This window comes from Tistrella arctica (genome assembly GCF_039630945.1).
Lineage (GTDB): Bacteria > Pseudomonadota > Alphaproteobacteria > Tistrellales > Tistrellaceae > Tistrella > Tistrella bauzanensis.
This window is the reverse complement of the sequence record NZ_JBBKTV010000016.1, coordinates 1-56,423: the sequence shown is the minus strand read 5'-3', so window position 1 is coordinate 56,423 and position 56,423 is coordinate 1. Positions and strand designations below refer to the sequence as shown.

Below are 56,423 nucleotides of genomic sequence, written 5' to 3'. Positions count from 1 at the left end.
CGCGCAGCAGAAGCCTGTAAGGCCAGCTCAGCGCATTGATGACACTGTCTTCCCCGCCCTTCTCGGCCAGGGCGCGGCGGGTATTCTCGGCCGACCACATGATCACGCTGCCACCCGCAATCACCAGAAGCAGGCTGATCATATCAAGCTGCATGTGCACCTCCTGCGCCGTCAGCGGCGGCAATCCGCATATCGACGATATAGGCAAGCAGCACGACCATGACAATCAGGCCGCCACCCAGACGCCACACCGGCACCGTGACACCACCACCCGAGACCGCCAGCACGCTGAAGAAGATCCACAGCAAGGTCGTGAACAGAACCAGCGCCGCGAAGGATATCATGACATCCCGGCGTGGCCGCTGCCGATGCCGCATGAAGTTGATAAACGAGGCCAACGAGACCGAAATTCCGGCAAGCGACAGATGGCCCAGCCAGTTCTGATCCAGGAATGGTAGACTGTTCGGCGTGCTTATAAGTCGTAACTCAACAAGAAATGCAATCAACGCGTGCCCAAACACCGGAATCAGTCCGAACAACAGCCCGATCAGGAAGATCGCCCGCTGATCTTTCTTCGCATCGTCCACAGTTGACATCGTGATGTCCGGCCCGCGTGTCGCTCTCAAGGTTCCCGGATGGTATCGCGGCGAAGCCCTCGCTCACCTCGAACCGCTCATCCGCGCCCGCCCGGCCCCGCATCGCGTCCGGCCGCGCGCAGCAGAAGCCTGTAAGGCCAGCTCAGCGCATTGATGACACTGTCTTCCCCGCCCTTCTCGGCCAGGGCGCGGCGGGTGCCCTCTGCGGCCCACATGCAGACCATCAGGCCCATCACGCCCACAGCCATGCCAATCGGCGCCACGGCCTCGAAGATTGCGTTCATTCTGATTCAGCCTCCACACCGCCAGCTCTTCACACCGACTGCGCCACGGCGATTTCCATGTCCAGAATATAGGCACAGATCACCACGACACCAACCAAAAGTGCGGCCATGGCCCAGAGCGCTGCCGGCGGAGCACCTTTTGCAACTGCAAGCATTCCAAAGAAGATCCATAACATCGCGGTGAAAGTGATCAACAGAAAGGCACAGATTCTAGAGATCCGATTGGCTGCGCCGCCATGCTTCAGCAGATTGACGAAAACGCCGGCCGCGATCGACAGGCCGGCAAAGATAAGATGGCCCAGCCAGTTCTGTTCTGAAATCGGCGCCGTTTCAGGCGCGTTGACCACGCCGCTCAGAATCGGCAGAGCCACAATGAAATGCGCGAGGCTCGGCGAAATACCGAAACCGGCCGCAATCAGGAAGTTGATACGCTGGTCTTTTCGTGTCTCTTCGATTGCATCCATAGATGATGCTCATGCCTCTGCCGCTCAATGAGTGGCCAAGATCATGGCCGGGGGCCATTCATAACTCAAGGGTGTTGAATATGAACCCCGCTCACCCCCTGATCCCCACCGCCTGGAACCCACCATCGGCGGCGATGACCTGCCCTGTCACATAGGACGCGGCATCGCCGGCCAGGAAGCGGACCAGCAGGGCGATTTCTTCCGGGGTGCCATAGCGGTTCAGGGCGACCCGTTCCTCCCACACCGCCCGGACCTCGGGGCGGTGGACCGTGCGGGTCAGCGGTGTGTCGATCGGCCCCGGCGCCACGCAATTGACCCGGATACCGTGCGGCCCCAGCTCAAGCGCCATCACCTGGGTCAGCAGATGCACCCCGCCCTTGGATGCGCCATAGGCGGCGCGGCCGCGATTGCCGCGCAGGCCCGATACCGAACCCAGATTGATGATCGAACCACCCTTGCCGGCGGCGATCAGACCACGCGCCACCGCCTGCCCCATCATCATCGTGCCGCGCAGATTGACCCCGATGATCCGGTCGAGCAATGCCGGGTCGGTGTCGAGGAACGGCGTGTCGGCAGCGATACCGGCGCTGTTGACCAGCACCCGCACCAGCCCGTGATCACGCGCCACATCGGCCATCGTCGCCGATACCGCCGCCGGGTCGGAGACGTCGAGCGCCACGGCCGCGGCCCTGTGGCCGATGGCGGTGATGGCGCCGGCCACCGCCTGCGCCTGCGGGCCGTCGCGATCGGCGATCACCACCATGGCCCCGGCCATGGCCAGCATCTCGGCGACGGCGCGGCCGATGCCGCTGGCGGCACCGGTGACGACCGCCACCCGGCCGTCTTCAAGCCCGTGTTCGGTCGTCATCGCGGCGGCCTCCCTGGTTCATGATCGGGGCCTATCCTGGATCAGCCGGCCCGCGACGACAGCCCGCCATCGACCGGCAGGCAATGGCCGGTGATGTAGCGCGACTCATCCGATGCCAGGAAGAGCGCGGCTTTGGCGATATCCCAGGCATCCCCCATATGGCCCATCGGGCAGGCGGCATGGCGCTTGGCGATCATGTCGTCGGCATCGGCATACTGGCCGACGATCTGGGTGCGGATCAGCGGCGTGTCCATCATGCCGGGCATGATCGCGTTGCAGCGGATGCCCTGCTTCGCATATTCCAGCGCGATCGCCACCGTCATCTGGTTCACGGCCGCCTTGGCGGCGTAATAGGCCAGATAGGGATAGCCGGTATAGCGGATCGCCGCCAGCGACGAGACGTTGACGATGGTGCCGCCGCCGGATTTCAGCATCTCGGGGATGGCGTGCTTGCAGCACAGGAACACCGAGGTGGCGTTCACGTCCATCGCCCGGTGCCAGCGGGCCTCGTCGAGTTCGACCGGACCACCCATCTCGGTGATGCCGACATTGTTGTGCAGCACGTCGAGCGAGCCGAAGGTGGCCACGGTCTGCGCCACCGCCGCCGCGATCTCGGCGCTGGCGGTGACGTCGGCCGTGATCGCCAGGGCCTCGAAGCCTTCGTCGCGGATGATGGCGGCGGTTTCCTCGGCGGCCTCGGCGACCCGGTCGACACAGACCACCCGCGCGCCTTCACGCGCGAACAGCACCGCCGTTGCCTTGCCATTGCCCCAGCCGGGGCCGCTGGACCCGGCCCCGAAGACCAGGGCCGTCTTGTTGTCGAGACGCTTCGTCATGGGGAGACCTCACGGGGATTGCGGCCGGGGCCGCATCGCTTCAGATACCTGCGGCCGGGCCGCATCACTTCAGGTGCCTGCGGCCAGGCCTGATCAGTTGAGCAGGCCGGGCAGCAGCATCGATGCCTGCGGCACCAGGGTGACGATCAGCAGAACCACCAGCGCCGCGGCCAGGAAGGGCAGGATGGCGACCGAGCCGCGTTCCAGCGGCGCGCGGGCGATCATGCAGGCGATGTTCAGGCACAAGCCCACCGGCGGGGTGATCAGCCCGATGCACAGGTTCAGCACCACCACCACGCCGAAATGCACCGGGTCGATGCCCAGGGCGAGCGCGATCGGATAGAGCACCGGCACCAGCATCACCAGCGCCGCATTCGCCTCAAGGAACATGCCGACGATCAGCAGCAGCAGGTTGACCACCAGCAGGAACAGGATCGGGTCCGACACCGTCGCCAGCACGAAGGCCGACACCGCCTGCGGCACACCGGTATAGGCGAGCAGCCACGAGAACAGCTTGGCGGCACCGACCACGATCATGATCACCGCCGTCGAGCGGCCTGCAGAAACCAACGCCGCATAGATCCGCTTCAGATCGAGTTCGCGATGCACCACACCGCCCACGAACAGCGCATAGAGCACCGCCACGCCTGAACATTCGGTGATGTTGAACACGCCCATCCGGATGCCCGTCAGGATGAACACCGGCATCAGCAGGGCGAAGGATGCATGAGCCAGCGCCTTGCGAACCGCGCCCTTCGGCCGCGGACCGGTGCGCACCATCGGCGCGTCCTTCAGCGCCAGCCGCCGCGCGATCCACAGCATAGCGACGGTATAGAGCAGGCCCGGGATCACGCCGGCCAGGAACAGGTTGGTGATCGACTGGTTGGTCAGCACCCCCATCACGATGAACGGGATCGAGGGCGGGATCACCGGCGCCACGACATTGGCGGCGGCGATCAGCGAGGCAGCGAAAGCCGGCCGGTGGCCCACCTTGATCATCGCCGGAATCATGATCCGACCCAGCGCCGAGGTGTCGGCCACCGCCGAACCCGAAATGCCGGCGAACAGGGTGGAGGCGAACACGCCGCTCATCGCGAGCCCGCCCGGGCGATGGCCCAGGATCGCGTCGGCCAGTTCCAGCAGCCGCCGGGTCATGCCGCCCGCGGTCATCAGCGAGCCGGCCAGCAGAAAGAACGGGATGGCCAGCAGCGTGAAACCGTCGATGCCGCCGAACACCGATTGCGGCACCACCATCAGGTTGATGCCGCCAACCCAGACCAGCACGCCGACCACGCCGCCGATCACCGCGAAGCCGATCGGCACGGCGATCGCCATCAATCCCAGCACCGCGATCAGCAGAATTTCGACCAGGGTCATCGAACGCCCTTCCCGGTGGACCTGGAATGCGCGGCAGGCTGGGGCGGGATCGCGGTCGCATCCTGATTGCGCATGGCGACAGGCACGAAGCCGTCGCCTTCATCCGGCACCGGCGCATCCGGATCGGGCAGCGCCCAATCGGCCCCCGGCCGCGACAGCCGGGCGATGATCACCATCAGCAGGATCAGCACGCCGCCGACCGGCATGGCCGCATAGGGCACCGACATCGGCACCTCGAAGGCGGGACTGTCCTGAAAACCGTTCAATTCTGCGAAGTTATAGCCATGGACGATCAGCACCAGGGCGATCGCCAGCATCACCAGATCGCGCACCACCCGGATAACCGCCGCCGGGCCGCGGCCCAGGCGTTCGACCAGCGCCGTCACCGACACATGGCCGCCACCGCGCAGCACCGCGGCCGATCCGACCATGGCAACCCAGGGCATCAGAAAGCGGGCGAGTTCCTCGCTCCAATTGGGGGCGGCATCGAGGACATACCGGGCAAAGACCTGCCAGACGATGGCACCGGTCATCACCAGGATCATCAGGGCGAGCACTGCATCGAGGCCACGCTCGATCCAGCCCCCGATACGCGCGGCCCCGGTGGCGATACCACCAGGGCCGGCGTCACGCCGGTCGGTCATGGGCTTACTTGACCGCGCGGATCTTCTCAATCCACGGCTTCAGATCCGGGAACTGATCCGGCATGTCGGCGAGCTTGGCCGCGAAGGCCTCGCGATCGACCGCCACGAAGGTCATGCCCTTGTCCTGCAGCCGCTGCTTGATCTCGGCTTCCATGCCGGCCATGCGGGTGCTGGCCTCGTTCATGGTCCGGCGGCCTTCCTCGACCAGAATGGTGCGCACGTCTTCAGGCAGACGCTTCATCCGGGCGTCATAGAAGATGAAGGTCATGGCACCCATGACATGGGCGGTTTCCATGACATGGCTCTGGACCTCGTCGTAGCGCATGCTCTCGATGATTTCGAGCGGGTTCTCCTGGCCGTCGACGACCTTCTGCTGCATCGAGGTGAACAGCTCGGCCACGCCCATCGGCACGGCGCTGGCGCCGAGCATGGTCCAGGTCATGCTGTACATCTTCAGCGGCGGCACCCGGAGCTTCAGCCCCTTCAGATCGGCAAGCGTCGGCACGGCGCGATTGGCGGTCAGATGGCGCGCGCCGCGATAGCCGGCACCGACGATGCGGAACCGGGTCTGGGCAGCGATCGCATCGGCAAGCTCGGCGCCGATCGGGCCGTCATAGACCTTGTTGAAATGGTCGAGGTCGCGGATCAGATAGGGAAACGCCTCGACGCCGGCCACAATGCCATAGCGGTCGAGCGTGCCGATCGACTGCAGCACGATATCGTTGGTGCCGATCGCCAGACCCTCGATCGACTGCGGCCAGTCGCCGGTCGAACCCGAATCGGCGATCTCGATCTTCACCTTGCCGCCGGAGCGCTCCTCCACCGCCTTCTTGTAGGCGACGGCGGTGTCGTACCAGATGTTTCCGGGGGTATAGACATGCGCCATCTTGAGGACGATGTCCTCGGCGCGGGACGGGCCTGCGGTGGCAACCGCAAGGCCGATGACGGTGGCAACGGTCGCAAGACTGCGGCCGATCATGGTCCTGAGCATCCGGGCGTTCCTCCCTGCCTCGGCTGCCGGGGCCGCGCGACCCGCTTTTTGTCGGTCGTCATCAACCACGGCATGGATCAGAGACCCTAACAGCCATGGCCGCCTGCGCCGAGGCCCCGGTCCGTCAATTGGACCGGCATCGGCAATAAATCCGCATGATGGCCGCCCACCGCCAATCTCGGACCACAAGGTGGACCAGAATCCGGCCCGGCGAAACGTCCGGTGGATCAAGACGCCGGCGATACGCGCAAGCAGTCAGCGGCGGCGATCGCGGCCGCCGGCTTCACCGGTCACCAGCGGGGTATCGTCCGGCCCGGCGCCGGAGTCGCGAGAGGTCGAGTCGCGAGAGGTCGGGTCGCGAGGGGCCGGTTCCGGCGCCGGCATGTCATCATCGTCCATGAGAATACGATGGGCGGCACCATCCATGTCGTCATACTGGCCGCTCTTCAGCGACCACATGAAGGCCGCGAGCGCGCCAAGGGCCAGCAGCAGGCTGGCGGGGATGAGATAGACGAGCACGTCCATGGCGGTTCAAGCCTTCCAGGGCGATCGGGACAGGGCGGATGACGACCGGCTCATGGCCGCACGCCGCGCCCCAGACGCAGCGCATTCACGATCACCAGCAGCGACGATCCGCTCATGGCGGCAGCGGCGATCAACGGCGTCACGAAGCCGGCGACCGCCAGCGGCACCGCGATGACATTATACACGATCGCCGCCGCGACATTCTGGCGGGCGGTGCGGTCGGCGGCCCGCGCCGTCGCCAGCGCCACCAGAACGGCATCCAGGCGTTCGCCTCTGAACACTGCATCGGCGGCGCTCTGGGCCAGATCGGCACCGTCGGCCGGCGCGATCGATGCCGTGGCCTCGGCCAGCGCCGGGGCATCGTTCAGCCCGTCGCCCACCATCAGCACCCGCTCGCCCCGGGCCACATGCTCGCGGATGCGGGCGGCCTTGGTCGCGGGCAGCGCCTCGGCGGTCCAGTCGGCGATGCCGGCAAGCGCTGCAATCGCCGCCACCGCCTCGGGCCGGTCGCCCGACACCAGTTCCACCGTGAGGCCCCGTTCCTGCAGCGCGCGCACGGTATCGGCCGCACCGGGGCGCAACGGGTCGACGAACCTGATCAGCAGTGGTGCGGCATTGGGTTCAGCATACCACAGCTCAGGCCCCGGCATGTCCAGGGGTGCCGCCTCGGCGCGAAGACGCGTCGCCTGCGCATCATCCACGCCGCAGAATTCCGCCTTGCCCAGCCGCGCCGCCCCGGCCGCCATGCCCTGGCCCGCATGTTCGGTGACCGTGGCTGCGGTGTCGTCATCCTCGCCGGTCTCCGGCGGCAGGGCGTCGGCCGGCACGGCCTGGGCCAGCGCGCGCGCCAGCGGGTGGCGGCTCATCGATGCCAGCCGCGCGGCGCGCCCCAGCCGTGCCCGGCCATCCGGATCGGTCAGCCCCCCCTCCAGGCCGACCGGACGAGGCCGGCCCAGGGTCAGGGTGCCGGTCTTGTCCAGCACCGCATGGTCGATCCGCGCAAGGCGTTCCAGGGCCATCGGGCTTTGCAGCAGCACGCCGCGCCGCGCCAGACTGGATGCGGCGGCAACCTGCGTCGCCGGCACCGCCAGCGCCAGGGCGCAGGGGCAGGTGATGATCAGCACCGCCACGGCATGGGACAGGGCATCATACCAGTCGATGCCAACCATCAGCCACCAGCCGGCAAAGGTCAACAAGGCCGCCAGATGCACGGTCGGCGCATAGGCGCGCGCCACCCGATCGGCGAAGGCCACCCGGCCGGCGCGGCGCTGTTCGGCGGCCTCGATCAGCCGGGCCATCTCGGCCAGTTGACCATCCTCGCCCGCCGCCTCAACCCGGATATCCAGCGGCGCGCCCAGCACCACGGCACCGCCCACCACCCGATCGCCGGGGATCACCATCCGCGGCAGGCTTTCGCCGGTCACCAGGCTCTGGTCGATCTCGCCCTGGCCGCGGATCACCACGCCATCGACGCCGATGCGTTCGCCGGCCGCGACCCGCGCGATCATGCCCGGCCGGACGTCGGATGCCGCCAGCCGACGCATCGCCCCGGTCACCGCATCCAGTATGCCCACCGGCTGGCGGGCCAGCGCGATCAGCTCGGCCACCGTCCGGCGCGCCTGACCGCGGGCGCGATTGTCCAGCACCCGGCCGATCAGCAGAAAGAACAACAGCATCGTCGCGCTGTCGAAATAGGCATGGGTCTCGCCGCGCCAGGTATGGGCCAGCGATGCCGCCGCGGTCAGGATCACCCCGATCGAAATCGGCACATCCATATTGCTGCGACCGCGCGACAGCACCCCCCAGGCCGACCGGAAGAACGGCCGGCCTGCATAAGCGATCGCCGGCAAAGCGATCAGCGCCGAGGCCCAGTGCAGCAGACTGCGCGTCGCCTCGCCCATCCCGGCATCGCCGGCGGCCCAGACGCCCACTGACAGCAGCATCACGTTGCCGGCGGCAAATCCCGCCACCGCCATCGCGCGGATCAGGCCCCGCGCCTCGACATCATCGGCCGCCTCCATGCGCCCGGCATCATAGGGCAGCAGGCGATAGCCAAGCCGCACCGCCGGCATCACCAGCCGGTCGGCCAGTTCGGGCGCGCCATCCCAGGACACGCGCAGCCGGCGGGTGGTCATGTTCATCCGCGCGGCAGCCACCCGGTCGTCGGCGGCGATCGCGCGTTCGATCAACTGCACGCAGGCCGCGCATTGCAGGCCGTCGACCATCAGATCCAGGCTGTTGCGGCCGCGATCATCGGTGCGGACATGGCCCGCCAGTTCCGCCATCGCCTCGTCCGGCCGCGGCGGCCGGGCCGTGGGATCGAGTGTCCGGCGGGCATAAACCCCGTCCAGTCCCAACTCGCGGACCAGATCGGCAGCGGCGGCACAACCGGTGCAGCAGAACCGCGCACCACCGGCGCCGGCGGTGCCCCGGCCGATCACCGGCTGCCCGCAATGGGCGCAGGCGACCGCGACCGCGTCGTCGCGGCCGATACCGGTTGCGGTCATGCTCATCGCGCCATCACTCCCTGTCGGACGGGGCCGTACCGGCTGGTGCGGCATCGGCCGGATCGATCCACAGCCGCTGGGTCGAAATGTGGCGATCCCTGCCCGCCGTGACAATGACATGCAGATCCCATTGACCGGCGCGGACCGCCGGCCCGACCAGCCGCCAGTCGCCGGCACCCGCGCCGACCTGCGGCACCGCCAGCAGCGGCACGTGTTCGCCGTCGATCGGCCGTTGCAGCCGGGCGTCGATCACCGGATCGACCAGCGGCCCGTCCCGGCCCGCCAGGGTCAGCGCGATATCGGTCTCGTTCGCCGGCGCACCCGGCTCCACCCGAGCGGCCACCGTCCAGCCCAGGGCGGCCTGCGCCTCGGACGCGGCGATCAGCTTGTCATAGGCAAGCCCGCGTTCGAACGGCTTTTCCACCACCACCCCGGTAAAGCCGTCCAGGGCATTGACGATCAGGGTGGTGTTCACGGCCAGCACCACCAGGAACCCGCCGACGAAGACATAGGGGATCCAGCCGCTGCGGCGGGACGGCGCGGTCGCGGTGGTGCCGTTCGGGGCGGCCGGGCGAAGGCTGTCTGCAGTGCGGGCCATGGGATGGATCTCCGGAAGACGGGGGGCCAAGGGCGGCGTGATCTGCCCGATCAGGGCATCTGCACCGGAGCGACGCTGTTGGTGCGCTGGGTGCGGTCGCCGCCCGATGGCGGGGCCACGAACATGGTGTCGACATGGGCTTCCTCGCCCGTGGTCTGATTGCGCACCGTCACATGCAGCGGCGTCTGTTCCTCAGGAATGACGGCACGCGGCATCGACACGAACATCCTGAGCGAGCCGACACCATCGCCGCGCACCTCGACATCATCGGCGGGCAGTTCCTGGCCATCGGCCAGATGCACCGTCGCCTTCAGTCCCTCGGGCCCGTCGACCATCACCGCGAAGCTCGCGGGCTCAACCCGACGGTTGGTGATCTTCAGGGTATAGCCATTGCGGATCGAACCGTCGGACAGGGTGACGAACAGCGGCGCGCGGTCGCGGATCAGGGTGGTATCCACCCGGGTGCGGGTCAGAAGCTGGGTCAGCATCACGGCGCCCAGCACCACGATCAGGCCGGTATAGATCATCGTGCGCGGCCGGATCAGCTTCATCGGCTTCGGCGTCTCGCCCCGGCCCAGCGCCGCCTGATTGGCAAAGGTGTCCCAGGTGATCAACGATTTCGGGCGATGCAGCTTCTCCATCACATTGTCGCAGGCATCGACGCACAACCCGCAATTGATGCATTCAAGCTGAATGCCGTCGCGGATGTCGATGCCGGTCGGGCAGACCTGGACGCATTGCGCGCAATCGACGCAATCGCCCCGGCCCTCGAAGCTTTCGCCCTTGCGGTATTTGCCACGCGTCTCGCCACGCCAGCCCTGATAGGTGACGGTGACGGTCTGGTCGTCGAGCATCGCGGCCTGGAACCGTGGCCAGGGGCACATATAGGTGCAGACCTGCTCGCGCGCCCAGCCGGCCAGAACATAGGTGGTGATGGTGAACAGCGCGAACATGCTGTAGGCCATGCCCGAGGCGCTGCCGGTCAGCAACTCCACCGTCACGGTCGGCGCGTCGCGGAAATACATGATCCAGGCGCCACCGGTCAGGGCGGCGATCACCAGCCAGACCGTATGCTTGGCGACCTTGCGCCAGGCCTTGCGAACCGTGAGCTTCGCCTTGTCATTGCGGATGCGCTCGGCGCGGTCGCCCTCGATCAACCGTTCCACCCACATGAACAGATCGGTCCACACCGTCTGCGGGCAGGCATAGCCGCACCACAGGCGGCCATAAAGGCTGGTGACCAGGAACAGCAGAACCGCGGCCAGGATCAGCAGGCCGGCCAGGTAGTAGATCTCGTCGGGCCAGATTTCCAGATTGAAGAAATAGCCGCGACGACCTTCCATATCGAGAAGCAGGGCCTGATCGGGCCGGCCCGGTCCACGATCCCACCGCACCCACGGCAGGATGTAATAGATGCCGAGCATCACCACCAGCAGTGCCCATTTGATCCGGCGGACCGGACCCTTCACCGCCTTGGGATAGACCTTCAGGCGGTTCGCGAACAATGCCGGCTGCGCGGTCTCTTCATGATGACCGTCAAGATCGATGCCGGAGGTGGACATGGCCCTGGCTCCTCGGAGAGGTCGGCCCGGCCGGCTTCTGATGAGCCGGCCGGGTGGGGGTGGTGGCGCGTTATTCGCCGCCACCCAGGCTGTGGACATAGACGGCGAGCATGTTGATGGTGGCCTCGTCCAGACGTCCGCCCCAGTTGGGCATCACGCCGTGGCGCGGCAGGGCGATCTGGCCGGCCACCTCGGCTTCGGTGCCGCCATACAGCCAGATCTGGTCGGCCAGGCTGGGGGCGCCGAATTCGCGGTTGCCCTGGCCGTTATCGCCATGGCAGGCGGCGCAGTTGTCGGCGAACAGCGTCTGGCCCTGTTCCATCACCGCCGCGGCCGGGGTCGTCGCCCCCGACAGCGACAGGACATAGCCGGTCAGGGTGGTGATCTGCTCCCGGTCAAGGAACTCCCCGAAGGCCGGCATCTCGGACATCCGCGTGTCGGGGTCGGTGACCGAGCGGATACCGTGCAGCAGGGTCTGGCGGACGGTGTGGATGTCGCCGCCCCACAGCCAGCTATCATCACCCAGCGCCGGATAGCCCGGCTGACCGGCACCGCCGGCACCATGGCAGGCGGCGCAGTTCTCGGCGAAGGCCACCCGGCCGCCCGCCACCGCATAGGTCGCGGTTGCGGGATCCTTCAGGATGTCGGCCACGTCGGTGGTCCTGATCTTCGCCAGGATATCGGCGCGGCCGGCTTCCACGGCGGCCAGGTTCTCGACATGCTCGACGCGGGTCGAATAGCCGAGCAGGCCCTTGAAATAGGTGGTCCCGAGCGGGATGCCGGGGAAGAGCAGCACCCACACCGCCGAGAAGGCGATGCTGATATAGAACACATACAGCCACCACTTCGGCAGCGGCGTGTTCAGCTCCTTGATCCCGTCCCACTCGTGGCCGGTGGTCATGCGGCCGGTGGCCGTGTCCTTCTCGATCTTGGTCGGCATGGCGCCAATCCTTCAGGCGTCGTCGTCGCGGAGCGGAATGCGTGAGGCGCTGTCCATCTCGGCACGCTGGCCGGGCAGGAAAGCTTTCACGCCGTTCGCGAGGATCAGGATCATGACGGCGACAATCCACCATGAACGGATGAACTGATAAATCGCGTGGAGGTCGTCATTGCCCAACATGGTCAGTGGCTCCCATTACCTCTGCGGTGCTCGCGGTCACTGCTGAAGTTCTTCGACCGTCAGGTCGTTGAACCGCACCATGGTGCCCAGCACCTGCAGATAGGCCACCAGCGCGTCCATCTCGGTCAGCTTCGCGGTGTCCCCGTCGTAATTGTCGACACGGGCACCGGGATAGCGGGCGATCAGGCCCTCGGCGTCGCTCATCGGGTCGGCCTGGGCGACCATGTCGGCCAGGGCCACGTCGATCATCTCGGCCGTATAGGGCACGCCGACGGTGGCGTTGGCGCCAAGCCGGCCCGCCATGCTGGCGGTCTCGAGCGGCCGCTCCAGCAGGAAGCCATAGGTCGGCATCACCGAACCGGGCACCAGGGCACGCGGATCATAGAGATGCGCCACATGCCATTCGTTGGAGTACTTGCCGCCCACCCGGGCCAGATCCGGCCCGGTGCGCTTCGACCCCCACTGGAAGGGATGATCGTATTTGCTTTCGGCCGCCAGGCTGTAATGGCCATAGCGTTCGGCCTCGTCGCGGAAGGGGCGCACCTGCTGACTGTGGCAGGTATAGCAGCCCTCCCGGATATAGATGTCGCGGCCGGCCAGCTCCAGCGGGGTGTAGGGGCGGACACCGTCCACCGCCTCGACCGTGCTCTCGATGGTGTAGAGCGGGATGATCTCGACCATGCCGCCGATCGAGACGGTGGCGAGGGTCAGGATGACCAGAAGCCCGGTGCGCTTCTCGATCTTGTCATGCGTGAGCGCCATGGGATCAGGCCTCCACCGTGGCAGGCGCCGCGGCCCGCTTGGCAACAACCGGCTGGCCCACCCGCACCGTCATGATCAGGTTGAAGACCATGATCAGGGCTCCGGTGAGGAACAGCACGCCACCAAGTCCGCGGATGATATAGAAGGGATGCATGGCCATGACGGTCTCGACGAAGCTGTACTGAAGGAAACCCAGCTCGTCATAGGCGCGCCACATCAGGCCCTGCATGATGCCGGACACCCACATCGAGGTGATATAGAGCAGGATGCCGAGCGTCGAGATCCAGTAGTGCCAGGACACCAGCGCCATCGAATACAGGCCCTGCTTCTTCCACAGCATCGGCACCATCATGTAGATCGCGCCGAAGGACACGAAGGCGACCCAGCCGAGGGCGCCGGAATGCACGTGGCCGATGGTCCAGTCGGTGTAGTGGCTGAGCGCGTTGACCGCGCGGATCGACATGACCGGCCCTTCAAAGGTCGACATGCCATAGAAGGCGACCGAGGTGACCAGGAAGCGGATGACCGGGTCGGTGCGCAGCTTGTCCCAGGCGCCCGACAGGGTCATCAGGCCGTTGATCATGCCGCCCCATGAGGGCATCCACAGCATGATCGAGAACACCATGCCCAGCGTCTGCGCCCAGTCGGGCAGTGCCGTGTAGTGCAGATGATGCGGGCCGGCCCAGATATAGAGGAAGATCAGCGACCAGAAGTGGACGATCGACAGGCGATAGGAATAGACCGGCCGTTCCGCGCGCTTGGGGATGTAGTAGTACATGATCGCCAGGAAGCCGGCGGTCAGGAAGAAGCCCACGGCGTTATGGCCATACCACCACTGCACCAGCGCATCCTGGACGCCCGCGAACACCACATAGCTCTTCGAGCCCAGCAGGCTGGCCGGCACCGACAGGTTGTTCACGATGTGCAGCATCGCGATGGTCACGATGAAGGCGATGTAGAACCAGTTCGCCACATAGATATGGGGCTCGCGCCGGCGCACCACCGTGCCGATGAAGGCGACGAAATAGCAGACCCAGACGATGGTCAGCCACAGATCGACATACCATTCCGGCTCGGCATACTCCTTGCCCTGGGTATAGCCCAGCAGATAGCCGAGCGCCGCCTGGACGATGAAGAAGTTGTAGCCCCAGAAGATGAACCGCGCCAGCGCCGGACCGCCGAACAGCGGCGCGCGGCAGGTGCGCTGCACCACATGGAACGAGGTGCCGATCAGCACGTTGCCGCCGAAGGCGAAGATGGCGGCCGAGGTGTGCAGCGGCCGCAGCCGGCCGAACGAGGTGTATTCCAGGCCGAGGTTGAGCGAGGGGAACGCCAGTTGGAAGGCGATGAAGGTGCCGGCCGCGAAGGCCGCCACGCCCCAGAACATGGCGGCGATCACGAACAGCCGGATCGTGCCTTCGTCATAGCGGGCGGCGGAGCGCACGGGCGTCGCCGCCCGGCCCTGCACGTCGCCCAGTGTTGCGGTCATTGTCATTGGATCACCGCTCCGGTGTCAGAGGCGAGACGTGTCACAGATCCGGGCCGTCGGCGGGGATCGATCCCTCGCCGTCGGTCTCGACCGATGCGAAATGGCGGTTGATCTCGCCGACGATGTAAACGATCGCCAGGATGCCGAGCCCGATCCCGAAGATCCGGATCCCGATATCCGCGGCGTGGCCGGCCATGTAGAGGCCGACGACGCCCGCCAGCGTCAGCAGTGCGCCGACGACGATCGACAAACCGTCCGGCCCGATTGGTTTTCTGTCGCTCATGCCCCGTATCCTCAAGCCAACCTTCCGCACGGCCAGACACGCCGGCGGGGTCATGCGGACGACGAACCACGGATGATCCGCGGCCCAACGCCGTCTCGTTGGCATGAAGCTATGACGGGCCAGCGGTCACAGCCTTGACACAGGTCAAGGCGCGCACGTGCACACCCCGACAGGATCGCCCATAGTGGCCCGAAGGTCCGCGGCGGATGGTCGCATGAACCCGCGCCAGTGGCCGGATCGCGCCATTCCGATACCGCCGGCCCGATCGGCCGGGGCAGCCCACCGACAGATGCACGGCAGACATGCTTGAACAGCTTGGCGATCATCTCCAAACCCTGGCCGCTCTGTGCCAGCCGGCCTTTGCCGGCGATGCCGGCGGGTTCGGGGGTCTGGCGGCCCTGCTCGCAGCACTCGCACTCGCGGGGCTGGCCGGCGGGTTGATGCATTGCGCGCCGATGTGCGGGGTCTTCGTCCTGGCACAGGTCGATGCCCGGCTGACGCGGGTGCCGGTGGCCTCAATGTCCGAGGCCACGCGCCTGCGCGCCGGCCTGCTGCCGGGATATCATCTGGGCCGCATCGCCACCTATGCGGCGCTGGGCGCGGTCGCCGGGCTGATCGGCCAGGGCTTCGGCGACAGCCTGGCGGCCGTCGACCGGCTGCGCGGCTGGGCGGCGGTGCCGCTGGGGCTGGCCGGACTGGTGCTGCTGGCATCGGCCGGGATGCGGCTGGGCCTGTTGGGGCAGCCGAACCGGCCGGCGCTGTTCCCGGCCGGGGCGGTGCCCGGATCAGGTCGTCATGGCCGCGCGCCGGGTGTTGCAGGCTTCGCGTCCCGGCTGCTCACCCGCATCCGCCCCTGGCTGGCCGGCGGCGGATGCCGGGGTGTCGGCACCGGGCTGGTGCTTGGTTTTCTTCCCTGCGGGCTGGTCTATGCCGCCCTCGCCGCCGCTCTGGCCGCGGGGCGGCCGCTGGCCGGCGCGCTCGCCATGGTGGCCTTCGGCCTTGGCACCATTCCGGCACTGGGCGTGGTGGGGGTCGGCGGGCAGGCCCTGCTTCGCCGGCATCCGGCACTGGCCCGCAAGCTGGCACCGGCTCTGCTGGGCCTTGCCGCCCTGCCCCTCATCGCCGGCGCGGCCGCCCTGGTCGTCGGTTGAGCCGGCAATCGGCTGGGCCGGGCATCGCCTGAACCGGGCATCGGCTGAACCGGGCATCGGCTGAACCGGGCGCCGTTCAAACCCCCACCAGCCGGCGTGCCGCGCCGTCGGGCCGGGCAAGCTCTGCGCCGGCTCCCGACCAGGCGACCCGGCCGCGTTCCAGCCCGACCGCATGATCGGCAAGACCGGCCAGCGCCTTCAGATCCTTGTCGACCACCAGGATCGCCAGCCCCTCGGCCTTCAGCCGTGCCAGCACCGCCCAGATCTCGCGTCGGATCAGCGGCGCCAGCCCCTCGGTCGCTTCGTCCAGGATCAGCAGCCGCGGATTGGTCAGCAGCGCCCGGCCGATCGCCAGCATCTGCTGTTCGCCCCCCGACAGCAGCCGCGCCGCCTGCCGGCCGCGCTCCGCCAGTCGCGGAAACAGGTCGTGGACGGCGGCCTCGGTCCAGGGGCCGGGCCGGGCCGTCGCCACCAGATTCTCGTGCACCGTCAGCCCGGGAAACACCTGCCGGCCCTCGGGCACCAGTCCCAGCCCGGCGCGGGCGATGCGATGCGATGGCGCGCCGGTCATGTCGCGGCCATCCACGTCGATCCGGCCCCCGGTCACATCCACCAGACCCAGCGCCGCGCCGATGGTGGTGGATTTGCCCATGCCGTTGCGCCCGATCAGCGCCACCACCTCACCCGCCCGCACGGCAAGATCGATGCCGAACAGCACCTGCGCCGGTCCATAGCCACCGGTGACGGCCCGCATCTCCAGCACCGCGGTCATCCGGCGTCATCCTCGCCCAGATAGGCTGCGATCACACCGGCATCGGCGCGGATCGCGTCGGGTGTTCCGGTTGCGATCGCATGCCCGGCCACCAGCACCGTCACCCGGCCGGCCAGTGCGAACACCGCCTCCATGTCGTGTTCCACCATCAGGATCGTGGCATCGGCGGCAAGCGCGCGGATGGTCTCGACCATGGCGGCGCTCTCTTCCGGCCCCAGGCCCGCCAGCGGTTCATCGAGCAGCAGCAGCCGGGGCCTGCGGGCGGCGGCCAGGGCGATTTCCAGCCGCCGGCGCTCGCCATGCGACAGCACCGCCGCCGGTCGCCGGTCATCAGGGTCCAGGCCGAACCGCCGCAAGACCTCGCCGGCTGTGTCGGCCAGCCGCCGGTCGCGGTCGCGCGCGGCGAATGGCCGCCAGACCGAACGGGTCGGCGCGATCAGCGCCACCTCGATGGTCTCGCGCGCGGTCAGGGTCGGGAACAGGGCCACCACCTGATAGGCCCGCACCAGCCCGCGCCGCGCCCGCGCCACCACGCCCTCGGCGGTGACGTGCCGGCCGTCGAAGCCGATACGGCCCCGGTCGGCGGCAAGCTCACCCGAAATCAGCGCACAGGCGGTGGTTTTGCCGGCACCGTTGGGGCCGATCAACGCGTGGATCTCGCCCGGCAGCACCGCAAGGTTCAGGTCGTCGGCCGCCGCCAGCGCGCCGAAACGCCGGGTCACGCCGGTAACCGTCAGCAAGGGCGGGGTCGCCGGGGTGCCTGTGCCGGTCATCGCCGCCCCCCTCCCCGCAGGCGCCCGCCGATCCGCGACAGGCTGCCCAGCACGCCGCCGCGATTGAAGATCGCCGCCAGCACCAGCATCGGCCCCAGGATCGCCGCCCAATGCTCGGTCCAACGGCCCAGCATCTCTTCCAGCACCACCATGATCGCCGCCCCGATCACCGCGCCGGCCGGGGTCGCGGCGCCGCCCAGCACCACCATCACCATCAATTCGCCCGATGTCGTCCAGGCCAGCGGCGTCGGGCTGACGAAACCGATCAGATTGGCGTTCAGCGCGCCGGCGACCCCGGCCACCGCCGCCGCCGCCATGAAGGCCGCCAGCCTGAGGCCATAGGGGCTGCGGCCCAGGGCGCGCAGGCGGCGGTCGTCATCGCGCGCGGCCGCCAGCACCAGCCCATAACGACTGCCGGCGATGCGATGGGCCAGCGCCAGCCACAGGGCCAGCAGGCCCAGGCAGATGTAATGGAAGACCATGGCATCGCCGGTATCCAGGCCGGCGGCGGTGTTGCGACTCCACAGCGACAGCCCGTCCTCGCCGCCATAATCGGCGAAGGCGACGGTGACGAAATACAGCATCTGCGAGAAGGCGAGCGTGATCATGATGAAATAGGCGCCGCTGGTTCTAAGGCTGATCGCCCCGATCGGCAGCGCGATCAGCGCCGCCGCCAGCGCCGCCACCGGCAGGGTGACGAGAAGGTCATCCGTCCCGCCCCCGGCCAGAAAACCCAGAGCACCGTCCATGCCCTGCGCGTGATGGAAGGCGATGCCGACGGCATAGGCGCCGATGCCGACAAAGGCGCCATGGCCCAGCGATGGCAGGCCGGCCGCGCCGATCAGCATCTGAAGACTGGCGGCGGCCAGACCCCAGATGGCGATGCGGGTGGTCAGCGCCACCAGATAATCGGCGCCGGCGGCACTGGCGACCAGCGGCGCCAGGGCCAGCAGCAGCACAACGACGAGGCTGGCCCGGCCGCCGCGCGCCGCGTGCCCGGTCGGTGTCGGCGGCGTCGGGCGAAGAGCCGTCGGATGGGGATCAGTCGCTGCCACCGAACACCCCCTTGGGCCGGATGGCGAGCACCAGCGCCATCAGCAGATAGATGGTCATCGACGCCAGCGCCGCGCCGATCTGGTCGGCCGCCGCCGGCGGCAGCACCGCCCGCGCCAGTTCCGGCAGATAGGCTCGGCCCAGCGTGTCGGCCAGCCCCACCACCAGCGCGCCGGTGAAGGCGCCGCGCACCGAGCCGATGCCGCCGATCACGATCACCACGAAGGCCAGGATCAGCACCGGTTCGCCCATGCCCACCTGCACCGCCAGCACGGGGCCTGCAACCGCGCCGGCCAGGCCCGCCAGCAGGCCACCCAGCGCGAACAGCACGGCATAAAGCCTGCCGATATCCACCCCCAGCGCCGCCACCATCCGCCGGTTCTGGGCGCCGGCGCGGATCAACATGCCCAGGCGGCTGCGCTCGATCAGCAGGGCGAGCCCGCCCGCCACCACCAGCCCGACCAGAATGATCACCAGCCGCCAGACCGGATAGGGCACGCCCGGCAGGATTTCCAGCGTGCCTGCCGCGAAATCGGGCACGTTCAGGAACAGGGGGCGCGGTCCGAACAGGATGCGCATCATCTCGTTGGCGAACAGCACGATGCCGAAGGTGGCCAGAACCTGATCCAGATGGTCGCGCGCATACAACCGCGCGATCACCAGCCGCTCGATCAACAGCCCGGCCAGGGCGGCCACCGGCATGGCGACCAGAATGCCCAGCACCACCGATCCGGTTTCGGCGGCGATGAAGGCGGCGGCGAAGGCCCCCACCATGTAAAGCGCGCCATGGGCAAGGTTCAGCACGCCCATCACGCCGAAGACCAGCGTCAGGCCGGCGGCGATCATGAACAGCATGACGCCGAGTTGCAGGCCGTTCAGAACCTGCTCGATCAACAATGCAAACATGAGGGATCAATCTGCGCCCGAGGGTGCAGGTGACCGGACAAAGACCGTCCGCGTCACCCGCGCCCCTGGGTCGTCAGTTCATCTTGCAGTCGGCCGCATAGGCGTCGACATGGTCGTCGAACACCTTCGAGACGATGCGGTTGACCAACCGGCCCTTGTCGTCCTTCACCACTTCGCGGGCATAGAGATCCTGAACCGGGTGCTGATTGGTGCCGAAGCGGAATTCGCCACGCACACTGTCGAAATCGGCCTTGCGCATGCCGGCGCGCAGATCGTCCAGCTTCGACACGTCGCCACCCGCGGCCTTCAGACCGGCGCCCATGATATGCGCCGCCTCATAGCCCTGCATGGCATAGACCGAGGGCAGCCGGTCATAGGCGGCCTCGAAGCCCGCGACGAAGGCCTTGTTGGCGGCGTTGTCCAGGTCCAGCGACCACTGCGCGCCGTTGATCACGCCCAGTGCCGCATCGCCCACCGCCGGCAGCACGTCCTGATCGAACGAGAAAGCGGGACCGAACAGCTTGATGTCGCCCTTCAACCCGGCCTGGTCATACTGCTTCACGAAGTTGATGCCCATGCCGCCGGGCAGGAAGATGAACACGCCATCGGGCTTGTCGGCGCGGATCTTGGCGATCTCCGCCGCATAATCCAACTGGCCCAGCTTGGTGTAGATCTCGTCGACCACCTCGCCCTTGAAATAGCGCTTGAAGCCGGTCAAAGAGTCCTTACCCGCCGGATAATTCGGCGCGATCAGCACCATCCGCTTGACGCCGGCCTGTTCCACGGCGGCGCCGGTGGCTTCATGCAGATTGTCGTTCTGATAGGCGGCGTTGAAATAATTCGGGTGGCAGCCGGCACCGGCCAACTGCGAGGGGCCGGCATTGGAGCTGACATAGATCACGTCGTCGCGCGTGACCCGCGGCACCACCGCCAGCGCCAGATTTGAGAACACGATGCCGGTCATCAGCGCGACCTTGTCTTCCGACACCAGCCGGTCGGCGGCCTGAACCGCGGTTTCCGGCTTGCGGGCGTCATCGACCACCCGCACATCGACCGGCACGCCCCCCAGCATGCCGCCCGCTTCCGTCACCGCCAGCATGAAGCCGTCGCGCGTGTCGACGCCGAGCCCGGCACCATCGCCGCTGAGCGTGGTCAGCAGGCCGATCTTCACCGCATCCGCCGCGCCGGCCGCTCCCACGGCCATCGTCATGACAATCCCCGTTGCCGCGGCGATGATCCGCGCAGACCGCTTGTGTCCCGTCATCTCCCGTTCCCCATCTTTGGCGCGTCCGGCCCGTGGATGGCCGGTTGCCCTTGGCTGACTGATTGTTCTTGGGCTGACCGGTCGATCGAGACGCATGGCATCCGGCGCTCCCCACCGGCATCGCCCGCCGCCGCTTGCGGGCGGCGCGCGCGTCCATGCGCCTCAGTATCCGGTCAGGTAAAGGCCTTGAAGGTGATCATCGTGAAGGTGTCCTTGACGCCATCGACGGCGTGGAGCTTCTCGTTCACGAAATGGCCGATATCGTGGCCAGGGGCCAGATAGCACTTCATCAGCAGATCGTACTGACCCGAGATCGAATGCACTTCGGAGATTTCCTCGATCGTCTCCACCGCCTGATGGGCGACGTCATAGGCCTTGCCGAGTTCACATTTGATGAGCACGAAAATGGTCTGCATGGGGCTCCGACCGGCGCTTTGAGAGAGGACGGCCGGGAGCATCGGGCCCGCGCGGCCATTTCGCCGACCGTACCCGGTTTTGCCCGCTTTGGGTAGCGCCAGGGCTCTGCCCCAATGGCCAGATGCGCGGCCTGAACGCGCCCCCCCGCCCGTCGAATCCGGGCAAAAAAAATGCCGGCCACCGTCAACCGGCACCGGCTTTCATCGTCAGAACCCTATACCCCAGCGGAAAAGCTGGTGCGACCAGCAGGACTTGAACCTGCACGCCCTTTCGGGCACTAGCCCCTCAAGCTAGCGCGTCTACCAATTCCGCCATGGTCGCAGCGGGTCTGTGTGGTCCGTGGTTATACGCAAATCCGGGGCCGATGCAAGCGCCTTGTCAAAAAAGCGACTTGGACCCGCGAGGCCGGACCGCCAACAAAAAACCCGCCAGATGCAGGCGGGTGCTTTGCTTCACGATGACTTCGCCTGATGGTCACTCCCCTTTGAGAGAGTGGTGCGACCGGTAGGACTTGAACCTACACGTCCGTACAGACACTAGCACCTGAAGCTAGCGCGTCTACCAATTCCGCCACGGTCGCATCGGGCGTCGTCGTCGTGGCGGTCTTATAGCCAATCCTTGGCAGGCTTTGCAAGAGGTCTTTTTCATCGGTCCGCAACATTTCTTGAGGCCTCCGGCGGGCCGTTCAGGAAGTCATTGATCTGTAATGAAACGGGGCTCGTCGACGCCGATCCGCCCCCCGATGGCGTGGCCCGCGATTGACAGAACCGGCCCTGCCGGGTAATTCTCATCCCACTTTCCGAGGGGGAGTAGTCGACCGCGAGCCACGTGCCCCGGCCATTCGGACCAGTCCGGACAGCCCGGGTGACGCAGCCAGACGGATCGCACGTCAACAGACTTGTCTGCCGGCCAAGGCCGGTATCCGGCCCGCGGGCCGGGTCCAGGGCATGGCGTGCGAGCGACGGGACCAGATCCTGACGCCGGCGAGACCTTCGGACACCTGTGCATCGACCGTCGAGTTTGACGACGGGCGGCCGGACCGGCCGATGCGCAAGTGTCCGATCGTGCTCGCGGCCCGGGTGTCTGTCCGGGGACGGGTCGATTGCGGTCCGGCCGCCCCGCCCCGGAGGCATTCAGCAATCATGGAAGCGCTCGGCATCTCCACATTGGTGGTGGCCCTGGCAGAAATCGGCGACAAGACCCAGCTTCTGGCGCTGGCACTGACGCTGCGTTATCGCGCGCCCTGGCCGGTCGCCGCCGGGATTCTGGTGGCGACCCTCGCCAATCATGCGGTCGCCGGCGCGGTCGGTGCCGCAGTCGCCGCCCATGTCGATCCCGACTGGATGCGCTGGATCCTGGGACTGTCGTTCATCGCCATGGGCCTGTGGGTGCTGGTTCCCGACAAGCTGGACGACGACGACACCCCGAAAGCCACCGCCCGTGGCGCCTTCCTGGCCACCACGCTGACCTTCTTCGTGGTCGAGATCGGCGACAAGACCCAGATCGCCACCGTGGCGCTGGCCGCCGACTACACGCCCCTGATCATGGTGATCGTCGGCACCACGCTGGGCATGATGATCGCCAATCTGCCGGTGGTGTTCCTGGGCGAGCGCATCGCCCGCGCCATTCCGCTGGGCCCGGTGCGCAAGGCGGCGGCGGCGCTGCTGATCGTGCTTGGCGGCCTGGCGCTCGTCGGCGACGCGGCAAGCTTCGGCCTTAACGGCCCCGGCTGATCCTTTGGCCGGACAGGGATTATGGCGACATTACCCCGTCCCGCCCGGCCAATGGGTCGTCAGTCGGCGAGGAACGCGCAGACCGCAGCCCCGGTCTCCTCGGCCTGAAGGATGCGGTTGTGGCCATAGCCCGCGGTTTTCACGACCCGACAGCCCGGCCAGAGCACGGCAAGTGCCTCGGCATCGGAATGCTCGACCATCTGGTCGGTGGTGTCATAGATCGCCAGAAGCCGCCCGTCCGCCTCCGGCGTGTAGGCGATACCTCCCGACAGCGACGACCAACTGGTCTGGAACTGATCGGACAGGATGGCCTTGACATGGTCGAGCGCCTCTGGGAACGCGCCCTGCCTGCGCATGGATTCAAGCGGGACATAGGGAAAGAGCGGTGCCGAGATCACCGCGTACCTGTCGGCGTGAACCCCGTGCAACGCCCGCGCCCGCATCATCGCAAGGCCACCGGCCGAATGCCCGATCATGGCGCGGACCGGCGTATCGAGCCGGGTGAAAAGATCATGCGTGTCCGCGATGAAGGTATGAAACCCGACCTTTTCCGGACGCGATGCGCCATGCCCGCCGGCGTCGAAGAACACGCAGCGATATCCCTGTCGCGCGATCCGCAAGGCCAGCGACGCCATTTGAACCCCCCGCCCGGAATAGCCATGAACGAGCATGACCACCGGCCCCTCGCCCACGCTCCAGGCCTGCCGGCTGTCGTGCGGGCCGAAGCGGAACGGTTCGGCCTGTTCCAGCATCGTCTCGTCCTGCGGTCGCAGCGGCAGGATGACCGCCTGCCCCAGCCCGGCTGCAAGCATGCCGGCCTGATCGAGCACGGGCGTGGATGCCCGATACGCGGCCATCGCGTCGGCTTTCGGTTGTGTCCGCACGTCTGACAACGGCCTTCTCCCTTATGTCATCACTGGCCGTCATGGTTTCGATCTGATATAGACCAGTCAATATATTTTCGGACGACGATGGAGTGAGCCATGCCGCCGAAACCCAGACATCGGGCCCCGATCATCGACGCGGCGGTGACATTGTTCCGCCGGCAGGGCTATGCCGGCACCGGCCTGAATGACATTGTCGATGCCAGCGGCGCGCCCAAGGGCTCGCTCTACCACTATTTTCCCGAAGGCAAGGTATCGATCGCCGTGGCGGCGGTTGATGAGGCCGGCCGACGGGTCGCCGCCACACTTCAGGATCTCGCCACGAAAGCCGGCACAACCGGTGCGCTTCTGCAAGCGCATGCCCGTCTGCTGGCCGGCTGGATGGAGAAGTCCGGCTATCGCGACGGATGCCCGATCACGACCGTGCTTCTGGAACTGGCCCCCGCCGACAGAGCGGTCGCGGAGGCGGGCAGGAAGGCCTATGGCGCACGGATCACGGTGCTGCACGACAAGCTGGTGGCCGATGGCCATGCGCATGCCGACGCGCACCGCCTCGCCCAACTGTGCACCTCGGCGATGCAGGGCGCGCTCATCCAGGCCAGAATCGAGCGAAGCGGCGCGGCCATCGAGTGCACCGCCGCCGAACTGGCGCGCCTGATCGACCATCTGCCGAAGAACGCCGCGTAACGAACCGCCCACCGCGCGCCACAACTTGCCACTTGCAAGCCGGACCACCACATCCGACACCTGTCTTCTGCGGGACGCCACGCCCCTGACCCGCGTCGCCACTGACCCGCGTCAGATCCACGCGATCCCGGGCACCCGGCAACACTCCTTGGGGCTGCTGATCATCATGGACACGGGCGACGGTTCCGCGCGGACGGCCGGCGGCATGGCCTCGGCGACGACAGATGGCCCTGTCGCGGGCCAGGTCGAGGAGGCCGGGGGCGGTCGCGACATTCATCTCCGCGATGCGACGCCGGCCGATATCGATGCCCTGCTCGCCATCGAAACCGCGTCATTCGTCCACGACCGCATCAGCCGGCGCAGCTTTCGGCACCTGTTGTCACGCGCCCATGCCGACACCATCGTGGCCGAGGTGGCCGGGGCCGGGCGCCCGGTCATCGTGGGTTATGCGATGGTGCTCCATAATGCCGGCACCTCGCTGGCGCGGCTCTATTCCATCGCCACCGCCCCCGGCTGGCGCGGATGCGGCATCGGCCGCCGCCTGCTCGACGAAGTCGAGACCCGGGCGCTGGCGGCACGGGCGGTGTCGGTGCGGCTGGAGGTGCGCGCCGACGCGCCGGCGATCGCCGCCATCTATGAACAGGCCGGCTATCGGCGTTTCGGCCGCTATGTCGCCTATTACGAAGACGAGGTCGACGCGATCCGGATGGAGAAGCCACTGGTCCGCCGGCTGGATCCCGCGCGTGATCGCATTCCCTATGTCGAACAGAGCCTGCCCTTCACCTGCGGCCCCGCGGCGCTGATCATGGCCATGCACGCGCTGGACCCCAAGCGCGCCACCGGCCCCGAGGAAGAGCTGCGGATCTGGCGCGATGCCACCACCATCTTCATGACCTCCGGCCATGGCGGCTGCTCGCCGCACGGGCTGGCGCTGGCCGGTGCCCGGCGCGGTTTCAAGGTGGCGCTGCACATCTCGGGCCAGGGCACGCCCTTCGTCGACGGCGTGCGCAGCCCGGCCAAGAAGCGGGTGATCGAGATGGTGCAGGCCGAATTCGTGCGCGAGATCGCGGCCGAGCCGCGCATCACCCTCACCGACCGGCCGGCCACGCTCGACGAGATGCGGACCGCGATCACGCAGGGTGCCGTGCCGCTGCAACTGGTCAGTTCCTGGCGGTTCGATCGCCAGAAGGCGCCGCATTGGGTGGTGGTGATCGCCATCGATGACGGCTTCGTTCATATCCACGACCCCTTCGTCGACCGCGAGGAGCGCCGCGCGCCGATCGACTGTATGCGCATTCCCGTCGCGCGGCGCGATTTCGAACACATGTCCCGCTATGGCCGCGCAGCCCTGCGCGCCACGCTGCTGATTTCCGCCCCAGCCACGGAAACCTGACCCCTATGGTTCCGCATATCGTTGTCGTCGACCGCCCTGAGGACATCCCGGCGATCCCCGCGGCCGCCGGTCGCCAGGTGCTGACCGCCCGCGCCTTCATCGACAGCCCGCCACCGGCCGACGCCGCCAGATCAGGCCGCGCGGGCATGCGGGTGATCAACCTGACCCGCGACCACCGCTATCTGTCCCTTGGCTATTACGTCTCGCTGCTGGCCGAGGGTCGGGGTGAGCGGGTGATCCCGACGCCGTCGGCCCTCACCGAGATTTCATCCAAGCGGATCTATGCCCACGCCCTGCCGGAACTGACCGGCATCGCCCGGCGTCATCTGATGCCACCGCCGGCCGGCGGCGCCATCACCCGCACCGTCACCGTGATGTTCGGCGAGACCGCCGAGCCCGAGACCGCGGCACTTGGCCGGCGGGCCTTCGACCTGTTCCGGCTGCCGCTGATGGCGCTGCATCTGGTGCATGGCGCGGCCGAGCCGGTGGGCGGCGGGCTGGGCTGGTCGGTGCGGTCGGTGCGCAGCCGCGGCGTGCGCGGGCTGGACAGCGAAGACCACGCGGCCTTCGCCCGCGCGATCGACCGTTTCACCACCGATCGCTGGCGGGCGCCGAAACCGGCGCCCCGCACCCGTCACGATCTGGCCATCCTGCACGACCCGGCCGATCCTCTGCCGCCATCGAACAGCAAGGCGCTGGCCCGGTTCTGCAGGCTCGGCCCGGCACTGGGCCTGGACGTGACCCTGATCACCCGCCGCGATCTGGCGCGGCTGGCGGAATTCAACGCGCTGTTCATCCGCGAGACCACCCGGATCGATCACCACACCTTCCGTTTCGCCACCCGCGCCGCCCAGGAAGACATGCCGGTGATCGACGATCCGCAATCGATCGTGCGCTGCACCAACAAGATCTATCTGGCCGAACTGCTGCGGGTTCACAATCTGCCGGCGCCGAAGACCATGATCCTGCATCGCGAGCGCCTGCTGGATGCCGAGGCGGTTCTGGGCTATCCGATGGTGCTGAAAATCCCCGACGGCGCGTTCTCGAACGGCGTCTTCAAGGCCGAGAACCGCGACCAGTTGATCGAGATGGCGGCCAGGGTGTTCGCGCGCAGCGATCTGGCGCTGGCACAGGCCTTCGTCTACACCGCCTTCGACTGGCGGGTGGGCATCCTGAACCGCCAGCCGATTTTCGCCTGCCAGTATTTCATGTCACGCGATCACTGGCAGATCGTGAAGCACAGCGGCGATGGCCGCATCGATCAGGGGGGCTTCCGCACGATGGCGGTGGAGGCGGCCCCGGCGGAGGTGATCGATGCGGCCGTGCGCGCCGCAGCGCCGATCGGCGACGGGCTTTATGGTGTCGATCTGAAGCAGAATGCCGATGGCGTGTTCGTGATCGAGGTCAACGACAACCCGAACATCGATGCCGGGGTCGAGGATGCGGTGCTGAAGGACGATCTGTACCGGATCATCCTGAAGGATTTCGTCCGGCGGATCGAAGCGCGCTGACAGCGTGGCCGGCGCGCGCGCATCGCGGGAACAAGCCCCTGCGACCGGATGTCACACCCTCCGGCGCGCAGGCGTGCCCCTACACTCAGGCCCCATGACGGGGCGGATCAGGCACAGCCGTGGAACCAGCCATGGCGGCCGGCGACAGGACCATAGATCACGCAGATCCCACCGGCCGATGCGACGCCTGATGCGCCGCGCGGCCGGTTGGCTTGCCTTTGCCGCCCTGATGCTGACCCAGCCGGCAATGATTGCCGGCATGACCACCAGCGAGGTCGGCCGGGCGGTGGCCGCTGTGGCCGGCGTCGATGCCGCAGGCTTCGACCTCGCCGCCATCTGCCACAGCCCGTCATCCGCCAGCCCGTCATCCGCCGACATCGCCGATCCCGATGGCCCCGCCGGGCATGACAGTGCCGCCGGCCCCGGTCATCACTGCGCGCTGTGCACCGCCATCGCGGCCACGACACCCCCCGCCCTGCCCGCCGGCCCGCTTGCCCGTGGCCGTCGCGGCCCCGCCATCGCGCCCGAAGCTCTGCGGTTGAGCCTGCGCCGTCGGCGCCGCCGGCCGCGGGCACCGCCACAGGCCTGATCCAGCAGATCCGTCGTCCCCTCGACCGAAGCTTCAGGATCAGGACCAATCCCCATGACCCGCACCACCCATCGCGGCGGCCGCATCCGGCCGGCCGTGGCCGATCTCATGTCCGCAACGCTCATCTCGGCGACCGGGCTGCTCGCCCTGGCCAGCCTGCCGGCGTCGGCCGCCGACATCACCACCCTGCCCGATCTCGACGTCACCGCCAGTGGCGCCGCCAGCGCCACGGCGCCCGATGCCGCCACCCGCGATGCCACGCTCGCCAACAGCCTGCCCGGCAGCTTCGCGGTGATCCCGGCCGAGGCATTCCGGAACAGCCGCGCCTTCAGCATCGGCGACATGATCGCAACCGTGCCCGGCGTGTATGCTCAGTCGCGCTTCGGGCAGGCGGAAACCAAGCTGTCGATCCGCGGATCGGGGCTCAGCCGCAATTTCCACATGCGCGGCGTGAAGCTCAGCCTCGACGGCCTGCCGATCAACACCAGCGACGGCGCCGGCGATTTCCAGCAGATCGACCCGCTGTCGCTGCGCCATGTCGAGGTGCTGAAGGGATCGAACGGTTTCGCCGACGGCGTGTCGATGCTGGGCGGCGAGGTGCGGATGGAAAGCCGCACCGGCCGGTCCGATCCGGGCGTCACCGCGCGTGCCGAGCTTGGCAGTTATGGCTTCGTGCGCACCCATACAGGGTTCGGCTTCGTCGATGGCGACCGCGACGGCCATCTGTCGGCGACCCTCAGCCGCACCGACGGCTTCCGCGATCATTCGGCCCATGACAACCGCCTGTTCACCGGCAATCTGGGCTGGCGACTGACCGACGACGTCGAGACCCGGGTCTATCTGGGCTATGACGATCTCTATCAGGAATTGCCCAGCGCCCTGACGCTGGATCAGGCCCTGAACGATCCGCGCTCGACCGCCGCCGGCTCCATCACCGGCGATCAGCGCCGCGACATCACCGCGATCCGGCTGGCCAATCGCTGGTCGGTGGCGATGGGCGATGCCACCACCCTGGAATTCGGCGCCTGGCTGCTCGACAAATCACTCTATCACCCGATCTTTCAGGTGCTGGACAACGACTATCTGGATGGTGGCGTTCAGGCGAAGCTCACCACTGGCGGTCAGGCGATCGGCCTCGAACACGGCCTGACCTTCGGCGTGCGCCTAGCCGGCGGCGAAACCGACGCCCGACGCTATGTGAATATCGGCGGCAGCCGTGGCGCGCTGACCGCCGAGGGCACCGAGCGCGGCCGCACCTTCGAGGTCTGGGCGGAAGACGCCGTCGCCATTGCACCCGACCTGACGCTGATCATGGGGCTTCAGGCCATGCATGCCCGGCGTGGCTTCGACGACGCCTTTCTCGGCGATGGCGACGACAGCGGCGAGGCCCGCTATGACGAACTCAACCCGCGCCTGGGCCTGATCTGGCAGGCGACACCGGATGTGCAGCTCTATGGCAATCTGGCCCGCAGCGCCGAGCCGCCGACCCTGTCTGAAATCAACCCCAGCACCGCGCCGGGCTTCGCCGATATCGAGGCACAGACCGCCTGGACCCTGGAAGTCGGCAGTCGTGGCCATTGGGGCCGGCTCGGCTATGACGTCGCGGTGTTCGAAAGCCGGCTGCGCGACGAATTGCAGACCTTCGGCACCGTCACCGGCGGCACCACCACCATCAATGCCGACCGCACCATCCATCGCGGCCTGGAAGCGGCCGTCGATCTGACGCTCACCGACAGGCTGATGCTGAAGACATCCTACACCTGGTCGGATTTCCGCTTCGACGGCGACGCCACCTATGGCGACAACGCTTTGCCCGGCGTGCCGCCGCACCGGCTCTATGCCGAACTGCGCTGGGAACCCGTGGACGACGTGTGGCTGACCCCGCATGTGGAATGGGTGCCGGTCGATTATGCGGTCGACAATGCCGAGAGCCTGGATGCGCCGGATTACGCCCTGCTGGGCCTGCGCGCCGGCTGGCAGCCTTCCCCGGGCGTGACCCTGTTCCTGGACGGCCGCAACCTGACCGACGAGACCTATGTCGCGACCACCAGCGTCACCAACAGCGCCAATGCCGGATCGGCGCTGTTCTATCCGGGCGACGGCGCCTCGATCTATGGCGGCATCGCCTTCCGGTGGTAAACTGGCAGCCTCCTTCGGTCCGGCCATGGAGAACCGCGGTTGACGTCATTCACAGGATCGCGGATCTGCGTCACGCTGCTGCTGTTCGCATGCCTGGCCGTGACCTGGACGATCGCGTCGGGGGATATGCGCCGTGCGATCAGCCGCGTGGCGAATGCCGGTGGCCTCGGTGCCTATGGCACGATTCCCGGCGCCCCCTTCGCCCGGCCGGCCACCTGCCCTGACGGCAATGCCATCACCATCCTGATCGCCGGCCAGTCCAATGCCGCGAACACCGTGCCCGACCGGCGGCAGGCCGGGCGCGGTGCCTACAGCCTGATGGGCGGCCACTGCCACCATCTGGCGGACCCGCTGCCCGGCGCATCGGGATGGAAGGGCAGCATGTGGCCGCTCTTCGCCGACGGGTTGACCGCCAGCACCGGCCGCCCGGTGGTTCTGATCGGGGCGGCGGTCGGTGGATCGCGGATCGCCGACTGGTCGTCGCCTTACGGCCACGCCATCGCCGGCCTGCCGGCACGGATCACTACCGCCACAGCGGCCGGCCTGCCGGTTGATCTCGTCATCTGGATACAGGGAGAGGCCGATGCGAATCGTGACACGCCGGCCGAACGCTATACAGCCGGCCTCACCCGGGTCATCGATCGGATCGACGGTCTGACCGGAGGCTCGCCCTGGATCATCGTGCCGACCGCACTCCGGATCGATGGCCGGCAGAACATGGCGATCCGCCGGGCACAGAACATGGTGATCGATGCCGCGCCGCGCCGCCATCGCGGCCCCGATCTGGACCGGATCAACGGGCCCGGCGACCGCCATGACGGCGTGCATCTGGCACGCGCCGCCGCCGATCGCGTGGCGGCGGCTCTGGCGGAACAGGCGGCGGCGATCGTCGCCGGACGCTGAAGGGGGTCAGGCGCCGAAGATCATCAGGCGCCGAAGATCGTCTTGGTGATGCGCGCGGCGGCGATGATGTCGTCGCCGCGCCGCGCCTCGGCATCCAGGAAGGCCACGCGCCGGCCGGCACGGAGAACCCGCGCATGCAGGCGGATGTCGGCGCCGATCGGTGCCGGCCGCATCACGCTGACAAAGATGTCATGGGTCGATGCGGTGGCGCCGTCGGGCAGATGCGGCAGCAATGCCATATAGGCGGCCGGGTCCAGCAGGGCATAGAGCACGCCGCCATGGACGGTGCCGGCCGGCGTGCCGTGGCGGTGATCCAGCACCACCCGCGACTCGGCGCCGTCGCGGGTGATTTTCACCAGTTCGAAGCCCAGCATGCGGTGCATGGGCAGGCCCAGCACCGCATCGATATCGCGCAGCCGTGCCGCCGGGAAATCGGCGGGCAGCGCGCCGGCCGGAATGCCGGCGCCGGGTGCATCAAGACCACGGGCGAGTGATGCCGCGGCGGCGGCCAGGGCCGCCGCCTGTTTCGGTCCAAGATCGGTCAATGGATCGGTCCGTCCATAAGGGGCGTTCAGGCAGCGTGCGGATCAGGCCGCGTCGCCCGCCTCGACAAGCGCGCGGTCGCGCAGATCACGCTTCATCAGCTTGCCATTGGCGTTGCGCGGCAGCGGATCGGCGCCGAAGGTGAAGTAATCCGGCACCTTGTAATCCGACAGCCGCGTGGACAGAAAATCCTTCAGGGCAGCCGCGACCTCGTCTTCCGGCAGGGCGAGCCCGTCATCCTTCAGCATCACGAAGCAGTGGGTCCGTTCCCCCAGCACCGGACAGGGGCGCGACACCAGGGCACTTTCCGCGACCCAGGGATGGAAGGACAGCTCGCTTTCCACCTCGGCGGAGAAGATCTTGTAGCCGCCCCGGTTGATCATGTCCTTGCGGCGGTCGAAGACCTTCACATAGCCCTGCTCGTCCATCGAGCCGATATCGCCCGAGCGCCAGAAGCCCGACACGAAATTCTCAAGCGTCGCATCGGGCCGCACCCAATAGCCCTTCACGACCATGGGCCCGCGGATCCACAGCTCGCCCGCCTCGCCCGGCGCCACCTCGCGGCCGGCCTCGTCCATGATCCGGATCTCGGCGCAGCGCACCGGCCGGCCGACGGTATCGGCATGAACGGCGCCCTCGCCCAGCGGCATCACCGTGCTCGGCGAGGTGGTCTCGGTCGCGCCATAGGCGTTGACCAGGTTGAGCCCCGGCAGAATCTCGGCCAGCCGACGGATCGTGGCCATCGGCATCGGCGCTCCGCCATAGCCGCCGATCCGCCACGACGACAGGTCATAGCCGGCAAAATCGGGCTGCAACAGACACAGATTATACATCGCCGGCACCATCACCCCGTGGGTCATGCGCTCGGCCTCGGCCAGTTTCAGGAAATCGCGGGCCTTGAAGGCGCGCATCATCACCGTGGCGCCGCCGACATGGATCATCAGCGCGACCACCGCCACCAGACCGGTGACATGAGTTGCCGGCACCGCCAGGATCGACCGCTCGCGCCCGTCCATCGGCATCTGCATGTGATCGACATAGTGCAGGCAGGAATGAACGATGTTCAGATGCGACAGCTCGGCGCCCTTGGGCTTGCCGGTGGTGCCGGAGGTGTACAGGATCACCGCCGTGTCGTCTTCATCCACCGCCGCCCAGCCGCCGAGCGCCGGGCCGTCCGCCACCGCATCCCAACCCGTCGCGCCGTCGGGGATGTCACCCTCGGCGGCCCCGACCACGATCTTCAGGTCCAGGCAGACGACGTCATCGGGATCGGGCAGACGTGCGCCCAGCTCCGCTTCGAAGATCACCGCGCGCGCGCCGCAATTGCCCAGAACATAGGCGAGTTCGGGCTTCTGCTCACGGGTGTTCAGCGGCACCGCGATGACGCCAAGCCGGATACAGGCCACCCAGGCGATCACGAATTCGGCCCGGTTGTTCAGAAGCAGACCGACCCGGTCGCCCTGCACGATCCCCCGCGCCGCAAGCCCGCCGGCCAGCCGGTCGGCGGCCTCGTCGAGTGTCGCATAGGTGATCCGGCGGTCGCCGTCGATCACCGCCTCGGCGTCCGGCAGACGCGCGAAGCTGTCGCGCAGCAGAGCCGTCAGATCGGCGGGTCGATCGGCATAGCAGGACAGGATGCGGTCGCCGAAATGAAGTTCCCGGCGAATGGTCGGCACCGGGGACACAACACGGGTGGTCATGATCTGGCTTCACATCTCTTGAAGGACGAAGGTCGTGGAGAGGGTGGACGACTGGAAGAGCACCCCGCCGTCAATGGACGGCGGCGGCGGCATTCGCGCCACGCTCGATGACATAGGCATCATCATACAACGATTGGGCATGGTTCATGTCGGAATGCGACACCAGGATCGACAGATGCTCGGCCCTGAGCTTGCCGATCACATCGGCCAGCCGCTGCGCCAGCGCCGGGGCGACACCCTCGAAGGGTTCATCCAGCAGCAGCAGCCGGGTGCCGACGGCCAGCGCGCGGGCCAGCGCCACGAGCTTCTGCTGACCGCCCGACAGCAACAGGGCGCGCCGGTCGCGCATCTCCAGCAATTCCGGCATATAGCCATAGACGAGGTCCAGCCGCGCGCGCGGTTTCAGGCTCTTCGACACCCAGACCGGCAGCAGGATGTTTTCCTGCACGGTCAGTTCGGGCACCAGCCCGCGATCTTCCTGCATGAAGCCGATGCCGAGCGCCGCCCGGCCATGCTTGGGCAGGCCGGCCAGATCAGTGCCGTCGAAACTGATCCGCCCGGAGGTCGTGGGCAGATGGCCCATCACCGTGCGCATCAGGCTGGTCTTGCCGGCGCCGTTGCGGCCGACCAGACCCACCATCCGGCCCTGTCCGACGGAGAGCGTGAAGTCCCGCAGCACCTCGACCGAGGCGATGCTGGTGCGGACGCGTTCGATTTCGAGCATGACGTGATCCAGCCTCCGCTTCAGTGACCGGTGACGTGTTGGCGGACAGCATCATCCGCCAGCACGTGATCGGGGGCGCCATCGGCGATGATCTGGCCGGAATAGAACGCCAGAACCCGGTCGGCATAGGCGCCGACGATGTCCATGTCGTGCTCCACGAACAGCACCGTCACGCCGCCCTGGTCCAGGGCTGCCATGATCCGGTCCATGAACGGGAACTTCTCCTCCGCCGACACGCCGCTTGTCGGCTCGTCCAGCATCAGCAGCCGGGGCCGGCCGATCATGGCCAGGGCGATATCCAGCAGCTTGCGCACACCGCCCGCCAGTTCCGCCACCGGTCGGGGTGCGATATCGGCCAGCCCGAAGCGGTCGAGCACCGCCATCGCGGCATCACTGGCCTCTGGCGTCCGCGCCGGCCGGAAGAATGGCACCCCGCCCTCGGCCGCGGCCGCCCGCGCCACAAGCATGTTCTCAAGTGCTGTCAGTTCCGTGCACAACTGCGGGATCTGGAACGAGCGGGCGATGCCGCGCCGGGCCAGCCGGCGCGGGTCCAGCCGGGTCACGTCCTCGCCATCCAGCAGGATCGTACCCTCATCGGGCTTCAGATAGCCGGTCACCATGTTGACGAAGGTGGTCTTGCCGGCGCCGTTCGATCCGATGACGCTGAGCCGCGCGCCACTTTCGATCGCGACCGAGATGTCGCGCGCCGCGGTGACGGCGCCGAAGGATTTCCGAAGATTGCGGGTCTCCAGAACCGGATGTCCGGTGACGGCACGGGTCATCGGCGCCTCTCTCTGGCTCATCGCCCGGTCTCCGTGGTTACATCGGTCGCGGGGGCGGCGGGCTTGTGGCCGCGATGCCAGAGCGAGCCCAGGCCCCGGGGCAGGAACAGGATCACCACCAGCAGGAAGGCGCCCAGCGCCAACTGCCAGGTCTCGGGGAAATACAGGTTCGCGAACGACCGCACCAGCTCCAGGATCAATGACGCCAGGAACACCGCGACCACGCTGTGCTGCCCGGCCAGGATCGCCAGGAACACCATCTCGCCCGACGTCGTCCAGTACGAGAAGGTGGGTTCGATATGGCCAAGCGCGATCGCGGCCAGCGCGCCGCCGACGCCACCATAGACGCCGGCGATGATGAAGTTGACCGCCATCAGCGACCGCACCGAGGCGCCCATATATTCCACGCGCAGCTCGTTTTCCTTCACCGCCAGCGACATCAGCCCGCGCACCGAATTGAAGTGCAGGGCCGCGATCGCCGACAGCCCGCCCGCGGTCACCACCGCCAGCAGATAGAGCGCGTAATCGGCGGTCTCGGTGGTCGGCTCATAGCCCAGGATCGCGGGACGCGCCAGATTGAGGCCGTCGGAGCCGCCGATGGCCGTCGCCTTGACCAGCAGGCCATAGAGCACCATCGACAGCGACAGGGTCAGCATGGCGAAGAAGATGCCGCGATAGCGGGCCAGCAGCGATCCGAACACCGCCGCCACCGCGCCGGCGGCAAGACCACCCAGCAGCAGCAGCAGAACCGCGTCGGTCAGCCCCAGCCAGGGGCCGCCGAGGCCGGCCGCATAGGCCCCCAGGCAGAACGGCAGGCCCTGGCCGAACGAAACCAGACCGCCACGCATCATGAAGATCAGCCCCAGCGCCACGGTCGCATGGGCGATCGCCATCGTGGCCAGGAACAGGAACCATTTGGGCAGCGCCATGCCGGCGAAAGCCAGCGCGACAACGACGATGGCCGCCACCAGCACCGGGCGCAACACTGCGGATCGGGTCGACATCATGGGGTCTCCCGTCAGATCTTGCGCGCCTGGGCGCGGACGAACAGGCCTTCCGGACGGAAGACCAGCACCGCGGCCATCACGAAATACACGATGAACAACTCGGCATCCGGCACCAGATGCACCGCCGCCGCGCGCGACAGGCCAACGATCAGCGCGCCGACCGCGGCCCCCTCGATCGAGCCCAGCCCGCCGATGATCACCACCGCGAAGCTCAGGATGATCACACCGACGCTGATGCCCGGCTGCACCGAGATCTGCGGGGCGGTGAACGCGCCGCCGAGGGCCGCCAGGAACACGCCGCAGACGAACGCCAGCACATAGACCTTGTTGACGTTCACCCCCATCGAGGCCGACATCTCGGGGTTGTGAATGACCGCGAGAACGATCTTGCCCAGCGTGGTGCGGTTCAGGCCGAACCACACGCCCAGCCCGCAGATCACAGCCAGCCCCATCAGCGCGAAATCATAGCCGACATAGAACAGCGGCCCCATCTCGACATTGCCGAACAGGCTGTAAGGCTCTGACACGTAATAGGGATCGACGCCCCAGATCAGTTTCACACCGTCTTCCAGCATCAGGAACAGGGCATAGGTCACCAGCACCAGCAGCACTTCGTCGCGCCCATAGAACAGCCGCAGCAGGCCACGTTCCAGCAGCGGCCCCAGCACGGCGGCGACGCCGGCCGCCGCCAGCAGCATGGCCACCAGCGACCATTCGGGGGCGAGGCCGATGGTGGCGAACCAGGTCACCAGCGAGGCCGCGGCATAGGCGCCGATCGCATAGAAACTGCCATGGGCGATGTTCAGGATCTTGAGCACGCCGAACACCAGCGTCAGCCCCAGGGCCACGATGAACAGCCAGGCGGCATAGATCAGCCCGTCCACGAGAACGGTGAGCAGAAGCTCCATCAGGAACGTCTCCGGGAAGACTGCGACAACGACGGACGTTGCGGAAACGGGGACCAAACGGGCCGCGCGACACCATGGCCGGCCCCGCGGACATCCGCCCGCCGGTCCGGCCATGATTGTCGTCAGGCAGGTCAGTTGCAGACGGCGCCGGGGAACCCGGCCTTGATCCAGTCATTCGCCTTCATGTCGGCCGGCGGATTGACGCATTTCGCCGGATAGCGACCGATGTCCTCGATCACCACCATCTTCTTGTCCGCGTCATAACGGGTGCGGCCGAAGGCGATGTCCTGAATGGCCTGATGACCATTGCCGTTCGCCATGGTGATCTGGCCGCCGGGGCTCTCCCAGGTCGAGCCCTTCAGCGCGGCGCGGATCTCGTCGGTCGTGGGCTTCTTGCCGCCATTCTCCGACATGGCCTTCTCGATCGCGGTCTTCAGACCCAGCAGGGCCTGCGAGACGCGATAGGGGGCCTGCACCGGATAGACGCCATGTTCGGCGGTGTAGGTGGTCTGGAACCAGGTGTTGAGCGGGGTTTCCTCGCTCATCAGGCCATAGGCGCCACGGGCGCCGATGATCGTGCCGTCGGGCATCTTGTCGCCCAGCGCCGGCAGAACATGGTCGGCCGCCGACAGCACCACCTGGCTGCGCTTGAACAGGCCACGCGGGCCGGCCTGAAGGATCAGCGCCTGAAGATCGCCGCCCCAGTTGCTGGAGTAGACCAGATCCGAGCCCTGACGCAGCAGCGCCGAGATTTCGGTGCCATACTGGCCGGCGCCGAATTTGGGCAGCAGATCGGCCTCGAACTTGGCTTCGGGATAAAGCTGGCTCATCGACGCCACGAAATCATTGCGGCTGTCATGGCCCCAGGCATAGTCCTGGTTGATGGCGCTGTAGGTGCCGACCTTGACGTCGTGGTCCTTCATGTAGCGGACCAGACCGACGTTATCCATGGTGGCATGGGCGGCTGTGCGGAAGACGTATTCGAACTGGTTGTCTTCAAAGATCCGCGGCGTGCCGCAGTCGAACAGGATCAGCAGCGCCTTCAGTTCCTCGGCCACCGGACCGACCGCAAGGCAGTCGCCCGAGCTGATATAGCCGACCACCGCATCGACCTGCTCGCGCTGGATCAGGTTGCGCAGTTCCTGCACCTGCTTGGTGGCCCCGCCGGCCTCATCGATGATGATCGGCTGGATTTCCATCCCGCCGAAGCCCTTGGTATCGTAGGGGGCCGGCAGCTTGCCGGCGTTCAGCCCGGCAATCATGGTCTTGGCACCGTTCGCCGCCGGCACGCCGAAGGCCTCGGCGGCCTGACCCGACAGGAAGGTGACGATGCCGATCTTGAAGGTTTCTGCCGATGCCGGGCTGGCGCCCATGGCCATCGCTGCCACCGCGACGCCGGCACCAAGGCCGCAAGCAAGGCTGCGGAAACGCGACCGCATGCTCATGATGTTCTCCTCCCATTCAGATGCTCGCCGGGCGACCGGTGCATCCATTATTCGAACAAGCGTATGTTCGTTTGGCTGGTTGCGGCTGTCATTGCCGACGCGTCCGAATGGCCATCTTTCTCTGTTCAATCAGAACAGGGCCATCAAACGACGTTCGGATTTCGACTCCGCAACTCATTTTGTAAGGATGTTTCGGAAGGCATCTTAGAGTCGGTGGCGGCTATGGGTCAATCGCCATGGCCTGATGATCCACTATACGGATCAGTCGTACCCACTCACATGCTGAAGGCATACGTCTGAATGCCCAAACTCCGCTGATCCACGCATCCTTCCTTGCGGTTCTGCATCTGCAAGCTGCGCAGATATGCAGACCGGCAGGCCACATGGCGGACCACTGGCCCGAAAAAAAGGCGTGCAGACGCCGGAGGGGACGTCTGCACGCCGGAACAGGCCCACCTGCCGGCAGGGGCCGCCGGCATGGGGATGGCGGGCCATGTCCCTGTCGCCTGGAACGCCCCCATCCTCGCGCCCGGCGCCGCTTCCCGCAAACGAGGCTTTCTCGGGGTCAGGCCGAGCTGGATTAAAGCATTGTGCGCGATCAGCCGTGACGCGGCCGCGACAGCAGGAAGGGAAACAGCGCCAGACCGCCCAGAAACCCGCCGATATGCGCCACCCAGGCCACGGCCTCGCCGGTGCCGGGCGTGCCCCAGATCCCGGTGATCACCGCGGTCGCGATCCACAACAGGGCCAGCGGCATGATGCTGCCGGTGCCGGCGCGGCTGCGGCGCATCATGATCAGCACCGCCGCGAACAGCCCGCTGATGCCGGCCGATGCGCCCAGCATCGGCACCATGCTTTCCGGGTAGATCAGCACATGGGCCAGCGCCCCCAGCATGCCGGTGACCAGATAGAACCCCACCATGCGCAAGGGGCCGACCATGCGCTCCACCCCCGCCCCCCAGGCCGCCAGCAGCGCCATGTTCAGCAGCAGGTGCAGAAAGCCGCCATGCAGGAACTGGAAGGTCAGCGGCGCGATCAGCGACGGCAGGTCTAAGCCGGGACCATAGCTATAGCGGGCGGGGATCACCGCGGCGGTGGCGATCAGTTCCCAGTCCAGATGCTCCGGCAGCAGGAACACCCGCACCAGATGGACCAGGACGTTGATCCCGACCAGCATCTGGGTCGCGCGCGGCAGGTTGAACATCGGCTGGCGACGGCGCAGCCGGTCGGCCGCTCTGGGGTCGGGCACGGGCACGGTGCAATGGCTCCTGTCGGGGGATGGGGGTCGCGTGCGGCGCGGCCCGATCGCCAGCATGTCGGCTGTATCGCCGCCGCTGTCAATGCTGGTGACGTCGGCACCGTGCAGCGTCATCGCAGCGTCATCGGCCGGATCTATGATGTCGGGTGATGATACCGGAACAGGGCCGCCGCGCCATGGCGGCGCCGGAATCTCTGGATACCCGGCCCCTCAGGACATAAGGCGTGGGCTCGTGACCGGCATGCGGTTGAAACGCGCGGCGCTGCGGCTGGCGGGCTGGATCTGCCTTGTCGTCGGCGCGGCCCTTGCCCCCACCCCGCTGCCGGTGGGCCTGCCGATGATCGCGCTGGGACTTGGGCTGGTTCTGGCCACCTCGGCCAGCGCCCGCCGGGGGCTTGGCCGGCTGCGCGCGCGCTGGCCCGGGTTCTCGGGCCGCATCGGCCGGCTGGAGCCCTATCTCCCCCGCCATCTGCGCAGCCGGTTGCGGCGGACCGATCCGGCACGCCGCGACCGGCTGCGGCGGGGCAAGCCCGCGCCCGACGACAGGCTCAGACGATATTCAATCGATTCCAGGTCGGGCTGATCAGGATCTCGTTCAGGCAGACATGGGGCGGCATGGTCGCCACGAAGCGGATCGTGGCACCGAGATCTTCCGATTGCAGCATTCGCGCCCGATCTTCGGCCGTCACCGGCACCGGACGCCGGTCAAGGATCGCGGTGTTCACCTCGCCCGGGCAGATCGCGCAGGCCCGGATGCCGTGCTGGCCTTCCTCAAGATTGAGGCTGGCATTCATCGCCAGCATGGCGTGCTTGGCGGCATTATAGGCCGGGCCGGTCAGGCGCACGTCATAACGCCCGGCCCAGGACGAGACGTTGATCACCAGCCCGCCACCGGCCTTGCGCATCGCCGGCAGCACCGCATGGGTGCAATAGAACGCGCCGTCCAGATCGACCCGGATCACCTGATCCCAGCCATCGGTGTCGACGGTTTCCCAACTGCGGTTGGGAACGTTCAGGCCGGCGCTGTTGACCAGGATGTCGATCCGGCCCTGCGCCTGCACGATCGCATCGGCCACCTCGCGCACCGCGGCCTTGTCGGCCACGTCGAGCAGGGCGACCAGCGCCTGGCCCCCGGCATCACGGATGCGGGATGCCACGGCATCCAGCGCATCGGCGCGCCGGCCGCTGAGATAGACCGTGGCGCCGGCCTCGGCCAGCGCCAGTGCCGCGGCTTCGCCGATACCGCTGCCGGCGCCGGTGATCCAGGCGACCTGCCCGTCAAGCTGTGTGCCGGCAAGCCGTGTGCCGTCGAGTCGTGCGGTCGTCATGATGGAGCGTCTCCCTGACGGTCATTGTGGTCGGCCGCGGCCGCATCGCCCGCGCGACCGCATGTCGAGTATGCCGTGTTCCGGCCCCCACATGCCACGCCAACGCCGATTGAAAGAGTGCGTGCGTCCCCCGCGACCATGGCGCCCGCCCCGGCCACCACCTATGCTGAACCCATCAAGCCCGAGCGCGGACCAACCGCGCCATCCTGGCCAGGGACCTATCAGGAGACGCTCGCAGATGAGCACCTACAGCTTCGATTTCACCGGCCGCAACGTCTTCGTGATGGGCGGCACATCCGGCATCAACCTCGGCATCGCCCATGGCTTCGCCGCTGCCGGCGCCCAGGTCGCGGTCGCCAGCCGGAAACCCGAGAAGGTCCAGGCGGCGGTTGCCGATCTTGCCGCCCACGGCAACGCGGTCGAGGGTTATGTCTGCGACGTGCGCGACGTGGCCGCGGTCAGGGCGGCTTTTGAAGGCGCCGCCCATGCGCTGGGGCCGATCGACGTGCTGATCTCGGGCGCCGCCGGCAATTTTCCGGCGCCCGCCCACGGCATCTCGCCCAATGGCTTCAAGTCGGTGATCGACATCGATCTGATCGGCACCTTCCACGTGATGCGCGAAGCCCATCCACACCTGCGCAAGCCCGGGGCCACCATCGTCAACATCTCGGCCCCCCAGGCCTCTCAGGCGATGGAGTGGCAGGTCCATGTCTGCGCCGCCAAGGCCGGCGTCGACATGATCACCCGGGTGCTGGCGATGGAATGGGGGCCGGAGGGCATCCGCGTCAACAGTCTGGTCCCCGGCCCGATCGAGGGCACCGAGGGCATGGCCCGGCTGGCGCCGACGCCAGAGGCCAATGCGGCCGTGGCCGGCAGCGTGCCGCTGCGCCGCCAGGGCACCACCGACGATGTCGCGCGTGTGGCCATGTTCCTGGCATCGGATGCCGCCGCCTATGTCAGCGGTGTGGTGCTGCCGGTCGATGGCGGCTGGTCGGCCGGCGGCGTGCCGCCTTTGACCATGGCCGCCGGGCGCTGATCAGCCCCGACCTCCGGACGGTTGGCTGGCCCGCGGGCGATCAGGTTTCCCTGAGCGCCCGCGCCACCGCCGCGAAGAACGCATCGTCGTTGATCTCCAGCCGCCGGCGATAGCCGGGCTTCGACCGCGCGCTGGCCACCACCACCACCAGTTCCTCGGCCGGATTGACGTGGATATACTGGCCATAGATGCCCTCGGCCTGAAAACTGCCCGCCAGAATCGGATCGGGCAGTTCCGGCACCCACCACATATAGCCATAGGGCACCATGCGGTCGCCGATCCGATAGGGCGCGCCCGCCTCATCCAGCCAGCCATCGGGCAGGAGGTGCTCGTCTCCGATCCGCCCGCCTTCCAGCACGAACTGGCCGAAGCGGGCGTAATCACCCAGGCAGGCATTCATGCCGCTGCCGGAAATCGTCAGGCCATCGGGTGCTTCCGACCACCATCGGGCATCCATGGCCATGCCGGCCCGCGACCAGATCCGGTCCGACAGATAATCGGCCAGGCTGACACCCGTCGCCGCCTCCATCACCGCGCCGACCAGATACGACTCGCCGGTGTTATAGGTCCAGGCGCCGCCCGGCGGTGTCGCCGCCGGCAGATCCTTCATGAAGCCCAGAATACCGCCCGGCTGCCAGCGCGACTGCACCGCCAGCAACTGGCGCCGGTCCGATGCCGGATCGACGTAATCCTCGTTCCAGCGGATGCCGGAATTCATCCGCAGCAACTGGCGCAGCGTCACCGCCCGATAGCCGCCCCCCACCGCCACATAGCGGCTGACCGGATCGTCGAGCGATCGGATCGTGCCCTCTTTCAATGCCACGCCCACAAGCGTGGCGGCGATCGATTTGGCCAGGGAGCAGGAATGCCACAGGGTCTCGGGGCCGGCGCCGCGCTGGCCGGTCTGGAACGCCATCCGCCCGCGCTTCAGGATCACCAGTCCGGCAATGGCATTGGTGGTCAGATAGTCGAAGAGATCGAAGACCCGGCCCTGATCCTCGATCCTGAGCGATGGCAGTCCGCCCGGATGGTCGGCGAACCCACGGACCGTGCCGCCGGCGCGGATCACGCGTGACGGGAACCAGCCCTGATCGGTGGTCATCACCTCGATCATCTCGTCGGGCAGCAGGGTGCCGTCATAGAACCGGGTGAGCCGGGCCGCGGCCTCGGGCGTCATGGCCATCATACTGTCCTTGTTCTAAGGGATGTTCCTGTCGCCGCCACATGATCCCGGGCACCGCCGGGCCGCGCTCAACGCGTATCGGTCATCACCAGATGACCGGGCGACACCTCGTCGTAATGGCGGGCGGGCGGGCGATAGCCGGCGGGCCTGAGCGCGCTCAGGATTTCCGAGACGTCGAGCGTGCGGCGCCGGCGCGGCGCCCGCGGATCGGCCACCGGCACGGCGTCCAGCAGCCGCCGGGTATAGGCGTGGCGCGGGCTCTGGAGCACGGCCGCGCGCGGTCCGATCTCGACGATCTCGCCCATATACATCACCGCCACCCGATGGCTGACCCGTTCCACCACCGCCATATCGTGGGAGATGAACAGATAGGCCAGCCCCATGCGCTGCTGCAGGTCGAGCATCAGGTTGATCACCTGCGCCTTGATCGACACATCCAGCGCCGACACCGCCTCGTCGGCGATCATCACCGAGGGCCCCAGCGCCAGACCGCGGGCGATGCAGATCCGCTGGCGCTGCCCGCCTGAGAATTCCTGCGGATATCGCCCGGCCATTGACGGGTCCAGCCCCACCTGAACCAGCAGATCCGCCACCCGCGCCCGCAACGCGGCACCGCGCGCGATCCGGTTGATCTGCATGGGGGCGGCGATCGCCGAGCCCACGGTCTTGCGTGGATTGAGGCTGGAGAACGGATCCTGGAACACCATCTGCACCTGCCGGAACAAGGCGCCGGGATCGCTGGCTCCCCCGCCTCTGGCGCCTCCCGCCAGAACCGTCTCGCCATGCACCAGAATATCGCCCGACACCGGCGCCAGAAGCCGCATGATCGTGCGGCCAATGGTCGACTTGCCGCAGCCGGATTCGCCCACCAGCGCCAGCGTCTCGCCCGGCTGCACGCTGAACGACACGTTTTCGACCGCATGCACGGCGCCGCGCGCGCGTCCGAACAGCCCGCCGCCCACCTGATAGCGGCTGACAAGATGACGCACCGCCAGCGCCGGCACAGCGTCATGAGCGACGGTATCCGGCAGATCGGGCACCGCCGCCGCGATCCCGGTATCGCGGTCGACCACCGGAAACGGCATCGGCCGGTCGTGATCCGCCATGGTGCCAAGCCGGGGCACCGCCGCCAGCAGGGCGCGGGTATAGGGCTGCCGCGGGCTCGCGAAGATGGCCGTGGTCGCGCCCTCCTCGATCTGCGCGCCGTTGCACATCACCACGGTGCGGTCGGCGATCTCGGCCACCACCCCCAGATCATGGGTGATGAACAGCACAGACATGCCATCCTCGTCCTGAATGTCGCGAATCAGTTCCAGAATCTGGGCCTGGATGGTGACATCCAGCGCGGTGGTCGGCTCATCGGCGATCAGCAGCCGGGGTCCACAGGCCAGCGCCATCGCGATCATCACCCGCTGGCGCATGCCGCCCGAGAAACTGGCCGGATAATCCTTCAGCCGCGACCGCGCCGCCGGGATCCGCACCCGATCGAGCATCCGCGCCGCCTCCGCCTCGGCGGCGGCGCGGCCCAGGCCCCGATGCAGCATCAGGGCCTCGCCGATCTGAAAGCCGATGCTGCGCACCGGGTTCAGGCTGGTCATCGGCTCCTGAAAGATCATCGCGATATCGCGGCCGCGAATGCGGCACATCTCCGGCTCGGGCAGCGTCAGCAGATCCTGGCCGTCCAACCGCACCCGCCCGCCGATCCGGCAGGTGGCGGGCGACAGCAACCGCATGATCGACATGGCGGTGACACTCTTGCCCGATCCGGACTCGCCCACCACCGCCAGGGTCTCGCGCCGGCCGATGTCGAACGACACACCGTCGACCACCGTCTTCCAGCCGCCACGCCCCACCCGGAACGCGGCCGACAGTCCCTCGACGCTCAGAACCGGCGTGGTCACGCGCCCGCCTCCGCAGGCAGGGTCAGCGACAACCAGATCGTCTTGACCTGCTGATACTGGCTCATCGCCTCCACCCCCTTGTCGCGGGCCAGTGATCCCGATTTGCGATAGCCGCCGAACGGCGTCTTGATATCGCCTTCGGTGAAACCGTTCACCGACACCGTACCGCAGGCGAGCCTGCGGGCGAAATACAGCGCCCGGTCGATGTCGCGGGTATAGACCGTGGCATGCAGGCCGTAATCGGTGCCGTTCGCGATCTCCAGCGCCCGGGCCGCGCTGTCGACCGGCAGCACGCCCAGCACCGGCCCGAAGATCTCGTCCCGCGCGATGGTCATCATCGGGTCCAGATCGGCGAACACCGCGGGCGACAGGAAACTGCCGGGCAGCGCCTCGACCTCGCCGCGCGGCGCCAGCATGGCCCGCGCGCCTTCAGACACGCCCTTGTCGATCAACCCCTGCACCCGCCGGCGATGCTGCATGCTGATCATCGGCCCCATTTCGGTGCGCGGGTCCAGCGGGTCGCCGATCACGATCGCGGCCGCCCGCCGGGTGATCTTGTCGACATATTCCTCCTGCCGCGACCGCGCCACGATCTGGCGCATATTGGCCGAACAGTTCTGCCCGCCATTCCAGAACGCCGCCATCACCGCGTTGTCGATCAGGTCCGGGGTCAGCGCCGCGTCGTCGAGCACGATGAACGGGCTCTTGCCGCCCATTTCCAGGCCCACGGTCTTCAGATTGCTGCTGCCGGCATATTGCAGGAACAGCCGCCCGACCTCGGTCGATCCGGTGAACGACACCGCATCGATATCGCCATGCTGGCCGATCAGCCGGCCGGTGGTCTCGCCCGGGCCGGTGACGACGTTCAGCACACCCGCCGGGATGCCGGCCTCGATCGCCAGTTCCGCCAGCCTGAGTGTGGTGAGCGAGGTTTCCTCGGCCGGCTTCACGATCATCGAACAGCCGCTGGCCAGCGCCGGCGCCAGTTTCCAGCTCGCCATCAGCAATGGGAAATTCCACGGCAGCACCGCCGCCACCACCCCGATCGGCTCGCGCACCACCAGCGCGCAGGCGCTGTCGTCGGTGGGGGCGACATGGCCATAGCTCTTGTCGATCAGCTCGCCATACCACTGAAAGATATCCGGCACCTCGACGGTGATTTCCTTCAGGCAGTCGGTGACCGGCTTGCCGCTTTCCAGGCTCTCCATCACCGCCAGATCGCGGCCGTCGCGGCGGATCAGCGCCGCCAGCCGCAGCAGCGCGGCCTTGCGCGCCTCCGGCGCCGCCCGCGACCAGGTGCCGGCGCGAAAGGCCCGCCGTGCCGCCGCCACCGCCCGGTCGACATCCTCGGGCCCGCAATGCGGCAGGGTTCCGAGCACCGCGCCGGTCGCCGGGTTGATGGTCTCGAACACGGCACCATTGGTCGATGCCGCCCAGTCGCCATCGATGAAGGCCCGGTCGGGCAGACGCAGGCCGCGCGCGATCATCTGGTTGTCGGCCAATTGTGTATCAGCAAGGGGCGGCAGGGCTGCGGACATGGAACGGGCTCCGTCGGGTCGGATGATGGCGTGAGCAGGCGGGATCAGATGGATGCATAGGGGCGCGTATAGGCGCCACGGGTGAAGCGGTCAGCCGCGAAGGGTGCCAGATCGACGCCCGGTGCCTCACCTTGCGCCAGCGACGACAGCACCCGCCCGACAGCCGGGCCAAGGCCGAAGCCATGGCCTGAAAAACCGGTCGCCACGATCAGCCCCGCCACCGGCCCGCCGGCATCGATCACCGGCAGCGCGTCGGGCATCACATCGATGGCGCCGGCCCAGGATTTCACGATCTCTGGCACAGCGACGCCGCCGAACAATGTGCCGAAGCGGCGGCGGGTTTCGGCGACGCGGTCGGGATTGGCCGCGATGTCGGGCGCGCGCGGCCGCACCGCCCGCTCGGCCCGTGGCACCGCCAGGCGCTGATGCATGTCGTCGACCAGCGCCGCCCCCAGGCTGAGCGCGAAGCCCTTGCGGTTGCGGACCAGTTCGCGCAGGAAAAACCGGCTGGCCCGGAAGGCGTCGATGGTGATGTCGATATCGGTGCCGCCATCGGTGGCGATGACGCAGGATCCATCCGGGCGCTGGCGCAGGCCCAGCCCGCCGCCCACAAAGCAGGGCAGGCCCAGATCGGGCAGCGGCGCTGTCAGCGCCACGGTGCTGCGCACGGTTTTCTGCGGCAGGCGCAGGCCCAGGCCGCCCACCAGCCGATAGGTCGCGGCACCGGCCGTACAGACCACCACCGGCGCCGCGATCGGCCCGAATTCGGTGGCGACACCGCTGGCCCGTCCGCCCGTGGTTTCGATCGCGCGCACGCCGCAGTCTTCCAGCAAAGTGGCGCCGGCCCCGGCCGCCGCGCGGGCGAAGGCCAGCGTCGCCAGAACCGGTTCGGCCTGACCGTCGGCCTCGGCAATGATGGCGCCTTCGGTGCGGCCGGTGAGCGCCGGGAAGCGCGTCGCCACCTGATCGGCGCTGAGCAGATGGGTCTCGCGCACCATGTCGCCCGCCGCCGCCCGCCACCGGGAATAGAAGCCGTGATCGGCGGCGGTGTCGCTGAGAAACAGGCAGCCGCTGCGCCGCCAGCCGGTCTCATGGCCCAGCGCCGCCGAAAGCCCCGGCCAGATCGACAGCGCCAGCGCCGCCAATGGCAGTTCCAGCGGATCGCGGCACAGGCTGCGCACGAAGCCCCAGTTGCGCCCCGATTGCTGCGATGCGATGCGGTTCTTCTCCACCAGCACCACCGACAGCCCGGCCCGCGACAGCGACCACGCGGCGGCGCATCCCATGATCCCGCCACCGATGATCACCACATCCGCCCGTCGCGGCACCGGCTCCGGCTGGTTCAGCAGGCTGGAGACGGCATCGTCGGGCGCATGTCCAAGCAGGCTAAGCGAGGTCATCGAGCACCGCGTCCATGTCGATCTCCACCCGGATCTCAGGATCGAACAGACCGGCCTGAACCGTGGTGCAGGCCGGATCGATGCCCCGGAAGGTCTGGGCATAGACATCCATCACCGCGTCGTAATCGGCCGGGTCGGCGATATGGATGCGCACCCGCACCACATGGCGCAGATCGAAGCCGGCCTGGGCCATAACCCGGCGGGCATTGTCGAAGATCTGGGTGGTCTGGGGCCCGGCGCCGGCGATCAGCCGATCGTTCGGATAGTCATAGCCGGTCGTGCCCGACATCCACAGATGTCGCCCGATGGCGACCGCGCGGGCATAGCTGTACTGCCGTTCATAGGGGCTGCCCGAATACAGCGCCGCGCGGCGCCGCGCCGTCTGGTCGTCGCTCGCAAGGTCGTGCGGTCGGAAGGGTTGCGCCGGATTGGTCATCGTCTGCTCGCACCAGTTGGGGGATCAACATTGGCGTCAGGATCGGGGACAAGCCGGAACCGCGTCGATGTCAAAAAATCGTGTCCGCCGTGCAATTAATAGAAGCCACCGACGACTGCCACAGCCATCCCCGTACCTGAAAGCGAGCGGCGGCGGAGCAGATCGCGGGCCGTAGATTATTCGGCGGCCGGTTCGATTTATTCGAATCGACAGCCGGGATGGCGATGCAATCCTATAACCCGTGTCAGGTGCATCACATCCGGTGGACCGGGCAGTCGGATCGGCAACGGGAGACCACGGTATGCGCACGGATTTTGTCATCATCGGCGGGGGAATTGCCGGCGCGGCCGCCGCCTATTTCCTGTCGGCGACGGGATCGGTGGCCCTGCTGGAGCAGGAAGCGCATTTCGGCACCCACAGTTCAGGCCGCTCCGCCGGGCAGTACACCGTGGGCATTACGGCCGACCGGATGCGCGGCCTTGCCGCCGCCAGCCGGGCCTTTCTCAGCGCCCCGCCGGCGGGCTTCACCGATGGTCCGCTGATCACGCCGCGCGGCAGCCTGACGGTGGGCAACCGCGATCAGCGCCCGGCGCTGGACCGGCTGCATGGCCGGATCGTCGAGGCCGACGGCACCGCCGAATGGCTGGACCGCGATGGCGTGCTGGCCCTGTTTCCCGCACTCCGCCCCGATGGCATCGACATCGGCGTGCTGGAAGCGGATGCCCAGGACATCGATGTCGACCGGCTGCTTCAGGCCTATCTGCGCGGCGCCCGGCGCAATGGCGCCACACTCGCCACCACCGCCGGGGTCCAGGCGATCCGCCGCGAGGCGGGCGCCTGGTCGGTCGAAACCCCCGAACAGCGCTGGCAGGCCACGGTTCTGATCAACGCCGCCGGCGGCTGGGTGGATATGGTGGCCGCGATGGCCGGGATCGCGCCGGTGGGCATCGTGCCCTATAAGCGCACCGCCTTCACCTTTCCGCTGCTGCCCGACCGGGTCGGCGCCACCTGGCCGCATGTCTGCAACACCGATTATAAATGGTATGTGAAGCCCGAGCATGGCTGCTTCATGGGCTCGCCCGCCGATGCGGTGCCGGTGGCGCCGGGCGAGGTCTATGCCGATGACATCGATGTCGCCACCGCCATTCATGCCATCGAACAGGACACCAGCCTGCGCATCGGCCGCCCGATCAGCACCTGGGCCGGCATGCGCAGCTATGTCCGCGACCGCGAGCCGGTCTGCGGTGGGCGCGCCGACAGCCCCGATTTCATCTGGATGGCCGGCCAGGGCGGCTGCGGGGTGCTGACCTCGCCGGCGCTGGGTCAGGCGGTGGCGGCGCTGGCCAGCGGCCGGCCGCTGCCCGATGCGCTGACCGATCGCGGTGTCACCGCCGCCGGCCTGTCGCCCGACCGCCCCGGTATCGGCCCCGCCTGAACACCGACAACGACACAGCACAGCACAGCACAGCACAGCACAGCACGACACCGCCCCCCTCTCCCCCCGACAACAACCACGACAGAAACGGGAGACACAGATGTATCACGTCTCGAAGCGGTCCTTCCTGAAGCTGGCGGGCGCCGCCGGCACCCTGGCCGCGACACCCGCGCTGGTCGGCCGCGCCATGGCCGACACCCCGCCCGCAACCGCGCGCGGCCAGGTGGTTGCCGGCATCTCGCAGGAGCCCACGGTCTTCAATCCCCTGATGCCGGGCAGCGAGTATGACCAGGGGATCTGGTGGCAGGTGTTCAGCACGCTCTGGCATATCGATGCCGAGGGCCGCGTGGTGCCGGATCTGGCGGCCGAGCTGCCGACGGTGGCAAATGGCGGGCTGTCGGCCGATGGCCGGATCTGGAAGGTGAAGCTGCGCCGCGACGTCACATGGCATGACGGCACACCCTTCACCGCCCATGACGTGAAATACACCCTCGACCTGATCAACAACCCGGATTTCCGGGTCCGCAACCGGGTCGGGCACTCGCTGCTGCGCAATGTGACGGTGGCCGCGGATGACGAGATCCACTGGCTGCTGGCCGAACCCTTCGCGCCCTATATGTCGGTGCTGTCGCTGACTTTCATCGTGCCCCGCCATATCCTGTCGGCGGCGGAAGATCCCAACACCGCCGCCTTCAACAGCGCCCCCGTCGGCACCGGCCCGTTCCGCTGGGGCAAGCGTCAGGCCGGCGAATACATCCTGCTCGACCGCAACCCCGATTATCATGGCGACGGGCCATGGCTGGAGCGGGTGGTGTTCCGCTATATCCCCGATCAGACCATGCTCTACACCCAGTTCCGCAGCGGCGAGATCGACTATCTGGGCCTGTCGGGCCTGCAACCGGCCTTCGACGCCGAAGCCAGGGCCCTGCCCGGCCTGCGCATCGTGGCGGCCCCGGCGCCGTTCGTCGAGCATATCGCGCTCAACCACGCCTTCCCGCCCTTCGCCGACAAGGCGGTGCGCCAGGCGCTGTATCTGGGCATGAACCGGGTGGCGCGGTTGCAGGCGATCTATCACGGCCGGCCGATCGAGACCGAATCCTATGTACCCCAGGGCCATTGGGCCTATGACGACAGCCTGCCCCGCCATCGCCATGACCCTGAGGCGGCAAAGGCGCTGCTCGATCAGGCCGGCTGGCGGGTCGGCGCCGATGGCATCCGCGAGAAGGACGGCGTGCGCCTCGCCTTCACCAATTCCACCAGTTCCGGCTCGCAGTCGCGGGAACAGGCCCAGCAATTGCTGATGCAGGACTGGCGCGAGATCGGCGTCGAGATGACGATCGAGAACATGCCCGGCGCGGTGATCTGGGGGGATTTCTGGCAGAAATCGCAGTACCAGTCGGTGATGGTCGCCTCGAACTTCCTGCAGGGCAGCGACCCCGACGTCACGCCGCGCTTCTCAAGCAAGGCGATCCCGGCCCAGGGCGGCAACGGGCTCAACACCTATCAGTACAAGAACCCCGAGGTCGACGCGCTGCTGGACCGTGGCACCCGCGAGGTCGATCAGGAAGTCCGGCGCAAGATCTATCATCGCCTGCAACGCATCATCCGCGAGGATCTGGTCTTCCTGCCGGTGTCGCAGTCGGTGATTGTGGAAGGCGTGACGGACACGCTGATCGGTTACAAGCCCAACATCAACGCCTCGTCGAACTGCTGGAATCTGCGCAGTTGGTATTGGGCGCAGTGAGGGGGGGCACGATGAGGGAGGCCATGATGACCGCGACGCCAACCACCGGAGACGGGCTCTGACATGGCACGCTATCTGCTGAGGCGCGGCGGGCAGGCGGTCGTTCTGCTGCTGCTGGTCTCGGTCATCGGCTTCGGCATCCTGCATCTGGCGCCGGGTGGGCCGCTGTCGCAATTCGTTCTGTCGTCGAACATGGCGCAGGAGGATATCGACCGGGTCACCCGCCAGCTTGGCCTCGACCGTCCGTTCCTGCTGCAATATGCCGACTGGCTGGCGCGGATGGTCGTGGGCGACTGGGGGCGGTCGTATCGCGACGGGCTGCCGGTGCTGGTCAAGATCGGCGGCCATGTCCAGCCGACGCTGGAAATCATGCTCGCCTCGACCGCGATCGCGGCCCTGATCGGCTGCGCGATCGGCATCCGCGCCGCCATCCGCCGGCATTCGGCGATGGACGTTCTGTCGTCGGCCGGTGCCATGGTGGCGCTGTCGATCCCGACCTTCTGGTTCGCCCTGATGGCGATCTATGTGTTCTCGATCGAACTGGGCTGGCTGCCGTCGGGCAACCGCACCACCATCGGCGATGGCTCGCTGGGCGACGTGCTGCACCACATGGTGGCGCCGGTGATGGTGCTGGCGCTGGTTGAAACCGCGGTCTGGGCGCAGTTCATGCGCGCCTCGATGCTCGACACGCTGGGGCAGGATTATATCCGCACCGCCCGCGCCAAGGGCGTGCCCGGCCGCGGGGTGATCTGGTCGCATGCCCTGCGCAATGCCCTGCTGCCGATGATCACCCTGGTCGGGCTTCAGGTGCCGACCTTGCTTGGCGGCGCGCTGGTCACCGAAACCGTGTTCAGTTGGCCCGGCATGGGGCGGCTGTTCCTGGATTCGCTGGAGTATCGCGATTATCCGGTGGTGATGGGCATTCTGATGCTCTCGGCGGTGATGGTGATGGCGGGCTCGCTGATCGCCGACCTGCTCTATGCCGTGGCCGACCCCAGACTGAGGATGGATTGACCATGTCTGTCGCAAGCAACACGGCCACCGATGCCTCAGCCCCGGCCGGCGGCCTGCGCCGCCTGTTCCGGCGCCCGACGGCCCTGTTCGGCGCGGCGGCGATCCTGATCATGACCGCGGCCGCCTATCTCATGCCGCTGCTGGTTCAGCTCGATCCGAACCATATCGATGTCATGAACCGGTTCGCGCCGCCGCTGTCGGGCGGTTATCTGTTCGGCACCGACGAGCTGGGCCGCGACGTGCTGGCCCGGCTGCTTGCCGGCGGGCGGATCTCGCTGACCATCGGCTTTGCCGCCATGGCGCTGTCGGTGATCATCGGCACGGCGGTGGGCATGATCGCCGGCTATCGCGGCGGCGTGATCGGCGCGGTGCTGATGCGCTTCGTCGATGCGATGATGGCCTTCCCCACCGTGTTTCTGGTGCTGGCGCTGGCGCTGCTGGTCAAGCCCGGCGTCGCCTCGACCACGGTGCTGATCGCCGCCACCTCGTGGATGACGGTCGCCCGGCTGGTGGAGGGCCAGTACCGGTCGCTGCGCCATGCCGAATATGCGGCGGCCGCGCGCACCTGCGGGGCCTCAGGGCTGCGGATCATGATCATGGAGTTGCTGCCCAATGCGGCGGGGGCGATCATCATCGCCGCCACCATCAATGTCGCCCGGGCGATCCTGCTTGAATCCTATGTCAGCTATCTGGGCTATGGCATTCAGCCGCCGATGGCGAGCTGGGGCAACATGCTCAACAATGCCCAGGTCTATCTGACCTCGGCGCCGTGGCTGGCCATTCTGCCCGGGCTTGCGATCACCATCACCGTCACCAGTTTCAACTTCATCGGTGACGGCCTGCGGGATATGCTCGACCCCCGCAGTTGACCGGCCGCCCGCGAAGGATGCCCGCATGTCGCGACGCCTGCCATCCCTGAACGCGCTGCGCTGTTTCGAGGTGGTGGCGGCTCATGCCAGCGTGAAAAAGGCGGCGCAGATGCTGAATGTCAGCGAAAGCGCCGTCAGCCGGCAGGTGCGCATTCTGGAAGAACAGCTCGGCATCACCCTGTTCCTGCGCACCCATGGCGGGCTTGAGATCACGGAAGACGGGCGCCGGCTGGCGACGGCGGTCAAGGAAGCCTTCGACCACATCTCGAACGCGATCGATCCGTTCCAGACCGATCAGGATGTGGTGACCCTGCGGGTGATCCCGACCTTCGCGCTGCGCTGGCTGTTTCCGCGTCTGCGCCGGTTCCATGAACAATACCCGATGATCCGGATCGTGGTTCAGACCCGGCTGAACGACATGACGCTGGATGAAAACGACGCCGATCTGGGCATCCGCTATGGCCTCGGCGATTTCTCGCATGAGGATGCGAGCGAACTCTATGCCGAATGGATCGTGCCGGTCTGCGCCCCCGGCCATATCGATCCGGCGCAGGTGGAACAGGATCTGCGCGCCGCCACCCTGCTGCACCCCCTGCCCGACCGTCAGGACTGGGTGACCTGGTCGGAGAAGACCGGCATCGCGCTCCGCGCCCGCGACGGCCTGGATTTCGACGCCCTCGACATGGCCCTCAGCGCCGCCGAGGCCGGCCTTGGCGTCGCGATCGCCGATGTCGTGCTGGCCCATCAGGCGATCACCGACGGCCGGGTGATGGTGCCGCTGCGCAAGGCAGTTCCCACCGGCGTCTCCTATTTCCTGGTCCGCCGCCCCGAACTCCGCCGCCGCCGTCAGGTGAAGCTGGTCGAAGACTGGATCACGGCGGAGATTGCCTCGGCACGGTCGATTATTGCCGGGTATGCGGGGTGAAGGGGACGATCTGCACCCGCTTCACGCAGCCCTTATCGCGGTCCGGCTATGCCTGGCCTGCCGCATGAACCCGGCCGCTTGAAGCCTGAGCCCGTCCATTATATATTCCGATAGATCGGAAGATTTAATCGGGAGGCTCCCATGCCGGCTGTCGCGGATATGCTGAAGGCCAGTGAGGCCGCGGTCGTCTCGCGTGTCAGCCTGCGCGACCTCAACCGTGTCATCGATGAACACATTCTGCCCAGCGCCTTTGTCTCTCTCGACAATGGCCGGCATGTGCTCGCCGGCGCCTGTTCGTTCATCGCCTTCTATTTCGAAAGTGCCAAACGCCTGACAGCGGAAGAGCGGCTTTTTGCCATCAACATGGTGAGCCCGCGACTGTCTCGCTCTCAGGCGCTCGGCTGGCCGGCGCTGTTGCGCGAGGATTGGACGGTGCGCGATGACTTCCTGACCATCGACCTTCTGCCCTTTGTCAGAGGCACAAGCGAGCGGCTGGACGATCTTGCGGCCGCGCGCGCGATCGTCACCACATCACCCGACATCCTCGGCGGCACCCCTGTCATCCGCGGCACCCGCGTGCCGGTCCATGACGTCGCGGCATCGGTTGCCGCAGGGTATGCGACCGACCGCATCCTTCAGGCCTATCCCGGCCTTGATGCCGAAAAGATCCGGCTCGCCGCATTCTATGCCGAGGCCACCCCGCTCCGCGGCCGCCCGCGCACCACCGGCAGCCTTCCCGCCGGCGCGACCATCGTTACCGATCGGCGCGACCTGCGCAGATCAATCGTCGGGGCTGCCGATGCTGACCTTCAGATCGTTCAGCACCGCCGCCAATCCCGGCGCCCCAATCAGCGGCATCTTTCGGATGACCCGCAGCTTCCCGATGGCCCGGTTGAAGACAGCCAGATTGGTATGCCCGTTAAGCCTTGATGGATAGATGATGCCGTCCGGCGCCGCCGGGTGCTGGTGGAATGCAGCGGGCCATTGCCGTGCCAGTGTCTGGCGGGACGCCTTCGCCACATCGCTCGGAACCCCCATGACGACGGCACCGTCATCGCGCAGGTCGACCATTTTGAGCGGGTCGACGATCGCGATCGCCGCATAGTGGCGGTCATGAAGTTCCGTCTCGTGGATGGGCAGGCGCACATCCGCAAAACCGCGCGGTGGGGAAACCCTGGCCATTCAGCGGACATCTCGGCCAACACTCTCGGCGGTCGCAAACACCGCTTTCGCGTTCCCCCGCGCCAGAGCCTCACGCCCGGTCAGCCCGTCGAGTTCGCCATGCGGCTGCACCAGAAAGCGATAGACCGCCCAGGGGCCACCCAGCCGCTCATGCAGCATCGGCGAGTTCGGCATAGGGCCTGCCCTCGGCATCGAGTTGCCAGACCGGAAAACGAAAGCCGCGCCGGGCGCCGTCCAGGCCCAGGATCTGACCGTTGCGGCGCTTTGCATTCACCGTCACCCGGCTTGTGCCAAGCATACGGGCGAAGGCATCGGCATTCAGCATGTCATCGCCGCTCAGGATCTCGGCGGCACGCAGGCGACCACGCGCCCGCGCCGCGGCCAATGCCGCCTGCAGGTCGGGGTCTGGCACCGGGACAGGGCCCGGTACCGAGGCGGGGCCCGGTACCGAGGCCTCGCCCATCACCGGTTCGGGCGTGGTGATCGCATCCTCGACCGGCGTCACAACCGTGTCGCCTTCAGGATCGACATCGACACGGAAACTCACCCGCCGGCCATCGGCGCGGCTGCGCGCGATCGCATTCCCATAGACTTGCAGAAGCGCCGTCACCCGCTCTGGCCTGCCGGCGAGCAGCTTTGACGCCATGGCCGGAACCGTCAGCGTGACGCCAGCCGCTCCCTCCGGAAGCACCTGATCCGGGCCGACGAAGGCCGCCGTCGTGGTAACAACCGCCTCCCCCGCCACCCGGCCCCGCCGCCCCGCGCCGCTGCGCGCGCTCGTCTTCGATTTTGACGCTGCCATGATCCAACCTCCGCTGGGTTAGATATGGTGGAGGTGGGGAAGTTCGTTAAGTTGGTAAAGGGTGTGATGTGACGGTATTTACCTGACAGTTGTCGCCACACCCGATCCCGGCATGCCGGGATCGGGTGTGGCCATGCCGCCCTCGGAAGTGGGTTAGGATGAAGTCGCCAAACTTTGTCCAA

At 67.5% G+C, this 56,423-nt stretch carries 55 protein-coding genes, 2 tRNA genes and 2 pseudogenes (1 of these 59 running past the window's edge); 16 read left to right on the top strand and 43 right to left on the bottom strand.

Translation table 11 applies throughout. The annotated features are described in order from the left end of the window. From WG924_RS25745 to WG924_RS25660, 18 genes are all read right to left on the bottom strand, one after another. Nucleotides 1–154, bottom strand: the 5' portion of a protein-coding gene (locus WG924_RS25745) for a hypothetical protein (protein ID WP_188579334.1). The gene continues 38 nt to the left of window position 1, outside the view; only the first 154 of its 192 coding nucleotides appear in the window; the start codon lies at nt 152–154; the stop codon falls past the left edge of the window. Next, entirely contained in the window at nt 144–596 is a 453-nt protein-coding gene (locus WG924_RS25740) for a hypothetical protein (protein ID WP_345935898.1), read from the bottom strand. The genes WG924_RS25745 and WG924_RS25740 overlap by 11 nt, the downstream gene beginning before the upstream one ends. Before the next feature lie 77 nt (nt 597–673). Continuing rightward, nucleotides 674–880: a hypothetical protein gene (locus tag WG924_RS25735; protein ID WP_345935897.1), complete on the bottom strand. Its 207-nt coding sequence runs from the start codon at nt 878–880 to the stop codon at nt 674–676. Nucleotides 881–909: 29 nt separating this feature from the next. Beyond that, entirely contained in the window at nt 910–1,344 is a 435-nt protein-coding gene (locus WG924_RS25730) for a hypothetical protein (protein WP_345935896.1), read from the bottom strand. A 91-nt stretch (nt 1,345–1,435) separates the two neighbouring features. Then, nucleotides 1,436–2,212: an SDR family NAD(P)-dependent oxidoreductase gene (locus WG924_RS25725; RefSeq protein WP_345935895.1), complete on the bottom strand. Its 777-nt coding sequence runs from the start codon at nt 2,210–2,212 to the stop codon at nt 1,436–1,438. Between the two features lie 41 nt (nt 2,213–2,253). Beyond that, the gene (locus tag WG924_RS25720; protein WP_345935894.1) at nt 2,254–3,048 is read right to left on the bottom strand and encodes an SDR family NAD(P)-dependent oxidoreductase; all 795 of its coding nucleotides are present in this window, start codon (nt 3,046–3,048) and stop codon (nt 2,254–2,256) included. A gap of 93 nt (nt 3,049–3,141) precedes the next feature. Next, complete coding sequence (locus tag WG924_RS25715) at nt 3,142–4,425, bottom strand: TRAP transporter large permease (protein WP_345935893.1); 1,284 nt, start codon at nt 4,423–4,425, stop codon at nt 3,142–3,144. Next, nucleotides 4,422–5,069, bottom strand: a complete 648-nt coding sequence (locus tag WG924_RS25710; RefSeq protein ID WP_345935892.1) for a TRAP transporter small permease — start codon at nt 5,067–5,069, stop codon at nt 4,422–4,424. The genes WG924_RS25715 and WG924_RS25710 overlap by 4 nt, the downstream gene beginning before the upstream one ends. Nucleotides 5,070–5,073: 4 nt before the next feature. Beyond that, nucleotides 5,074–6,060, bottom strand: coding sequence for a TRAP transporter substrate-binding protein (locus tag WG924_RS25705; RefSeq protein WP_345935891.1), 987 nt, complete (start codon nt 6,058–6,060; stop codon nt 5,074–5,076). A gap of 255 nt (nt 6,061–6,315) precedes the next feature. Continuing rightward, nucleotides 6,316–6,585 carry a cbb3-type cytochrome oxidase assembly protein CcoS gene (gene ccoS, locus WG924_RS25700; protein ID WP_345935890.1) on the bottom strand — a complete coding sequence of 90 codons (270 nt, stop codon included), beginning with the start codon at nt 6,583–6,585 and terminating at the stop codon, nt 6,316–6,318. A gap of 50 nt (nt 6,586–6,635) precedes the next feature. Further along, nucleotides 6,636–9,098, bottom strand: coding sequence for a heavy metal translocating P-type ATPase metal-binding domain-containing protein (locus WG924_RS25695; RefSeq protein WP_345935889.1), 2,463 nt, complete (start codon nt 9,096–9,098; stop codon nt 6,636–6,638). Between the two features lie 7 nt (nt 9,099–9,105). Next, nucleotides 9,106–9,690: a FixH family protein gene (locus WG924_RS25690; RefSeq protein ID WP_188579350.1), complete on the bottom strand. Its 585-nt coding sequence runs from the start codon at nt 9,688–9,690 to the stop codon at nt 9,106–9,108. Nucleotides 9,691–9,740: 50 nt separating this feature from the next. Continuing rightward, complete coding sequence (gene ccoG / locus WG924_RS25685; protein WP_345935888.1) at nt 9,741–11,252, bottom strand: cytochrome c oxidase accessory protein CcoG; 1,512 nt, start codon at nt 11,250–11,252, stop codon at nt 9,741–9,743. Nucleotides 11,253–11,322: 70 nt separating this feature from the next. Further along, entirely contained in the window at nt 11,323–12,192 is an 870-nt protein-coding gene (gene ccoP, locus WG924_RS25680; RefSeq protein ID WP_345935887.1) for a cytochrome-c oxidase, cbb3-type subunit III, read from the bottom strand. A gap of 12 nt (nt 12,193–12,204) precedes the next feature. Then, nucleotides 12,205–12,372: a cbb3-type cytochrome c oxidase subunit 3 gene (locus WG924_RS25675; protein ID WP_188579357.1), complete on the bottom strand. Its 168-nt coding sequence runs from the start codon at nt 12,370–12,372 to the stop codon at nt 12,205–12,207. A 36-nt stretch (nt 12,373–12,408) separates the two neighbouring features. Continuing rightward, on the bottom strand, nt 12,409–13,134 hold the full coding sequence (ccoO, locus tag WG924_RS25670; RefSeq protein WP_345935886.1) for a cytochrome-c oxidase, cbb3-type subunit II: 726 nt from the start codon (nt 13,132–13,134) through the stop codon (nt 12,409–12,411). A gap of 4 nt (nt 13,135–13,138) precedes the next feature. Further along, the gene (ccoN, locus tag WG924_RS25665) at nt 13,139–14,629 is read right to left on the bottom strand and encodes a cytochrome-c oxidase, cbb3-type subunit I (protein ID WP_345935884.1); all 1,491 of its coding nucleotides are present in this window, start codon (nt 14,627–14,629) and stop codon (nt 13,139–13,141) included. 34 nt (nt 14,630–14,663) lie between these two features. Beyond that, a complete protein-coding gene (locus WG924_RS25660) occupies nt 14,664–14,960 on the bottom strand; it encodes a hypothetical protein (protein ID WP_345935883.1) in 297 nt (98 codons plus the stop codon). Nucleotides 14,961–15,208: 248 nt separating this feature from the next. On the opposite strand from WG924_RS25660, the gene WG924_RS25655 reads away from it, so the two are divergent. Continuing rightward, complete coding sequence (locus WG924_RS25655; RefSeq protein WP_345935882.1) at nt 15,209–16,057, top strand: sulfite exporter TauE/SafE family protein; 849 nt, start codon at nt 15,209–15,211, stop codon at nt 16,055–16,057. A gap of 76 nt (nt 16,058–16,133) precedes the next feature. On the opposite strand, the gene WG924_RS25650 is transcribed toward WG924_RS25655, so the two are convergent. From WG924_RS25650 to WG924_RS25615, 8 genes are all read right to left on the bottom strand, one after another. Continuing rightward, nucleotides 16,134–16,829, bottom strand: a complete 696-nt coding sequence (locus WG924_RS25650; RefSeq protein ID WP_345935881.1) for an ABC transporter ATP-binding protein — start codon at nt 16,827–16,829, stop codon at nt 16,134–16,136. After that, nucleotides 16,826–17,602, bottom strand: a complete 777-nt coding sequence (locus WG924_RS25645; RefSeq protein WP_345935880.1) for an ABC transporter ATP-binding protein — start codon at nt 17,600–17,602, stop codon at nt 16,826–16,828. Before WG924_RS25645 ends, WG924_RS25650 begins: the two co-directional genes overlap by 4 nt. After that, a complete protein-coding gene (locus WG924_RS25640; protein ID WP_345935879.1) occupies nt 17,599–18,657 on the bottom strand; it encodes a branched-chain amino acid ABC transporter permease in 1,059 nt (352 codons plus the stop codon). The genes WG924_RS25645 and WG924_RS25640 overlap by 4 nt, the downstream gene beginning before the upstream one ends. Continuing rightward, nucleotides 18,644–19,561, bottom strand: a complete 918-nt coding sequence (locus tag WG924_RS25635; protein ID WP_345935878.1) for a branched-chain amino acid ABC transporter permease — start codon at nt 19,559–19,561, stop codon at nt 18,644–18,646. Before WG924_RS25635 ends, WG924_RS25640 begins: the two co-directional genes overlap by 14 nt. 73 nt (nt 19,562–19,634) lie before the next feature. After that, nucleotides 19,635–20,771: an ABC transporter substrate-binding protein gene (locus tag WG924_RS25630; protein WP_345935877.1), complete on the bottom strand. Its 1,137-nt coding sequence runs from the start codon at nt 20,769–20,771 to the stop codon at nt 19,635–19,637. Between the two features lie 227 nt (nt 20,772–20,998). Further along, nucleotides 20,999–21,241, bottom strand: a complete 243-nt coding sequence (locus WG924_RS25625) for an Lrp/AsnC ligand binding domain-containing protein (RefSeq protein WP_188579370.1) — start codon at nt 21,239–21,241, stop codon at nt 20,999–21,001. A gap of 235 nt (nt 21,242–21,476) precedes the next feature. Further along, nucleotides 21,477–21,563: transfer RNA gene (locus tag WG924_RS25620), tRNA-Leu, on the bottom strand. A 172-nt stretch (nt 21,564–21,735) separates the two neighbouring features. Further along, nucleotides 21,736–21,822 (bottom strand) — tRNA-Leu (locus tag WG924_RS25615). A 562-nt stretch (nt 21,823–22,384) separates the two neighbouring features. On the opposite strand from WG924_RS25615, the gene WG924_RS25610 reads away from it, so the two are divergent. Then, nucleotides 22,385–22,975 carry a TMEM165/GDT1 family protein gene (locus WG924_RS25610; protein WP_345935876.1) on the top strand — a complete coding sequence of 197 codons (591 nt, stop codon included), beginning with the start codon at nt 22,385–22,387 and terminating at the stop codon, nt 22,973–22,975. Between the two features lie 59 nt (nt 22,976–23,034). Here WG924_RS25610 and WG924_RS25605 read toward each other — a convergent pair whose 3' ends face one another. After that, nucleotides 23,035–23,832, bottom strand: a complete 798-nt coding sequence (locus tag WG924_RS25605) for an alpha/beta hydrolase (RefSeq protein ID WP_345935875.1) — start codon at nt 23,830–23,832, stop codon at nt 23,035–23,037. A gap of 126 nt (nt 23,833–23,958) precedes the next feature. On the opposite strand from WG924_RS25605, the gene WG924_RS25600 reads away from it, so the two are divergent. From WG924_RS25600 to WG924_RS25575, 6 genes are all read left to right on the top strand, one after another. Continuing rightward, a complete protein-coding gene (locus WG924_RS25600) occupies nt 23,959–24,546 on the top strand; it encodes a TetR/AcrR family transcriptional regulator (RefSeq protein ID WP_345935874.1) in 588 nt (195 codons plus the stop codon). Nucleotides 24,547–24,751: 205 nt separating this feature from the next. Continuing rightward, nucleotides 24,752–25,939, top strand: coding sequence for a peptidase C39 family protein (locus tag WG924_RS25595; RefSeq protein WP_345935873.1), 1,188 nt, complete (start codon nt 24,752–24,754; stop codon nt 25,937–25,939). 5 nt (nt 25,940–25,944) lie between these two features. Then, nucleotides 25,945–27,450, top strand: coding sequence for a RimK family ATP-grasp domain-containing protein (locus WG924_RS25590; RefSeq protein WP_345935872.1), 1,506 nt, complete (start codon nt 25,945–25,947; stop codon nt 27,448–27,450). Nucleotides 27,451–27,628: 178 nt separating this feature from the next. Further along, complete coding sequence (locus tag WG924_RS25585; protein ID WP_345935871.1) at nt 27,629–28,039, top strand: DUF2946 family protein; 411 nt, start codon at nt 27,629–27,631, stop codon at nt 28,037–28,039. A gap of 54 nt (nt 28,040–28,093) precedes the next feature. After that, the gene (locus WG924_RS25580) at nt 28,094–30,178 is read left to right on the top strand and encodes a TonB-dependent receptor family protein (RefSeq protein WP_345935870.1); all 2,085 of its coding nucleotides are present in this window, start codon (nt 28,094–28,096) and stop codon (nt 30,176–30,178) included. A gap of 39 nt (nt 30,179–30,217) precedes the next feature. After that, nucleotides 30,218–31,081, top strand: coding sequence for a sialate O-acetylesterase (locus WG924_RS25575; protein ID WP_345935869.1), 864 nt, complete (start codon nt 30,218–30,220; stop codon nt 31,079–31,081). 23 nt (nt 31,082–31,104) lie between these two features. On the opposite strand, the gene WG924_RS25570 is transcribed toward WG924_RS25575, so the two are convergent. The 8 genes from WG924_RS25570 to WG924_RS25535 all read right to left on the bottom strand — a co-directional run bounded on the left by WG924_RS25570 (nt 31,105) and on the right by WG924_RS25535 (nt 39,562). Continuing rightward, on the bottom strand, nt 31,105–31,626 hold the full coding sequence (locus WG924_RS25570; protein WP_345935868.1) for a PaaI family thioesterase: 522 nt from the start codon (nt 31,624–31,626) through the stop codon (nt 31,105–31,107). A 42-nt stretch (nt 31,627–31,668) separates the two neighbouring features. Then, the gene (locus tag WG924_RS25565) at nt 31,669–33,324 is read right to left on the bottom strand and encodes a class I adenylate-forming enzyme family protein (protein WP_345935867.1); all 1,656 of its coding nucleotides are present in this window, start codon (nt 33,322–33,324) and stop codon (nt 31,669–31,671) included. A 70-nt stretch (nt 33,325–33,394) separates the two neighbouring features. Continuing rightward, nucleotides 33,395–34,048 carry an ABC transporter ATP-binding protein gene (locus WG924_RS25560; RefSeq protein ID WP_345935866.1) on the bottom strand — a complete coding sequence of 218 codons (654 nt, stop codon included), beginning with the start codon at nt 34,046–34,048 and terminating at the stop codon, nt 33,395–33,397. 20 nt (nt 34,049–34,068) lie between these two features. Then, nucleotides 34,069–34,851, bottom strand: coding sequence for an ABC transporter ATP-binding protein (locus tag WG924_RS25555; RefSeq protein WP_345935865.1), 783 nt, complete (start codon nt 34,849–34,851; stop codon nt 34,069–34,071). Next, the gene (locus WG924_RS25550) at nt 34,848–35,834 is read right to left on the bottom strand and encodes a branched-chain amino acid ABC transporter permease (RefSeq protein WP_345935864.1); all 987 of its coding nucleotides are present in this window, start codon (nt 35,832–35,834) and stop codon (nt 34,848–34,850) included. Before WG924_RS25550 ends, WG924_RS25555 begins: the two co-directional genes overlap by 4 nt. 14 nt (nt 35,835–35,848) lie before the next feature. Then, entirely contained in the window at nt 35,849–36,745 is an 897-nt protein-coding gene (locus WG924_RS25545) for a branched-chain amino acid ABC transporter permease (RefSeq protein ID WP_345935863.1), read from the bottom strand. 131 nt (nt 36,746–36,876) lie between these two features. Then, nucleotides 36,877–38,190, bottom strand: coding sequence for an ABC transporter substrate-binding protein (locus tag WG924_RS25540; RefSeq protein WP_345935862.1), 1,314 nt, complete (start codon nt 38,188–38,190; stop codon nt 36,877–36,879). A gap of 598 nt (nt 38,191–38,788) precedes the next feature. Continuing rightward, nucleotides 38,789–39,562: a rhomboid family intramembrane serine protease gene (locus WG924_RS25535; protein WP_345935861.1), complete on the bottom strand. Its 774-nt coding sequence runs from the start codon at nt 39,560–39,562 to the stop codon at nt 38,789–38,791. 118 nt (nt 39,563–39,680) lie between these two features. On the opposite strand from WG924_RS25535, the gene WG924_RS25530 reads away from it, so the two are divergent. After that, nucleotides 39,681–40,031 carry a hypothetical protein gene (locus WG924_RS25530; RefSeq protein WP_372045025.1) on the top strand — a complete coding sequence of 117 codons (351 nt, stop codon included), beginning with the start codon at nt 39,681–39,683 and terminating at the stop codon, nt 40,029–40,031. Here the strand turns inward: WG924_RS25530 and WG924_RS25525 are convergent. Beyond that, complete coding sequence (locus tag WG924_RS25525; RefSeq protein ID WP_345935860.1) at nt 39,997–40,776, bottom strand: SDR family oxidoreductase; 780 nt, start codon at nt 40,774–40,776, stop codon at nt 39,997–39,999. The genes WG924_RS25530 and WG924_RS25525 overlap by 35 nt on opposite strands. Nucleotides 40,777–41,014: 238 nt before the next feature. On the opposite strand from WG924_RS25525, the gene WG924_RS25520 reads away from it, so the two are divergent. After that, on the top strand, nt 41,015–41,812 hold the full coding sequence (locus WG924_RS25520) for an SDR family oxidoreductase (RefSeq protein WP_345935859.1): 798 nt from the start codon (nt 41,015–41,017) through the stop codon (nt 41,810–41,812). A gap of 40 nt (nt 41,813–41,852) precedes the next feature. Here the strand turns inward: WG924_RS25520 and WG924_RS25515 are convergent, their stop codons facing one another. The 5 genes from WG924_RS25515 to WG924_RS25495 all read right to left on the bottom strand — a co-directional run bounded on the left by WG924_RS25515 (nt 41,853) and on the right by WG924_RS25495 (nt 48,270). Next, nucleotides 41,853–42,989, bottom strand: coding sequence for a serine hydrolase domain-containing protein (locus WG924_RS25515; RefSeq protein WP_345935858.1), 1,137 nt, complete (start codon nt 42,987–42,989; stop codon nt 41,853–41,855). A gap of 74 nt (nt 42,990–43,063) precedes the next feature. Beyond that, nucleotides 43,064–44,896, bottom strand: a complete 1,833-nt coding sequence (locus tag WG924_RS25510) for an ABC transporter ATP-binding protein (protein ID WP_345935857.1) — start codon at nt 44,894–44,896, stop codon at nt 43,064–43,066. Next, the gene (locus WG924_RS25505; protein ID WP_345935856.1) at nt 44,893–46,434 is read right to left on the bottom strand and encodes an aldehyde dehydrogenase family protein; all 1,542 of its coding nucleotides are present in this window, start codon (nt 46,432–46,434) and stop codon (nt 44,893–44,895) included. The genes WG924_RS25510 and WG924_RS25505 overlap by 4 nt, the downstream gene beginning before the upstream one ends. 44 nt (nt 46,435–46,478) lie before the next feature. Beyond that, nucleotides 46,479–47,834 carry an NAD(P)/FAD-dependent oxidoreductase gene (locus tag WG924_RS25500; RefSeq protein WP_345935855.1) on the bottom strand — a complete coding sequence of 452 codons (1,356 nt, stop codon included), beginning with the start codon at nt 47,832–47,834 and terminating at the stop codon, nt 46,479–46,481. Continuing rightward, on the bottom strand, nt 47,821–48,270 hold the full coding sequence (locus tag WG924_RS25495) for a Rid family hydrolase (RefSeq protein ID WP_345935854.1): 450 nt from the start codon (nt 48,268–48,270) through the stop codon (nt 47,821–47,823). Before WG924_RS25495 ends, WG924_RS25500 begins: the two co-directional genes overlap by 14 nt. A gap of 301 nt (nt 48,271–48,571) precedes the next feature. Here WG924_RS25495 and WG924_RS25490 point away from each other — a divergent pair, with 301 nt between their 5' ends. From WG924_RS25490 to WG924_RS25465, 6 genes and pseudogenes are all read left to right on the top strand, one after another. Next, nucleotides 48,572–49,705: an NAD(P)/FAD-dependent oxidoreductase gene (locus tag WG924_RS25490; protein WP_345935853.1), complete on the top strand. Its 1,134-nt coding sequence runs from the start codon at nt 48,572–48,574 to the stop codon at nt 49,703–49,705. A 100-nt stretch (nt 49,706–49,805) separates the two neighbouring features. Next, nucleotides 49,806–51,449 carry a peptide ABC transporter substrate-binding protein gene (locus WG924_RS25485; RefSeq protein WP_345935852.1) on the top strand — a complete coding sequence of 548 codons (1,644 nt, stop codon included), beginning with the start codon at nt 49,806–49,808 and terminating at the stop codon, nt 51,447–51,449. Between the two features lie 63 nt (nt 51,450–51,512). Next, the gene (locus WG924_RS25480) at nt 51,513–52,463 is read left to right on the top strand and encodes an ABC transporter permease (RefSeq protein WP_345935851.1); all 951 of its coding nucleotides are present in this window, start codon (nt 51,513–51,515) and stop codon (nt 52,461–52,463) included. Between the two features lie 2 nt (nt 52,464–52,465). After that, nucleotides 52,466–53,332 (top strand): ABC transporter permease, encoded by an 867-nt coding sequence (locus WG924_RS25475; protein ID WP_345935850.1) that lies wholly within the window; start codon nt 52,466–52,468, stop codon nt 53,330–53,332. Nucleotides 53,333–53,357: 25 nt separating this feature from the next. Then, on the top strand, nt 53,358–54,257 hold the full coding sequence (locus WG924_RS25470) for a LysR substrate-binding domain-containing protein (protein ID WP_345935849.1): 900 nt from the start codon (nt 53,358–53,360) through the stop codon (nt 54,255–54,257). A gap of 141 nt (nt 54,258–54,398) precedes the next feature. Next, nucleotides 54,399–55,049, top strand: a pseudogene (locus WG924_RS25465) (DUF433 domain-containing protein); the annotation flags it as partial. On the opposite strand, the gene WG924_RS25460 reads toward WG924_RS25465, so the two are convergent. Beyond that, a complete protein-coding gene (locus WG924_RS25460; RefSeq protein WP_345935914.1) occupies nt 55,038–55,328 on the bottom strand; it encodes an RES domain-containing protein in 291 nt (96 codons plus the stop codon). The pseudogene WG924_RS25465 and the gene WG924_RS25460 sit on opposite strands and share 12 nt — an antisense overlap. Before the next feature lie 111 nt (nt 55,329–55,439). Further along, nucleotides 55,440–56,241: pseudogene (locus WG924_RS25455) on the bottom strand (XRE family transcriptional regulator). Between the last annotated feature and the right edge of the window lie 182 nt (nt 56,242–56,423).

Bases quoted from the DNA above. Each gene is read 5' to 3' on its own strand.
- WG924_RS25740 (WP_345935898.1), bottom strand. From the start codon at position 596: ATGTCAACTGTGGACGATGCGAAGAAAGATCAGCGGGCGATCTTCCTG.
- WG924_RS25735 (WP_345935897.1), bottom strand. From the start codon at position 880: ATGAACGCAATCTTCGAGGCCGTGGCGCCGATTGGCATGGCTGTGGGC.
- WG924_RS25730 (WP_345935896.1), bottom strand. From the start codon at position 1,344: ATGGATGCAATCGAAGAGACACGAAAAGACCAGCGTATCAACTTCCTG.
- WG924_RS25725 (WP_345935895.1), bottom strand. From the start codon at position 2,212: ATGACGACCGAACACGGGCTTGAAGACGGCCGGGTGGCGGTCGTCACC.
- WG924_RS25720 (WP_345935894.1), bottom strand. From the start codon at position 3,048: ATGACGAAGCGTCTCGACAACAAGACGGCCCTGGTCTTCGGGGCCGGG.
- WG924_RS25715 (WP_345935893.1), bottom strand. From the start codon at position 4,425: ATGACCCTGGTCGAAATTCTGCTGATCGCGGTGCTGGGATTGATGGCG.
- WG924_RS25710 (WP_345935892.1), bottom strand. From the start codon at position 5,069: ATGACCGACCGGCGTGACGCCGGCCCTGGTGGTATCGCCACCGGGGCC.
- WG924_RS25705 (WP_345935891.1), bottom strand. From the start codon at position 6,060: ATGCTCAGGACCATGATCGGCCGCAGTCTTGCGACCGTTGCCACCGTC.
- ccoS (WP_345935890.1), bottom strand. From the start codon at position 6,585: ATGGACGTGCTCGTCTATCTCATCCCCGCCAGCCTGCTGCTGGCCCTT.
- WG924_RS25695 (WP_345935889.1), bottom strand. From the start codon at position 9,098: ATGAGCATGACCGCAACCGGTATCGGCCGCGACGACGCGGTCGCGGTC.
- WG924_RS25690 (WP_188579350.1), bottom strand. From the start codon at position 9,690: ATGGCCCGCACTGCAGACAGCCTTCGCCCGGCCGCCCCGAACGGCACC.
- ccoG (WP_345935888.1), bottom strand. From the start codon at position 11,252: ATGTCCACCTCCGGCATCGATCTTGACGGTCATCATGAAGAGACCGCG.
- ccoP (WP_345935887.1), bottom strand. From the start codon at position 12,192: ATGCCGACCAAGATCGAGAAGGACACGGCCACCGGCCGCATGACCACC.
- WG924_RS25675 (WP_188579357.1), bottom strand. From the start codon at position 12,372: ATGTTGGGCAATGACGACCTCCACGCGATTTATCAGTTCATCCGTTCA.
- ccoO (WP_345935886.1), bottom strand. From the start codon at position 13,134: ATGGCGCTCACGCATGACAAGATCGAGAAGCGCACCGGGCTTCTGGTC.
- ccoN (WP_345935884.1), bottom strand. From the start codon at position 14,629: ATGACAATGACCGCAACACTGGGCGACGTGCAGGGCCGGGCGGCGACG.
- WG924_RS25660 (WP_345935883.1), bottom strand. From the start codon at position 14,960: ATGACCCCGCCGGCGTGTCTGGCCGTGCGGAAGGTTGGCTTGAGGATA.
- WG924_RS25655 (WP_345935882.1), top strand. From the start codon at position 15,209: ATGCTTGAACAGCTTGGCGATCATCTCCAAACCCTGGCCGCTCTGTGC.
- WG924_RS25650 (WP_345935881.1), bottom strand. From the start codon at position 16,829: ATGACCGCGGTGCTGGAGATGCGGGCCGTCACCGGTGGCTATGGACCG.
- WG924_RS25645 (WP_345935880.1), bottom strand. From the start codon at position 17,602: ATGACCGGCACAGGCACCCCGGCGACCCCGCCCTTGCTGACGGTTACC.
- WG924_RS25635 (WP_345935878.1), bottom strand. From the start codon at position 19,561: ATGTTTGCATTGTTGATCGAGCAGGTTCTGAACGGCCTGCAACTCGGC.
- WG924_RS25630 (WP_345935877.1), bottom strand. From the start codon at position 20,771: ATGACGATGGCCGTGGGAGCGGCCGGCGCGGCGGATGCGGTGAAGATC.
- WG924_RS25625 (WP_188579370.1), bottom strand. From the start codon at position 21,241: ATGCAGACCATTTTCGTGCTCATCAAATGTGAACTCGGCAAGGCCTAT.
- WG924_RS25610 (WP_345935876.1), top strand. From the start codon at position 22,385: ATGGAAGCGCTCGGCATCTCCACATTGGTGGTGGCCCTGGCAGAAATC.
- WG924_RS25605 (WP_345935875.1), bottom strand. From the start codon at position 23,832: ATGGCCGCGTATCGGGCATCCACGCCCGTGCTCGATCAGGCCGGCATG.
- WG924_RS25600 (WP_345935874.1), top strand. From the start codon at position 23,959: ATGCCGCCGAAACCCAGACATCGGGCCCCGATCATCGACGCGGCGGTG.
- WG924_RS25595 (WP_345935873.1), top strand. From the start codon at position 24,752: ATGGCCTCGGCGACGACAGATGGCCCTGTCGCGGGCCAGGTCGAGGAG.
- WG924_RS25590 (WP_345935872.1), top strand. From the start codon at position 25,945: ATGGTTCCGCATATCGTTGTCGTCGACCGCCCTGAGGACATCCCGGCG.
- WG924_RS25585 (WP_345935871.1), top strand. From the start codon at position 27,629: ATGCGACGCCTGATGCGCCGCGCGGCCGGTTGGCTTGCCTTTGCCGCC.
- WG924_RS25580 (WP_345935870.1), top strand. From the start codon at position 28,094: ATGACCCGCACCACCCATCGCGGCGGCCGCATCCGGCCGGCCGTGGCC.
- WG924_RS25565 (WP_345935867.1), bottom strand. From the start codon at position 33,324: ATGACCACCCGTGTTGTGTCCCCGGTGCCGACCATTCGCCGGGAACTT.
- WG924_RS25560 (WP_345935866.1), bottom strand. From the start codon at position 34,048: ATGCTCGAAATCGAACGCGTCCGCACCAGCATCGCCTCGGTCGAGGTG.
- WG924_RS25555 (WP_345935865.1), bottom strand. From the start codon at position 34,851: ATGAGCCAGAGAGAGGCGCCGATGACCCGTGCCGTCACCGGACATCCG.
- WG924_RS25550 (WP_345935864.1), bottom strand. From the start codon at position 35,834: ATGTCGACCCGATCCGCAGTGTTGCGCCCGGTGCTGGTGGCGGCCATC.
- WG924_RS25545 (WP_345935863.1), bottom strand. From the start codon at position 36,745: ATGGAGCTTCTGCTCACCGTTCTCGTGGACGGGCTGATCTATGCCGCC.
- WG924_RS25540 (WP_345935862.1), bottom strand. From the start codon at position 38,190: ATGAGCATGCGGTCGCGTTTCCGCAGCCTTGCTTGCGGCCTTGGTGCC.
- WG924_RS25535 (WP_345935861.1), bottom strand. From the start codon at position 39,562: ATGACGCTGCACGGTGCCGACGTCACCAGCATTGACAGCGGCGGCGAT.
- WG924_RS25525 (WP_345935860.1), bottom strand. From the start codon at position 40,776: ATGACGACCGCACGACTCGACGGCACACGGCTTGCCGGCACACAGCTT.
- WG924_RS25520 (WP_345935859.1), top strand. From the start codon at position 41,015: ATGAGCACCTACAGCTTCGATTTCACCGGCCGCAACGTCTTCGTGATG.
- WG924_RS25515 (WP_345935858.1), bottom strand. From the start codon at position 42,989: ATGACGCCCGAGGCCGCGGCCCGGCTCACCCGGTTCTATGACGGCACC.
- WG924_RS25505 (WP_345935856.1), bottom strand. From the start codon at position 46,434: ATGTCCGCAGCCCTGCCGCCCCTTGCTGATACACAATTGGCCGACAAC.
- WG924_RS25500 (WP_345935855.1), bottom strand. From the start codon at position 47,834: ATGACCTCGCTTAGCCTGCTTGGACATGCGCCCGACGATGCCGTCTCC.
- WG924_RS25495 (WP_345935854.1), bottom strand. From the start codon at position 48,270: ATGACCAATCCGGCGCAACCCTTCCGACCGCACGACCTTGCGAGCGAC.
- WG924_RS25490 (WP_345935853.1), top strand. From the start codon at position 48,572: ATGCGCACGGATTTTGTCATCATCGGCGGGGGAATTGCCGGCGCGGCC.
- WG924_RS25485 (WP_345935852.1), top strand. From the start codon at position 49,806: ATGTATCACGTCTCGAAGCGGTCCTTCCTGAAGCTGGCGGGCGCCGCC.
- WG924_RS25480 (WP_345935851.1), top strand. From the start codon at position 51,513: ATGGCACGCTATCTGCTGAGGCGCGGCGGGCAGGCGGTCGTTCTGCTG.
- WG924_RS25475 (WP_345935850.1), top strand. From the start codon at position 52,466: ATGTCTGTCGCAAGCAACACGGCCACCGATGCCTCAGCCCCGGCCGGC.
- WG924_RS25470 (WP_345935849.1), top strand. From the start codon at position 53,358: ATGTCGCGACGCCTGCCATCCCTGAACGCGCTGCGCTGTTTCGAGGTG.
- WG924_RS25460 (WP_345935914.1), bottom strand. From the start codon at position 55,328: ATGGTCGACCTGCGCGATGACGGTGCCGTCGTCATGGGGGTTCCGAGC.